We start from the raw sequence: 57,671 nt of genomic DNA on the forward strand, positions 1-57,671 counted from the left end.
GAGCTTGCCCGCGAAGGGGCCCGTGAGAACGCTAAAAGCTTCGCGGGCAAGCTCCGCTCCCACATTGATATCCGCTCGTCTGCAGATTTTTGATTCGGCACTGAACAGTGGGCCGGCTTGCTGGCGATGGGCCCTTACGATAGCGCCGCAGAAATGAAAAATGGGCACCCGATCCGATCGGCGTGCCCATTTTTTCTACAGCCCTCCCCTTGCTCCGGGAGTGGTACCTGACGCTTACGGGTTGACGCTATCTTTGAGCGACTTACCCGGTTTGAACGCGACGGTATTGCTGGCCTTGATCTTCACCGGCTCGCCGGTTTGCGGGTTCTTGCCGGTACGGGCACCGCGATGACGTTGCAGGAAGGTACCGAAACCCACCAGGGTGACGCTGTCTTTGCGGTGCAGCGCGCCAGTGATTTCTTCAAGGACGGCGTTGAGCACGCGGCTGGCCTGTTCTTTCGTGAGGTCCGCTTTTTCAGCAATTGCAGCGGCGAGTTCTGGTTTACGCATAATGAAGCCTCTTTGACGGTTTTTTGTTGTTATGTCCGTGCTGTTCTTCCGGAACAGCGCCCAAAGCGCCGCAGGCTCTACTCTGCGGCAGACGGGAGTGAGGATGGCACGAGGCAAGGCCCCGCGCCAGTCTCGTTACGACCTTTGTAGCGGCAAAAACCGGGTGTTTACGACAGAAGGACCGCTATTTACGCCAGCAACGGCGGCAGCTCCTTGTTCAGGGCCAGTTTTTCCATCACCGCCGCGCCCGTCAGGGCATAGCCCAGCAGCCGACCGCTGGTGTCGCGGCACAAGGCCTTGATGTCGGCGCCCTGCCCTTCGACCGTCCAGCCCCCTTCGCAGCCACGCGGCGGCGGCGACACCACCAACGGGCACACTGGCGTCTTCACGGTGATCGGCATGGCGCCGTAGCTCACTGCGGTGGCATTGCCGGCCAGGGTCTGGGCCAGCGCCCGGGCGCAGCTCATCAGCGGCATGACGTACAGCAGATTCAGGCCGTCGACCTCGGCGCAATCGCCCAGGGCGTAGATATTGGCGTGGGAGGTTTTCAGGTGGCGATCGACCACCACCCCGCGATTGACCTGCAAACCGGCCGCCGCCGCCAGGTCGATGCGCGGACGCAGGCCGATGGCCGAGACCACCACGTCGCAGGCCACCGTGGCGCCATCCGACAGGTGCGCCTCGAGGTGATCGCCGCTGCGTTGCAGACGGGTCAGCACCGGGCCCAGGTGGAAACGCGCACCAAGGCTTTCCAGGCCCGCCTGCACGGCAGCCGCCGCCGCCGGGTGCAGCAGCGTCGGCATGACCTGTTCACAAGGCGCGACCAGTTCGACCTGGTAACCGCCGAGGATCAGATCATTGGCGAATTCACAACCGATCAGCCCGGCGCCCAGCAACAGCACGCGCTGCTTGCCCGCCGCCGCCGCGCGGAAGCGCGCGTAGTCTTCCAGGTCGTTGATCGGGAAGATCGCCTCGGGGGCATCGCCTTCCACCGGCACCCGCACGGTTTCCGCGCCCCAAGCCAGGATCAGGTCACGGTAGTACAGCGCTTCCTCGCCGATCCACAGGCGCTTGTGGCCCGGGTCGATGCCGCTGATGCGGGTATGGGTGCGGATCTCGGCCTTGAGCTGCTCGGCCATGGCCCCGGGTTCGGCCATGCTCAGGCCGTCGGCATCCTTGTTCTTGCCAAAGCCGGTGGACAACATGGGCTTGGAGTAGGAACGCCCGTCGTCGGCGGTGATCAGCAGCAGCGGGGTTTCGCTGTCGAGCTTGCGAAACTCCCGGGCCAGGTTGTAACCGGCCAGCCCGGTACCGACGATCACGACAGGTGCGCTCATTCCTTTCTCCAGATCCATTGATTCTGTTTAAAAATTGATCAATCAGCCGATTTCGATCATTTCGAAATCCATTTTGCCGACGCCGCAGTCCGGGCACAGCCAGTCTTCCGGAACATCCTGCCAGAGGGTGCCGGCTGCAATACCGTCATCCGGCCAGCCTTCGGCTTCGTTATAGATCAACCCGCAGACCACACATTGCCACTTCTTCATCTCGTTACTTCCTCGGTTCCCAGGCGTTTGACGGCACGGACAGTCGATGGTTACAGCGTTGCCGTCCGGCTCAGGGCGTTTTGTACTGATCGAAGGCCGCCGATGCAAGCACGATCGACAGCGCTCATGACCCAGGCGCTCTAAATGGCCGGACCGCCTGTGATAAGCTCGACGCCTCACTGGCTGCCAATCAACTGCCCATCGTGCCGCACAAAGTCCCCATTCCAGCGTCTCCCGTCTGGCTCACGCAGAGCCGGCTGACCGTCCCGCCAGACGCACAAACCCTCAACTGGTTGTTTGACGAAGGTTCTCTTACTCGTCGCCTGACAGCACTTTCCGATAACGCTTTCAGTGTCACGCCGCTGTTCGAGGGCTGGCAACCCCTGCGCGACGACGAGTGCGCCGCGTTGGAGTTGCCCGGTGAAAGCCTGGGCTGGGTGCGCGAAGTGTATTTGCGCGGTCATGGCCAGCCCTGGGTGTTCGCCCGCAGTGTCGCGGCACAGAGTGCCTTGCGCGAAGGCGGCCTGAATATGGACGAGTTGGGTAGTCGCTCACTGGGTGAACTGCTGTTCTGCGACCAGGCGTTCGAGCGCCAGGCCATCGAAGTCTGCCATTACCCGGAGCCCTGGCTACCGCCAGAGCATCGCGCCGATAACCTCTGGGGTCGCCGCTCGCGCTTCAATCGCGGGCCGCTGAGCCTGCTGGTGGCGGAAATTTTCCTGCCGAGCCTGTGGCACGCCGTCAGTGCCTGTGCGGAGAACTGCTGATGTACCTGAACCTGCTCAAATCCCTGAGCCGCCTGCACCCACGGGCCTGGGACTTTCTCCAACTGACCCGCATGGACAAGCCCATCGGCATTTACCTGCTGTTGTGGCCGACCCTGAGCGCGCTGTGGATCGCGGCCAAGGGCGTGCCATCGCTGGGCAACCTGCTGATCTTCACCCTCGGCGTGATCCTGACCCGCGCCGGTGGTTGCGCCATCAATGACTTCGCCGACCGCAAGGTCGACGGCCACGTCAAACGCACCGAGCAACGGCCCCTGGCGGCCGGGCGGATCAGCGGCAAGGAAGCCCTGGCGGTGTTCGCCCTGCTGATGGGGATCAGTTTCCTGATGGTGCTGTGCACCAACGCGACCACGGTGTGGTTGTCCTTCGGCGCCCTGGCGGTAGCGGCCTGCTATCCATTTATGAAGCGCTACACCTATTACCCGCAAGTAGTGCTGGGCGCGGCGTATTCCTGGGGCATCCTGATGGCCTTCACCGCCGAGACCGGCAGCCTGCCCGCCACGGCTTGGTTGCTGTATATCGCCAACCTGCTGTGGACAGTGGCGTTCGACACCTATTACGCCATGACCGACCGTGAGGACGACCTGAAGATCGGCGTGAAATCCACCGCCATTTTGTTTGGCGAAGCTGATCGGGTGATTATCCTAACCTTGCAGGGCCTGATGCTCGGCTGCCTGCTGCTGGCCGGGGCGCGCTTCGAGCTGGGGGGTTGGTTCCATATCGGCCTTTTAGCGGCCGCGGCGTGCTTTGCCTGGGAATTCTGGGTCACCCGGAATAAAGACCCGCAGCTCTGCTTCAAAATGTTCCTGCACAACCACTGGGCGGGGTTGGCGATTTTCCTCGGGGTAGTGCTGGATTACGCCGCGCGCTGATCAACCGAAGTCGATACAACACGCAACACCAGGCAGCCCCCGAAACCTGTAGGAGCCGGCTTGCTGGCGATAAGGGCCTTGAGCCCTGCATCGCCCATCCGGACGCCATCGCCAGCAAGCCGGCTCCTACAAGGGACCGCGCTGAATCAGTGCTTGGCCATGTGCCACATGCCGCCTTTACCGTCACCCAAGGCGTCTCCGGGCTTGGCGTCCATCTTGAAGGTGTACATCGGCTTGCCGTCATGCGCCCACTGCATCATGCCGTCGTCGCGCTTGATCACCGTCCACTTGCCCTCGGCCTTGGCGTCCGCAGGAGCCATCATCGGCGGCCAATTCTCGGCGCACTTGTCGGTGCACATGGATTTACCACCCTTGTCCTTATCAAAGGTGTACAACGTCATGCCCTTGCTATCGACCATCTTGCCGTCTTTCATCATGGCCGGCTCGGCCGCGAAAACCAGGGTCGGCAGCGTTAACGCCGCCGTTACCATCAAGGCTTTCAACGAAAACGAAGAGTGAGTCATGAGAACCTTCCTTTTGTGGTTGTAGGATTCGAACCCTCAGCGTAGCCCATGAATATGACCGTTGCGGCTTGTCGAAAAAAGCTGTCACATGACTGCAATAATTTCGTTATCTAATGCGGCGCAAGACAGTTAAATGACACGAGGGTGAAGGGATATGGTTGGCAGGAGCATTCTGATCGTCGACGACGAAGCGCCCATCCGCGAGATGATCGCCGTGGCGTTGGAAATGGCCGGCTATGACTGCCTGGAAGCGGAAAACTCCCAGCAGGCCCATGCGATCATTGTTGATCGCAAACCCGACCTGATTCTGCTCGACTGGATGCTCCCCGGCACCTCGGGCATCGAGCTGGCCCGGCGCCTCAAGCGCGACGAGCTGACCGGCGACATCCCGATCATCATGCTCACCGCCAAGGGCGAAGAGGACAACAAGATCCAGGGGCTTGAAGTCGGCGCCGATGACTACATCACCAAGCCGTTCTCCCCACGGGAACTGGTAGCCCGCCTCAAGGCGGTACTGCGCCGCGCCGGCCCGACCGACGGCGAAGCCCCCATCGAAGTCGGTGGCCTGCTGCTCGATCCCATCAGCCACCGGGTGACCATCGACGGCAAGCCCGCGGAAATGGGCCCCACCGAATACCGTTTGTTGCAGTTCTTCATGACCCACCAGGAACGCGCCTACACCCGCGGCCAGTTGCTGGACCAGGTCTGGGGCGGCAATGTCTATGTCGAGGAGCGCACCGTCGACGTACATATCCGCCGTCTGCGCAAAGCCTTGGGCGATGCCTACGAGAATCTGGTACAAACCGTGCGCGGCACCGGCTATCGTTTCTCCACCAAGGGTTGAGAACGGCTGCAAACGACCCGCCACACATCGGTCACCGAGCGGCTTCAAACTTGCAGCGTTGAAGCTCGCCGCTCGGAACGGCTTCGCCTCCAAGGACGCATGTTGAAGTGAATCAAAACTGGCATGGCACCCTGATCCGCCATCTGTTGTTGCTGGTGACCGGCTGCCTGGTGGCAGGCTTGGCCAGTGGCTATTACGGCTGGAGCCTGGCCGTCGGCTTGGGGCTTTACCTGGGCTGGACCCTCAAACAACTGCTGCGCCTGCACCAATGGCTGCGCCAGCACAAACCCGAAGAAGCGCCGCCAGACGGCTACGGCCTGTGGGGCGATGTGTTCGACAGCATCTACCACCTGCAACGTCGCGACCAGCGCGTGCGCGGGCGCCTGCAAGCGGTGATCGACCGCGTCCAAGAGTCCACCGCCGCCCTCAAGGACGCGGTAATCATGCTCGACAGCGACGGCAACCTGGAATGGTGGAACCGCGCCGCCGAAACCCTGCTGGGCCTCAAGACGCCCCAGGACAGCGGCCAGCCGGTGACCAACCTGGTGCGTCATCCGCGCTTCAAGGAATACTTCGAGCAGGAAAGTTACGCCGAACCGCTGGAAATCCCCTCGCCGACCAATGACCGGCTGCGCATCCAGCTCTATATCACCCGCTATGGCAACAACGAGCACCTGATGCTGGTGCGCGACGTAACCCGCATCCATCAGTTGGAACAGATGCGCAAGGACTTCGTCGCCAACGTCTCCCATGAGCTGCGCACGCCACTGACGGTGATCTCCGGCTACCTGGAAACCCTGCTCGACAACGTCGAAGAGGTGAATCCGCGTTGGGTTCGTGCCCTGCAGCAGATGCAGCAGCAAGGCAGCCGCATGCAGACCCTGCTCAACGACCTGCTGTTGCTGGCCAAGCTGGAAGCCACCGACTACCCCTCGGACAACCAGCCGGTGCGTATCGACACGCTGTTGCAGTCGATCAAGAACGACGCCCAGGCCCTGTCCGGGCAACGCAACCAGACCATCACCCTGGAAGCCGACGGCGCCATCCGCCTCAAGGGCAGCGAGGCGGAACTGCGCAGCGCCTTCTCCAACCTGGTGTTCAATGCCGTCAAATACACCCCGGCCGAAGGCAATATCCGCATTCGCTGGTGGGGCGACGAGCACGGCGCGCACCTGAGCGTGCAGGATTCGGGCATCGGCATCGACAACAAACACCTGCCACGCCTCACCGAACGCTTCTACCGGGTCGACTCCAGCCGCAACTCCAACACCGGCGGCACCGGACTGGGCCTGGCGATCGTCAAACACGTGCTGTTGCGCCACCGCGCGCGCCTGGAAATCAGCAGCGTTCTGGGCCACGGCAGCACCTTTACCTGTCATTTCGCCCCGGCCCAGGTGACGCGCTCAAGCACCAACAACCTGCCCGCCTGAGGCCTGGCCGGGACACCTGTCCGGCCAGGCCACTAGGCAACGGGCGTATCTGCCGCTACATTGGATGGCTTGTGCCTGCCTTTCAGGCCTGCGCCCAACTACTTCAAATTGAAATACGGAACCCGTAAAACCCCATCATGGACCCTTCCCCTAGTAGCTTGACCCTCGCATCGCTCTTCGCCGACTTCGGCATGATTCTTTTCGCTCTGATCCTGGTATTGCTCAACGGTTTCTTCGTTGCGGCCGAATTCGCCATGGTCAAGCTGCGCTCGACCCGGGTCGAGGCCATAGCCCACCAGAACGGCTGGCGCGGACAGATCCTGCGCACCGTGCACAGCCAACTGGACGCCTACCTGTCCGCCTGCCAGCTGGGTATCACCCTGGCCTCCCTGGGCCTGGGCTGGGTCGGCGAGCCGGCCTTCGCCCACCTGATGGAGCCGCTGCTGAGCGCTGTCGGGGTGAACTCCGCCGAAGTGGTCAAGGGCGTGTCGTTCTTTACCGCCTTCTTCATCATTTCCTACCTGCACATCGTGGTCGGTGAGCTGGCACCCAAATCCTGGGCGATCCGCAAGCCCGAGCTGCTGTCGTTGTGGACGGCGGTGCCGCTGTACCTGTTCTACTGGGCGATGTACCCGGCCATCTACCTGCTCAATGCCAGCGCCAACGCCATCCTGCGGATCGCCGGCCAAGGTGAACCCGGCCCGCATCACGAACACCATTACAGCCGTGAAGAACTCAAACTGATCCTGCACTCCAGCCGCGGCCAGGACCCCAGCGACCAGGGCATGCGCGTGCTGGCGTCGGCGGTGGAAATGGGTGAACTGGAAGTGGTCGACTGGGCCAACTCCCGCGAAGACCTGGTGACCCTGGACTGCAATGCGCCGCTCAAGGAAATCCTCGCACTGTTCCGTCGCCACAAGTTCAGCCGTTATCCGGTATACGACGCCGAGCGCAACGTGTTCGTCGGTCTGCTGCACATCAAGGACCTGCTACTGGAACTGGCGGCCCTGGACCACATCCCCGAGTCGTTCAACCTCGCCGAACTGACCCGGCCGCTGGAGCGGGTGTCGCGGCATATGCCGCTGTCGCGCCTGCTGGAGCAGTTCCGCCAGGGCGGCTCGCACTTCGCCCTGGTGGAAGAAGCCGACGGCAAGGTGATCGGCTACCTGACCATGGAAGACGTGCTGGAAGTGCTGGTGGGCGATATCCAGGACGAACACCGCAAGACCGAACGCGGCATCCTCGCTTATCAGCCGGGCAAGTTACTGGTGCGTGGTGATACGCCGTTGTTCAAGGTCGAACGCCTGCTGGGCATCGACCTGGACCATATCGAGGCCGAAACTCTCGCCGGGCTGGTCTATGACACCCTGAAGCGGGTGCCGGAAGAGGAAGAAGTACTGGAAGTCGAAGGCCTGCGCATCATCATCAAAAAGATGAAAGGACCGAAGATCATCCTGGCCAAGGTTCTCAAGCTCGACTGACACCACCTGTAGGAGCCAGCTTGCTGGCGATAACGCCTGTAAGGGCAATACAAAGCTCACTGACCTCATCGCCAGCAAGCTGGCTCCTACAGGGTAAGTGGTGCGTTCGACTCTTCCTATTTGCCCCTCAAGGCAAAATTCGGCAACGCCTCCAACGACTGGCTGAACTGATAGGGAATCGACACCAGCCCCATCCCGGTATTGCGCTGTACCACGAAGTGCAGGTGCGGCCCGGTGCTGTTACCCGTGTTGCCCGACAGCGCCAGCGGGCTGCCCACTTCCACCCGCTGGCCTTCGCGCACGCTCACCGAGCCTTGCTTGAGGTGCAGGTACACGCCCATGGTGCCGTCGTCGTGCAACACCCGTACGAAGTTGCCCGAAGGGTTCTTGCCGCCGCCGCTCTGCTCGTTCTCGGTCTTGATCACCACCCCGCTCCGCGCCGCGATGATCGGCGTGCCCACCGGCATGGCGATATCCATCGCGTAACGGCTCTTGGCGCCGAAGTGGCTGTATTGCCCATTCGGCCCCTGGGTCAAGCGAAACGGCCCACCGCGCCAGGGAAACGGGTAACGATAGCCCTGGGCCTTCCCGGAAGGGTCGCCAAGGAAATATTGGAACTTGGGGACGTAGCGCATCGGCTCGCCGGTCTGGATCGGCGTGAGCAACGCCAGGCGCTGGTTGCTGCGGGCCGGCAGGACCTTGCGGATCGACTGCGGGGCACCGCTGACGTTCTTCAGCGCACCGAAACCCAGCTCGATCTCCACCGGGGCGTAAAGGTCGTTGCGCACGTAGACCTCATCAAAGCCCTTCTGCTTGCGGATATCCAGGCGCACCTGACGCTCCAGGTGCTCGACCATCCGATCACGAAACACGAAGACCTGGGCACCCGGTGCCGGGCGGTCACTATAGGAGACCACCCCATTGGCATCGGTGTACTTGTAGATCGTCATGGCCGCAGCCGAGGTGGCGGCCACCAACAGACCACAGGAAAGCAGCAGGCGCAGGAACATAAGCGAGAGTCGCCGAATAAAACATGGCGACCAGACTAGCAGGTGGCCAGGGCATTTGTGTGAATCACGCCAGCTGGATGGCCCCGGGACCAAAGCACAGCTCGACGTTCAATTGAGCCGGCTCGGACAGGTTCACCAGCGCATCCAGGGAGAACTTGTCGATCTTGCCGTTCAGCAGGTCATTCAGCCTCGGCTGGGTGATCCCCAGGCGCTTGGCCGCGTCCTTCTGCGACAGCTCCCAGGCGTTGACGCGACTGATCAGCTCCATCATCAACTTGGAGCGCAGGCGCATATTGGCGGCCTCCCGCGGGGTGTCCTCGAGGGCATCCCAGACAGAGGCGAAACGTTCAGTCTTGATCAGGTCGGTCATAGCGTTGTTCCTATCTCCTGCAGTCTGGCCCGTGCCAGTTCAATATCCCGGGTTTCCGTCTTCCGGGTGGTCTTCCTGAAGGCGTGAAGGACATACAGGGCATCCGCCCGGTTAACCACATAAAACACCCGAAATGCTCCACTCTCTTCACTCACCCTGATCTCATAGACGCTCTTGCCTACCGTCTTCATGGGCTTCCAGTTGCAAGGCGCTTCACCCTGTTGCAGAAGGTCCAGCTGAAAACCGACTGCCCTTCGCGCATCCAGCGGGAACGCCTTGAGATCCCTGAGTGAGCTCCCTACAAACACCACATCCTTGTGCCTTGGCATCGATTTCTCCTGTTGCTGACAGGAAAAGCCTAATCAATGGGCGGGAGTTCCGTGGTGCGAGGTTGTTTCAAGACTTGGCTGCAAGGTCGCCACTCAGAGGGTTCTTAAATAGTTTATATCGAAACAGATATAAAACAATCCGAGCGGAAGGATTCGGACGAAAGGCGTTTCGAAGGCCGGGATCAGTATGCAAGGAAGGTCAGGCAAACGGCGCGATGGACAAAGCCACCACGCCGTCAGGTGGGCATCAAGCCCCGGGAACGAAGTGCTTCTGTGCGGTGCCGCGGGCGATCAGGCGGGAGATGTAGTCCAGCTTCTGGGCGTCCTGGTCGACAAAGCGGAAGGTCAGTTGCAGCCATTCACTGTCCGGCTTCGGTTCATGGGCGACGATCGCATGCAGATAGCCATTCAGGCGGGCGATCTCGGCGTTGTCGCCCTGCTCCAGGTCCAGCACCGCGTTTTCCAGCACCTGCGGCAGAACCTCGGTACGGCGCACCACCAGCAAGGCTTCCTTGATGCTCAGCGCCTTGATCACGCACTGCTGGGTGCCGCTGGACAGGCGCAACTGGCCCTGGCCGCGACCGCCCGAGGCTGCCGCGCCGGCCGGCGAGGCGGCGGTGCTCGGACGCACCGGCGGGCTGTTGAGCAGGCCTTTGGACGGCGCCGCCGCGGGGGCTTGCGCAGCCGACGGACTGACCACTTCAGCCCGGCCGCCAGTCAGGGCGCTCAGGGAATCGTTGGCAAACGCCGAGTTGGCCTTGGTTGGTGCGCTGTTCATCAAGGTGTCGAGCTTGCCGACCTTGTGCAACGCCTGCTTGACCTTGGTCAGCAACTGTTCGTTGGTAAACGGCTTGCTGACATAACCGGAAACGCCGGCCTGGATCGCCTGAACCACGTTTTCCTTGTCGCCACGGCTGGTCACCATGACAAACGGCATCGTCTTGAGGTTGTCCTGCTGGCGGCACCAGGTCAGCAACTCCAGACCGGACATTTCCGGCATTTCCCAGTCGCACAACACCAGGTCGAACGCTTCGCGGGCCAGTACCGCCTGGGCCTTGCGACCGTTGACAGCGTCTTCGATCCGGATGCCCGGGAAGTAGTTACGCAGGCATTTCTTCACCAGATCGCGGATGAACGACGCGTCATCCACCACCAACACACTGACTTTACTCATTGACCATTCCTCTGAAAATCCCGGCTAGCATACTGACTAATGGCTATTTGCCAAACGCCGATTAATCACACCGGGACTTTTCGTTCGCGGGTGCGCGTAAATTCGTACGCCACAAACAAAAACGCCCGACCTTAGGCCGGGCGTTTCTCTCGGGCAATCTTACTTATCGTCAGCTTCACCGGGAACATTAGCGGTTTCGGACAAGGTGCCCTCAACTTCCTGGCGCATGCGCTTGAGGCCCATGTGCCGGACATCGGTGCCGCGCACCAGGTAGATCACCAATTCGGAGATGTTACGTGCGTGATCGCCGATCCGCTCCAGGGAACGCAGCACCCAGATGATGCTCAGTACGCGGGTAATCGAGCGCGGGTCTTCCATCATGTAGGTCGCCAGCTCGCGCAGGGCGGTCTTGTACTCGCGGTCGATGATCTTGTCGTACTGCGCCACCGACAACGCCAGTTCGGCGTCGAAGCGGGCAAAGGCATCCAGAGAGTCACGGACCATGTTGCGCACCTGGTCGCCGATATGGCGGACCTCGACATAACCACGTGGCGCCTCGCCTTCCTCGCACAGCTGGATGGCGCGACGGGCGATCTTGGTCGCTTCGTCACCGATGCGCTCCAGGTCGATCACCGACTTGGAGATGCTGATGATCAGCCGCAGGTCGGAAGCCGCGGGCTGGCGACGGGCCAGAATGCGCAGGCATTCCTCGTCGATGTTGCGTTCCATCTGGTTGATCTGGTCGTCGATTTCGCGCACTTGCTGGGCCAAGCCCGAATCGGCTTCGATCAACGCGGTCACCGCATCGTTGACCTGCTTCTCGACCAAACCGCCCATGGCCAGGAGGTGGCTGCGTACTTCTTCCAATTCCGCGTTGAATTGCGCGGAAATGTGATGGGTAAGACCGTCTTTATCAATCATGTTTCGCTCCGCGAAAGCTGCAAGCTTCAAGCTGTAAGCTTCAAGCCGAATAATGAATATGCTCAGGCTGCCCGTGCTTGCCGCTTGTCGCTGGCGACTTGCAGCTCTCCCACCTAGCCATAACGGCCGGTGATGTAATCTTCGGTCTGTTTCTTCGCCGGGTTGGTGAACAGCGTGTCGGTGTCACCGAACTCCACCAGCTTGCCCATGTACATGAATGCGGTGTAGTCGGAAACCCGCGCCGCCTGTTGCATGTTGTGGGTGACGATGACAATAGTGAATTTAGATTTCAGCTCGTAGATCAGTTCTTCGACCTTGAGGGTCGAGATCGGATCGAGCGCCGAGCACGGTTCATCGAGCAGCAACACTTCCGGTTCGACCGCAATGGTCCGGGCGATCACCAGACGCTGTTGCTGACCACCGGACAGGCCCAGGGCCGATTCGTGCAGGCGATCCTTGACCTCTTCCCACAACGCCGCGCCCTTGAGGGCCCATTCCACGGCTTCATCGAGAATACGCTTCTTGTTGATGCCCTGAATACGCAGGCCGTAAACCACGTTTTCGTAGATGGTCTTGGGGAACGGGTTGGGCTTCTGGAACACCATGCCGACCTTGCGACGCAGTTCGGCGACGTCCTCGCCCTTACGGTAGATATTGTTGCCGTAGAGGTTGATTTCACCGTCTACACGGCAACCGTCCACCAGGTCGTTCATGCGGTTGAAGGTGCGCAGCAGTGTCGACTTGCCGCAACCGGACGGGCCGATGAAGGCCGTCACGCGCTGCTTGGGGATATTCATGCTGACGTCGTACAACGCCTGCTTCTCGCCGTAGTACAGGCTCAGTTTCGGGACTTCGATGGCAACGGTTTCGCTCGCCAGGTCCAGGCTCTGCTTGCTACGGCCCAGGGCGGACATGTTGATGCCGTGGGTGTGGGTTTCATGCTGCATGGGGTAACTCCCTGCGCTAACCAATTCGTTGTAGGAGCGAGCTTGCTCGCGATGCGGTCACCCGGATTTGTCTAAATCACCGTGGTGATGCGTCTTTCTTCGCGAGCAAGCTCGCTCCTACAGGGGGGTTGGGTGAATGTTATTAACTATCCAGCGCCTTGTACTTCTCGCGCAGGTGGTTACGGATCCATACGGCCGACAGGTTCAAGGTGGCGATCACCAGCACCAGCAACAACGCCGTCGCGTAGACCAGCGGGCGAGCGGCCTCGACATTCGGGCTCTGGAAGCCAACATCGTAGATATGGAAGCCCAGGTGCATGATCTTCTGGTCCAGGTGCAGGTACGGGTAGTTGCCGTCCACCGGCAGCGACGGCGCCAGTTTCACCACACCCACCAGCATCAGCGGGGCCACTTCGCCAGCGGCGCGGGCCACGGCGAGGATCATCCCGGTCATCATGGCCGGGCTGGCCATCGGCAGGACGATCTTCCACAGGGTCTCGGCCTTGGTCGCACCCAGGGCCAGCGAACCTTCGCGCACGGTCCGCGGAATCCGCGCCAGACCTTCCTCGGTCGCCACGATCACCACCGGTACCGCCAGCAGCGCCAGGGTCAGGGAGGCCCAGAGCAGACCCGGGGTGCCGAAGGTCGGTGCCGGCAGGGCTTCGGGGAAGAACAGCCGGTCGATGGAACCGCCCAGCACGTAGACGAAGAAGCCCAGGCCGAACACGCCGTAGACGATCGCCGGCACACCGGCCAGGTTGTTCACCGCGATGCGGATGATTCGGGTCAGCACGTTCTGCTTGGCGTATTCACGCAGGTAGACCGCCGCCAGCACGCCAAACGGGGTCACGATCATCGCCATGATCAGGGTCATCATCACGGTGCCGAAGATCGCCGGGAAGATCCCGCCTTCGGTGTTGGCTTCACGTGGATCGTCGCTGAGGAACTCCCAGACCTTGCTGAAATAGAAGCTCAGCTTGGTCAGCTTGCCCATGGCGTTCGGCTGGTAGGCGTGCACCACTTTGCCGATGCTGATTTCCAGTTCCTTGCCGTTGGCATCGCGGGCCGTCAGGCTGTCGCGGTTGAACTGGGTGTGCAGATCGTTCAGGCGGGCTTCGATGTCCTGGTAGCGGGCATTCAGTTCGGCGCGCTCGGTCGCCATGTCGGCTTGCGCGGTGGCGTCGAGACGGCCTTCCAGCTCCAACTTGCGGCTGTGCAGGCGAATCCGCTCGAGGCCGGCGTTGATGGTGCCGATATCGCTCTTCTCGAGCGTCTTGATCTGCGCCGCCAACCCGTTCACGCGCTGGACACGGGCCTGCAACTCGGGCCAGGCGGCTTCGCCTTCGGCAATCACCTTGCCGCTTTCCTTGAGGTTGACCAGGGTCCCGTAGAAGTTGCCCCACTCACGACGCTCGATAGTCATCAGCTCGGCCGGGGAGCTCTGGTCCTGCAACCACTCGCCGACGACCCAGGTGAAATCGTTGCCGTTCAGGTCACGGTTACCGACCTTGATCAGCTCCCGGGTCATGAACTCGGGGCCCTCATCCGGCACCGGCAAGCCGGCCGTCTTCAGGCGCGCGCGCGGCACTTCTTCCTTTTGTACCACCTCGCCGACCACCACCTGGTTGGCCTGGCCCGGTACGTTGTACTGGGCATGCACCAGGTCGGCCGGCCAGAAGTGGCCCAGGCCGCGCACAGCGATCACGGCCAGCAGGCCAATGGTCATGATGACCGCGATGGATACCGCACCACCGCTGATCCAGACGCCGGGAGCGCCGCTCTTGAACCAGCTGTTCAGGGAGTTCTGTTTCACAGACTTCTACCTTTCTTAAAGCGACGAGTATTTCTTGCGCAGACGCTGACGAATCAGTTCCGCGAGGGTGTTCATGATGAACGTGAACAGCAGCAGCACCAGCGCCGAGAGGAACAACACGCGGTAGTGACTACCGCCCACCTCCGACTCCGGCATCTCCACCGCGACGTTGGCCGCCAGGGTGCGCAGGCCTTCGAACAGGTTCATCTCCATGACCGGGGTGTTACCGGTGGCCATCAGCACGATCATGGTTTCGCCGACGGCCCGGCCCATGCCGATCATCAGCGCCGAGAAGATGCCCGGGCTGGCGGTCAGGATCACCACCCGCGTCATGGTCTGCCATGGCGTGGCGCCCAGGGCCAGCGAACCCAGGGTCAGGCCGCGTGGCACACTGAACACGGCGTCTTCGGCGATGGAGTAGATGTTCGGGATTACCGCGAAACCCATGGCCAAGCCCACCACCAGAGCGTTGCGCTGGTCGTAGGTGATGCCCAGGTCGTGGGAAATCCACATGCGCATATCGCCACCGAAGAACCAGGTCTCCAGGTGTGGGCTCATGAACAGCGAAAGCCAGCCGACGAACAGAATCACCGGAATCAGGATCGCGCTTTCCCAGCCATCCGGCACCCGCAGGCGCAGCGACTCGGGCAGGCGGCTCCAGGCGAAACCGGCCACCAGGATACCGATCGGCACGAGCATCAGCAGGCTGAAGATCCCCGGCAGGTGCCCTTCGACATACGGCGCCAGGAACAGACCGGCGAAGAAACCGAGGATCACCGTCGGCATCGCCTCCATCAATTCGATCACCGGCTTGACCTTGCGGCGCATGCCCGGGGCCATGAAATAAGCGGTGTAGATCGCGGCGGCGACGGCCAGCGGCGCAGCCAGGAGCATGGCGTAGAACGCGGCCTTCAGGGTACCGAAGGTCAGCGGCGACAGACTCAGCTTGGGTTCGAAGTCGGTGTTGGCGGCGGTCGATTGCCAGACGTACTTGGGTTCGTCGTAGTTTTCGTACCAGACCTTGCTCCACAGCGCGCTCCAGGAAACTTCCGGGTGCGGGTTGTCGAGGACCAGCGGCTGGATCTTGCCACCTTGCTCGACGATCACCCGGTTGGCCCGTGGCGACAGGCCGAACAGGCCCTGGCCGTCGACCACCTGGTTGACCAGCAGGGTCCGGTGCGCGGTGCTGTGAAACACCCCGAGCTTGCCGGAAGCGTCCATGGCGACAAAGCCCTTGCGACGCTCTTCGGCGGTGATTTCGACGATCGGCGCGGTGCCCATCTGGAAACTGCGGATAGGTTTCAGGCGTAGCTCGCCATCTGGATCGCGGGCCATGAACCACTGGGCCAGGCCACCGCTGGAGTCACCGATGATCAGCGAGATACCGCCCACCAGCTGGGTGCTGGCGGTCACTTCGGTATCGGCGCTCTCCAGCAGTTTGTAGCGACCGTTCAAGCTCTTGTCGCGCAGGCTGAATACATCGGCCTGGGCCCGCCCGTTGATCACATACAGCCATTGCTGGCGTGGATCGATATAGATCGCCTTGACCGGCTCGGTCATCTGCGGCAGCTCGATGCTGCGCTGCTCGCTGGTGACCTCGCCGGTCATCATGTTTTCTTCTTTGGTCAACGCCAGCACGTGCAGTTGTGCACCGGTGGAGCCGGCCACGACCAGGGTGGTGTCGGCGGCGTTGAGGTTCACATGCTCAAGCGCGCGGCCCTGGTCATCGAGACTGATCGGCACGTCGCCGTAGGGGTACTCGACTGCCGGGGAAATGGTTTTCTTGCCGTCCGGGTAGGTCACTTTATAAGTGTGACGGAACACCAGCGCCTGGCCATTGGACAGGCCGACAATCACCAGCGGGATTCCCGGCTGGTCCTTGCTGATAGAAGTCACCGTGGTGCCGGCTGGAATCGGCAGGTTGACCCGCGACAGCTCACTGGCGTCCTGGACATTGAAGAACAGCACCTGGCCGTTGTCGGAAACCCGCATGCCCACCTGGTTCTGTTCTTCCAGGGAGATCATCAGGGGTTTGCCGGCATCCTGGATCCAGGCCGGGGTAATGCTTTTCTCGGCGCTCAGCGAAGCACCCTGGAACAGCGGCAGGACCACATAGCCAAGAAAGAAGAAGATCAGCGTGATCGCACCGAGGACGGCGAGGCCGCCAATGAACACATACCAACGAGTCAGGCGATCTTTCAGCGCGCGAATACGGCGCTTGCGTTGCAACTCAGGCGTATTGAAATCAATGCGCTTGGGGGGAGAAGTCGTAGTCATGGTGGAATTGGCCAGATCGTTCATGCGCACACCCTAGCGGTCCTGTATGACAGAAAGATGACAATGCAGTGACGCACTGAAGCCGCCGCCCAGCAAGGCTGGCAGCGGTTTCGGAATGAGGGGCGCGGTCGATGGGGATCAAACCGCGCCTTGGTGTTGCTAGCGGGACTGGCGTCCCGGCTGAAGGCTTACTGCTTGGCGACGTTACCTTCGCTCAGACCCAGGTCAGCCAGTGCCTTGGCGGCAACCTTGGCTGGCAGTGGGATGTAGCCGTCTTTCACAACCACTTCCTGACCCTGCTTGGACAGAACCAGCTTCACGAACTCGGCTTCCAGCGGAGCCAGCGGCTTGCCCGGTGCCTTGTTGACGTACACGTAGAGGAAACGCGACAGCGGGTATTTGCCGTTCAGTGCGTTTTCTTCGCTGTCTTCGATGAACTCGGTGCTGCCTTTCTTCGACAGGGCAACGGTTTTCACGCTGGCGGTCTTGTAGCCGATACCCGAGTAGCCGATACCGTTCAGCGAGGAGCTGATGGACTGCACTACGGAAGCCGAGCCTGGCTGTTCGTTCACGTTAGGCTTGTAGTCGCCTTTGCACAGGGCTTCTTCCTTGAAGTAGCCGTAGGTGCCGGATACCGAGTTACGGCCGAACAGTTGCACTGGCTTGTTGGCCAGGTCGCCGGTCACGCCCAGGTCAGCCCAGGTTTTGACTTCGGCCTTGGCGCCGCACAGACGAGTCGAGGAGAAGATCGCGTCGACTTGCTCCATGGTCAGGTGCTTGATCGGGTTGTCCTTGTGCACGAACACGGCCAGGGCATCCACGGCGACCGGGATAGCGGTCGGCTTGTAGCCGTACTTCTGCTCGAAAGCCGCCAGTTCGGTGTCCTTCATCTTGCGGCTCATCGGGCCCAGGTTCGACGTGCCTTCAGTCAGGGCGGGGGGCGCGGTAGCGGAACCGGCGGCCTGAATCTGAATGTTCACGTTCGGGTATTCTTTCTTGTAACCCTCGGCCCACAAGGTCATGAGGTTAGCCAGGGTGTCGGAACCAACGCTGGACAGGTTGCCCGATACACCCGTGACTTTTGTATAAGACGGAATGGAAGGGTCCACACCAGCGGCGACCGCGTGGGCAGTTGCAACGCCAGCAGCGACAAAAGTCATTGCCGCCATCAAACGCTTCAGTTTCATGCCTTGCTCCTAGCAGAGAGGGATTGTTGGATCGGGCCCAAGTATCTGCAGGCCGTATGAACAGTCTATGACTGGTATATGACAGTTAGATGAATGGCCATCATGCGGAAAAAGGCTGGTTTTGAACGCAAAAGCGGGCCAAAGCCCGCCCCTACTGGACTCCGGCACCCTTCTCCGGGCGCCGGACGTGTCAACCTTGAAACAATTTGAAATCCTCTTCTTCTATATAGATGCCCAATCCCTATCACCTCCTCACTTCCATCAAATACATCTTGAAATGCTCGATAGGTTGACAAATTCAACATAAAATACAAAGTTGTCAACCCGAGGAAATCTTATGATCAGCGACCGAATCCGCCGTGCCCGCCTGCTGCGCGGCATGTCCTTGGAGGCCTTGGCGCTCCAACTGGGTGACATCACCAAGCAGGCTCTCAGCAAGTACGAGAAAGGACTGAGCACCCCGAACTCCACGCGCCTGCTGCAAATGGCTGCAGCCCTGGAGGTGAGCCCGGAGTATTTCTTCCGCGCGGACGCCATCCCGCTGGCCCCCCTGGAGTTTCGCAAGCTGGCGAAAATGCCCAAATACCGCCAGGTCCAGATAGAAGAGCAGATGCGCGAGTACCTTGAGCGCTATATCGCACTGGAAGAATGTTTCGACCCTCGGGAAATCCTGACGAACACCACTCCCTCCGGGAGGATCGATGCCAGCTCGCTGGAAGAAGCGGAACAAGCCGCTCAGGCGCTGCGTGAGTTCTGGGGGCTTGGTGGCGATCCCATCTTCCACCTGACCGAACAACTGGAAGAGCACGGCATCAAGGTGGCCATGCTGCCGGGATCGGATGACTTCGATGGGGCGTGTGCCGCCACCGATGACGGCCACCACGTGCTGATTGCGTTGAATGCCGAGCGGCCCGGCGAGCGCATCCGATTCACCGCAGCCCATGAGCTCGGGCACTGGGTCATGCGGCTACCCGCCAACATGCCCGAGCAGGACAAGGAAAACTGCTGCCATCGATTTGCCGGCGCCTTCCTGTACCCAGCCAAGTGCGTCACCGGCGATTTTGGCAGCCATCCCCGCTCCAGGGTCCACCCTCGCGAGCTACTGATTGCCAAGCGTCACTATGGACTATCGATGCAAGCGGCGCTGCGCCGACTGAAGGACCTGAATCTGCTCAGCGAAAGTGGCTACAAGACCCTGACCATTCAATTCAGTGCCAATGGCTGGCGCAAGTCCGAACCCGAGCCCATGCCCTGTAAGCCTCCCCAGCGTTTCGAGTCGCTGGTGTTCCGTGGATTGGCGGAAGGTCTGATCAGCAAGTCCCGCGCGAGCGAGTTCCTGCGCCAGCCAGTGAGCAGCCTGGACCCCAACTTCCTGGGCCCGCTGGAGAGCCCATGAGCCTCATCTATATCAGCGATACGAACATCTGGATCGACTTCAGAAATGCCGGATTGCTGGAGCAACTGTTCAGGCTGCCCTTCACTTTTTGCTGTACCGACTTCGTACTTGAAGAGCTCAACGACTTCTCACACGAGCAACTGCTTGCCCATGGGCTGCGGGTCGAGTCATTCGATGGTGACGGCGTGATGCGCCTCTACACGCTCAAGGTTGAACATAACAACAGCTCTCTGGCCGATGTTTCCTGCTATCTACTCGCTTCAGGAGACAGGGCGCCCACTGCTCACCGGCGATGGCCGGCTCAGACGCCAGGCCTTGCGCGACGGGCTACAAGTGCGTGGCGCACTCTGGCTGCTGGATCTTATGGTGGAACACCGTGTAGTGACACCTCAGGAAGCAGCCAGCGCCCTGGAAACCATGACCGCGAGCGGCGCGCGACTGCCGGAGAAAGAGTGTCACTCCCGGATCAGTCGCTGGCGAGAAGACTGATCCGGGCTTTTAACAGCGACTCAACGCCCCTTCGACCAGAGATAACCGCCCACCAGCGCCCCCATACCGCAAATGATCGCCACATAGTAAGCCGGCCCCATCGGGCTTTCCTTGAGCAGCAGGGTGACCACCATCGGAGTCAGGCCGCCGAAGATCGCGTAGGCCAGGTTGTAGGAGAACGACAGGCCACTGAAACGCACCACCGCCGGGAACGCCTTGACCATCACATAGGGCACCGCGCCGATGGTGCCAACGAACAGGCCGCTCAGGGCATACAGCGGGAACAGCCACTCGGGGTGGGTGGGCAAGCTGCTATAGAAGGTCCAGAAAGTCACCATCAACCCCAGGCTACCGAACACGAAGACCCGGCCGGCACCGAAACGGTCAGCCAGCGCACCGGAAAGGATGCAACCCAGGGTCAGGCAGATCGTCGCCAGGCTGTTGGCTTCCAGCGATACGGTCGGGGCAAAGTGGTAGGCCGTCTGCAATACGGTCGGGGTCATCAGGATCACCACCACCACGCCGGCCGACAGCAACCAGGTCAGCAGCATCGAGACCAGGATCGCACCGCGGTGATCACGCAGCACCGCGCCCAGCGGGATGCCGTCGGACAAGGCCTTGCGTTGCTGCAACTCGGCGAACACCGGGGTCTCGTGCAGCCAACGACGCAGGTACACCGAGAACAGACCAAACACGCCGCCCAGCAGGAACGGAATCCGCCAGGCGTAATCCGCCACTTCCAGCGGGGTATAAAGGCTGTTGATCAGGGTCGCCACCAACGAACCCAGCAGGATCCCGGCGGTCAGGCCCGAGGTCAGGGTGCCGCAGGCAAAGCCGATCTTGCGCTCCGGCACATGCTCGGCGACGAACACCCAGGCCCCCGGCACTTCACCGCCAATGGCCGCGCCCTGGACCACCCGCATCAGCAACAGCAGGATCGGCGCCCAGATGCCGATCTGCGCATAGGTCGGCAGCAAACCCATGATCAGGGTCGGCACCGCCATCAGGAAAATACTCAGGGTGAACATCTTCTTGCGCCCCAGCAGGTCGCCGAAGTGCGCCATCACGATGCCGCCCAGCGGCCGGGCCAGGTAGCCGGCGGCAAAAATCCCGAAGGTCTGCATCAGACGCAACCACTCGGGCATGTCCGCCGGGAAAAACAGCTTGCCGACCACCGCGGCAAAAAACACGAAAATGATAAAGTCGTAGAACTCCAGCGCACCGCCCAGGGCAGACAGCGATAAAGTCTTGTAGTCGTTGCGGGTCAGCGGGCGCGCAGGTGGCGCGATATGGGTGGTCGCGGTGGTCATGGGCATCTCTTATTGGGCACGTCTATGAGCCACGCAAGGCACGGCTCAGGCTGTGGGCAGGTCTGGCACGATAGCAAATTGTTCGTAAAAGCACATGGATCGACGCATTCGCCGGGAAAAATGAGAACCCGGTGGTCGTCTCGCGGTCTATCGACCGATATACTCGTGTCCTGCGCCGGGTAAAACCCGCAGGCTAGAGGGGTACTGTGCGAAAACGCCGTTGGGGCCGAACCAGCCGCTTTCGCAGAGTTTCCCTTAGTGCGGCTTACGAGAAACGTAACGAACGTAGTATGTTCGGGCTGAATCGTTTTTCTTGAAGACGGCTATTCACCTGCAATACCAACGTAGCGTTACGGGTCAGAGGCACCCCGGCATGATCGAACTCGAACAAGAAGATCCTATCCCGCAAGGCGATCTCGCCCTGCAAATCACCGCGCTTCCGCGCGAAGCCAACGGTTTCGGCGACATTTATGGCGGCTGGCTGGTCAGCCAGATGGACCTGGCCGGCACCGCCATGGCCAGCAAAGTTGCCGGGGGCCGGGTCGCCACCGTGTCCATCGACCGGATGGCGTTCCTGGTCCCGGTCGCCGTCGGCGCACAATTGTCGTTTTATACCCATACCGAGGAAATCGGCCGCAGCTCGATGCGGATGATGGTCGAAGTGTGGAGCGACGATCCGCTGACCAGCGAATGGCGCAAGGTCACCGAAGCGGCGTTCGTCTTCGTGGCCATCGACGGCAGCGGTCGCACCCGCTCCGTGCCACGGCGTTAACCCGGCCGCCAGCGCGCAACCCGCTGCCATTCCCTGTCTTGCGAGAACACCATGACTACGCCCCATGTTGAAACGGTAAAACTGGATGAGCTGAACGGCTGGCGTATCCGCCACGGCCAGGCTGAATTGCTGGTGGCGCAACAAGGCGCGCAGATCCTCAGTTACCAGTTGGCCGGGCAGCCGCCGCTGATCTGGCTCAACAACGAGGCGGTGTTCAAGCAAGGCAAGGGCATCCGGGCCGGCGTGCCGGTGTGCTGGCCGTGGTTCGGCAACTTCTCGCGTAACCCGGACAGCGTGCAGGCCATGCGTCAGAGCAGCGACGCGCCCACGGCCCACGGCCTGGTGCGGACGCTGAACTGGTCGTTACAAGGCATCGAGGCCGAGGGTGATTCGGTAAACGTGACATTCAGCCTGCCGCTCCCCGAAGGCGGTCTGCCGGGCTGGCCGCACAAGGTCGGCCTGACTTTGCGTATCTGCCTGGGCGAGACCTTGCACGTCGAGCTCATCAGCGAAAACCAGGACGACCATCCGGTCAGTCTCAGCCAGGCGCTGCACACCTACTTCGCCGTCAGCGATGTACGTAATGTGCACGTCGAGGGCGTGGATGGCCTGACCTATATCGACACTGCAAATGACTGGAAGCAGGTCCGCCAGCAAGGCGAACTGCGCTTCGCTGGTGAAACCGATCGTATCTACCAGAATGCGCCTGCGCGGCTGAGCATTGTCGATCCGACCTGGGAGCGGCGTATCGAGCTGAGCAGCCAGGGCTCACATTCGGCGGTGATCTGGAACCCGTGGATCGACCGGGCCAGTCAGCTCACCGATATGGCTGACGATGGCTGGCAGAAGATGCTGTGCATCGAGACGGCGAACGTGATGGATGATGTGGTGACGCTCGCGCCGGGGGCCAGTCATACGCTGGCTGTGACTATCGGTAGTCAGCGCCTGGCTTGAGACCGCGTCGCGGCCTTCGCGGGCAAGCTCCGCTCCCACATTCGGCCTTGAGTCGCGCACAAAGTTTGCGTACGACACTGCCCTTGTGGGAGCGGTGCTTGCCCGCGAAAGCGATCTGACAGGCCCTGAAGATCCCCAGCCTTACAGATCCGACTCCTTCACCACCCGCACCTTCCCCGCATCCAGCGCATACGCCGCGTTGGCCAGGTCATTGCTGACCTTTTCGACCTTCAACGTGCCGGTCACCCACAGCGGCGTATAGATATCGTCCAGCTTCAGGCCCTTGGGATAACGCACCAGCACCAGTTGATTGGGGGGCGGGGGCGGCACGTGGATGCAGGCGCCCGGGTACGGCACCAGGAAAAACAGCGTGCTGCGGCCCTTGGCGTCAGTCTCCAATGGCACCGGATAACCGCCGATGCGGATGTCCTTGCCATCCATGGCCGCCACGGTCTTGGTCGAATACATCACCGCCGGCAGACCCTTGCTCTGTTTCAAACCACCCTTGGCGGTAAACGTACCGTCGCCCTCGGGCGAGTTGTGGGTGATTTCCGGCATTTGCTCAAGGGCTTTCTGGTCCGACTTGGGCATCAGTTCCAGCCAGTCGGTTTCCGGAAGTTCGCCGGCGTGAGCCAAGCCACTGCCCAGGAAAACAAGTGTCAAAAGAAGACGGCGCATGGGGAGACTCGAAAACAGAAAGGATGTCGCACATTCTAATCCTCTCCGCCATTGCGACGGAGAGGGTTTGGTCGCCTGGATCAGCTCTTCTTGATCAGGTTGTAGATCACCAGCAAGATAATTGCGCCGACGACCGCGCCGATAAACCCGGCGTTCTGACCCGCGTGATAGATCCCCACGGCCTGACCACCGTAAGTTGCCGCCAGCGAACCACCGATACCCAGCAGGATAGTCATGATCCAGCCCATGCTGTCGTCGCCGGGCTTGAGGAAACGCGCCACCAAGCCGACGATGAGGCCGATCAAAATTGTCCAGATAATGTGCATGGCATTTCCCCTAGTGAGTTCGCACAATCAAAGCCTAGTCAGCACTTTGACATCCTGCCATCAGAGGCCGGCGGCAACCGTAGGTTCCCGCCGGCACTGACTATCTTTATTCGCCGATCAATGCCTCGACCCGCAGGATCTGCTCCTGCAGCGTCGCCTTGTCCGCGCAACGCAGGGTCGCGTGACCAACCTTGCGGCCGACCTTGAAGGCCTTGCCATAGTGATGCAGATGACAATCGGCGATGGCGATCACCTGCGCCACTGGTGGGACTTCGCCGATGAAATTGAGCATCGCGCTTTCGCCGACCTTGGCGGTCGAACCCAGCGGCAGCCCGGCAATCGCCCGCAGGTGGTTTTCGAACTGGCTGCACTCGGCGCCTTCGGTGGTCCAGTGCCCGGAGTTGTGGACCCGTGGCGCAATTTCGTTGGCCTTGAGACCACCGTCGACTTCGAAGAACTCAAACGCCAGCACGCCGACATAATTCAGCTGCTTGAGCACCCGGTCGGCATACTCTTCGGCCAGGGCTTGCAGCGGATGCTCGGTGCTGGCCACGGACAGACGCAGGATGCCGTTGTCGTGGGTGTTGTGCACCAGCGGGTAGAAGCAGGTTTCGCCGTCACGGCCGCGCACGGCGATCAGCGAGACTTCCCCGGTGAACGGCACGAAGCCCTCCAGCAGGCAGGCGACGCTGCCCAGCTCGGCGAAGGTGCCGACCACATCGGCCGCGCTGCGCAGGACTTTCTGACCCTTGCCGTCATAACCCAGGGTACGGGTTTTCAGCACGGCCGGTAGGCCGATGCTGGCGACAGCGACGTCCAGGTCCGCCTGGGACTGGATATCGGCGAAGGCCGGGGTGGGAATCCCCAGGTCCTTGAACATGCTCTTTTCGAACCAGCGATCACGGGCGATGCGCAGGGCTTCGGCGCTCGGGTAGACCGGCACGAACTGCGACAGGAAGGCCACGGTTTCCGCCGGGACACTTTCGAACTCGAACGTCACCACGTCAACTTCGTCGGCCAACTGGCGCAGGTGATCCTGATCGCCGTAATCGGCGCGCAGATGCTCGCCGAGGGCGGCGGCACAGGCATCCGGCGCCGGGTCCAGGAAAGCGAAGTTCATCCCCAGCGGCGTACCCGCCAGCGCCAACATGCGGCCCAACTGGCCGCCACCGATTACACCGATCTTCATCGTCATCAACCTCAGGCGACGCGTGGGTCTGGATTGTCCAGCACGCTGTCTGTCTGTTCTGCACGGAATTTCTTCAGCACGGCGTGGAAATGCGGGTGCTTGGCGCCCAGGATACTCGCCGAGAGCAGCGCGGCATTGATCGCGCCGGCCTTGCCGATGGCCAGGGTCGCGACCGGAATACCGGCCGGCATCTGCACGATCGACAGCAGCGAGTCGACGCCCGAGAGCATCGCCGACTGCACCGGCACGCCTAGCACCGGCAAGTGGGTCTTGGCCGCGCACATGCCTGGCAGGTGCGCCGCACCGCCGGCACCGGCGATGATCACCTCGATCCCACGGGACTCGGCTTCTTCGGCGTACTGGAAGAGCAGGTCCGGGGTGCGGTGGGCCGAGACCACTTTCACCTCGTAGGGGATGCCGAGCTTTTCCAGCATATCGGCGGTGTGGCTAAGGGTGGACCAATCGGACTTGGAGCCCATGATCACGCCAACCAGTGCACTCATCGTCGTGCCTCTTCTCTTGGGCGCCCGCGGGCGCGTCAAAAAACAACAAGCCACGCGGGAGACCGGCGTGGCTTGTCATACGAATCGGGGCCGGGCAAGCCGGCCGAAGGCCGCGCAGTATACCGAAAAAAGTGGGTTAAACGCACCTTTACCGACCATCTGTCGTTTGCCGGATTTCAGCCGCTAAAGGCCGGTTTACCTGACTTTCAGGTCAATCCAAAAACACCACAACCTCATTGTGGGAACGGAGCTCTTGTGTGGGAGCGGAGCTTGCCCGCGAAGAACGATGACGCGGTGTATCTGAAAGACCGCGCCGTCTTCTTCGCGGGCAAGCTCCGCTCCCACAACAGCCCGCCGGCAAGCCGGTTCCCACAGGTTATTCAGCGTTCAGATAGAACCCGGTGCCTGCGCCGCCGCGCCTTCAAGCTTGCGCCACAACAAACGCACGTTGGCCTTGCGCACCAGCGCACAGCGATACAGGCGAATCTCCAGCGGCACATGCCATTGCGGCCCGCCGCACACCACCAGTTCGCCCCGCGCCAACTCGGCCCGGACACTGAGGTGCGGCACCCAGGCAATGCCCAGCCCTTCAAGCGCCATGCTCTTCAAACTGTCGGCCATCGCGGTTTCATAGATCGTGGTAAAGCGCAGATTACGCTGGCGCAACAACAGGTTCACCGAACGCCCGAGAAACGCCCCCGCGCTATACGCCAGCAATGGCACGCTCACCTCGCCCTCCAGGTCGAACAGCGGCTGGCCATCCGGCCCCGTGGCACACACCGGCAACATCTCGGTCTGCCCCAGGTGCAGCGACGGAAAGATCTCCGCGTCCATCTGCAACGCCGCATCCGGGTCATAAAACGCCAACATCAGGTCACAACCGCCCTCGCGCAACGCGTGCACCGCGTCACCCACGTTGGTCGCCACCAGCCGCGTGGCGATATTCAGTCCTTCATTACGCAACTGCGCGATCCAGCGCGGAAAGAAGCCCAACGCCAGGGAGTGCGCCGCCGCCACTTGCATGACTTCGCCCTGCCCGCCTTCCAGGTGATGCAAGTGGCGCACCACCTCGCCCAACTGCTCGACCACCGTGCGCGCCGTCACCAGGAACAACTGCCCCGCCGCCGTCAGTTCGATGGGCGTGCGCGAGCGGTTGACCAGGGTCAGCCCCAGCGCCGACTCCAGGCTGCGGATCCGTCGACTGAACGCCGGCTGCGTGACGAAACGCCGCTCGGCCGCCTGGGAAAAGCTGCGGGTCGCCGCCAGGGCACTGAAATCTTCCAACCATTTGCTTTCGAGATTCATCGGCGCCTCCCACCATGCGCACCATTTTGGTTCACACGTCCGTCATACACAACGCGTCACATCCACATTATGCCGTTTGTGCATAGGGCAGTGCTGAACAGCATTGGCCCAAAAATTCCCTCAAGCCTAGCATTACCAACGTTCCGGCACCGACCGGGTTCTTATCGAGATGATTTCTATCATGTCCTCCGCTGCATCTTTCCGCACAGAAAAAGACCTGCTTGGCGTACTCGACGTACCCGGCGACGCGTATTACGGCATCCAGACCCTGCGAGCGGTACACAACTTCCGTCTCTCCGGCGTCCCGATCTCGCACTACCCGAAACTGGTCGTGGCCCTGGCCATGGTCAAGCAGGCCGCCGCTGACGCCAACCGCGAGCTCGGTCACCTGACCGAAGCCAAACACGCGGCCATCAGCGAAGCTTGTGCCCGACTGGTCCGCGGCGACTTCCACGAACAGTTCGTGGTCGACATGATTCAAGGCGGCGCTGGCACTTCGACCAACATGAATGCCAACGAAGTCATCGCCAACATCGCGCTGGAGGCCATGGGCCACAGCAAGGGCGAATACCAGTACCTGCACCCGAACAACGACGTGAACATGGCGCAGTCGACCAACGACGCCTACCCGACGGCCATCCGCCTGGGTCTGCTGCTGGGCCACGACGCCCTGCTCGCCAGCCTCGACAGCCTGATCCAGGCTTTCGCCGCCAAGGGTCAAGAGTTCAGCCACGTCCTGAAAATGGGCCGTACCCAGCTGCAAGACGCTGTGCCGATGACCCTCGGCCAGGAATTCCGCGCCTTCGCCACCACCCTGAGCGAAGACCTGGCCCGCCTGAAGACCCTGGCTCCGGAACTGCTGACCGAAGTCAACCTGGGCGGCACCGCCATCGGCACCGGTATCAACGCCGACCCGCGTTACCAGCAACTGGCGGTCGACCGCCTGGCAACCATCAGCGGCCAGCCGCTGGTACCGGCCGCCGACCTGATCGAAGCCACCTCCGACATGGGTGCCTTCGTGCTGTTCTCCGGCATGCTCAAGCGCACCGCGGTCAAGCTGTCGAAGATCTGCAACGACCTGCGCCTGCTGTCCAGCGGCCCGCGCACCGGGATCAACGAAATCAACCTGCCGGCACGCCAGCCGGGCAGCTCGATCATGCCCGGCAAGGTCAACCCGGTGATCCCGGAAGCGGTCAACCAGGTGGCGTTCCAGATCATCGGCAACGACCTGGCCCTGACCATCGCGGCCGAAGGCGGCCAACTGCAACTGAACGTGATGGAACCGCTGATCGCCTTCAAGATCTTCGACTCGATCCGCCTGCTGCAACGCGCCATGGACATGCTGCGCGAACACTGCATCGTCGGCATCACCGCCAACGAAGCACGCTGCCGCGAACTGGTGGAACATTCCATCGGCCTGGTCACCGCGCTGAACCCCTACATCGGCTATGAAAACGCTACCCGGATCGCCCGCATCGCCCTGGAAAGTGGCCGTGGCGTACTGGAACTGGTGCGCGAAGAAGGCTTGCTCGACGACGCCATGCTCGCTGACATCCTGCGCCCGGAAAACATGATTGCTCCGCGTCTGGTTCCACTGAAGGCCTGACCTTCAGTGCCGGATTGCAACACGCTCACCAGGTCGAGGGACTAGACACCTCTCACCTTTTGAGGGCCTGAAGGTCACTCTTCAGGCCCTTTTTTTTACAACTGGAAGTGGGAAGAAGGCTCTACCTCGGCCCTGCCCTCACAAGAAATACCCTGCGCTTCGTCGTCTGTCCTACAAACCGGTACAGACGACTGCGGTGCTCATCGGTATAGTGCCGCCCCTCTTCGCGTAAGCGATCCGCGGTACAGCGGCACTGAAACACGCGAAACAACACTAAAAACAACCCGCGAAAGCTCGGGATGAAGTATCGCCAGCCCACACTGCCCAGTGTCATCGGGTGTAACGCGATATTTCAAACGAGCCGCCTTTGCATCAAAAACAGCGAGGAACCACTCCATGCTTGAGGTCATCAACGACTTCCTCTCAGGGAAATTACTGATCGTGCTCATTGTCGGGCTCGGTAGCTACTTCACGATCCGTTCGCGGTTCGTCCAGTTCCGCCATTTCCGTCACATGTTCACGGTCTTCAAAGAGTCCCTTCGCGGTCAAGCAGGCCAACTGAGCTCGTTCCAAGCCCTGATGCTGAGCCTCGCCGGCCGTGTTGGCGCCGGTAACATCGCCGGTGTCGGCATCGCCGTGACCCTCGGCGGCCCGGGCGCCGTGTTCTGGATGTGGGTCACCGCACTGGTGGGCATGTCCAGCAGCTTCTTCGAATGCACCCTGGCCCAGGTCTACAAGCGCGCCGATGGCGACGGCCTGTACCGCGGCGGCCCGGCTTACTACATCCAGCACGGCCTGAAGCTCAAAGGCATGGCGGTGGTGTTCTCCATTCTGCTGCTGGTCACCTACGGCTTCGCCTTCAACGGCCTGCAGTCGTACACCGTCACCCACTCGCTGCAGAACGCCTTCGGCTTCTCGCCGAACCACACCGGCATCGCCCTGGCCGTCCTGCTGGCGATCGTCTTCCTCGGCGGCATCAAGCGTATCGCTTCGGTTTCCGACCTGCTGGTTCCGGTCAAGACCCTGGCCTACATCGGTGTCACCCTGTACGTGATCTTCAGCCAGATCGAACACGTGCCGGCCATGCTGGAAACCATCTTCAAGAGCGCCTTCGGCCTTGACCCTGCGTTCGGCGGCCTGCTCGGCAGCGCCATCGTCATGGGTGTGAAACGTGGCGTGTTCGCCAACGAAGCCGGTCTGGGCAGCGCGCCCAACGTCGCCGCCGTGGCCGCCGTGAAGCATCCGGGCGCCCAGGGCGTGGTCCAGGCGTTCAGCGTGTTCCTCGACACCTTCGTGATCTGCACCTGCACCGCACTGCTGATCCTGCTGTCGGGCTTCTACACCCCTGGCTTCGAAGGTGACGGCATCGTCCTGACCCAGAACTCCCTGGCCGCCGTGGTCGGTGACTGGGGCCGACTGTTCGTCAGCGTCGCCCTGTCGCTGTTCGTCTTCACCTGCATCCTCTACAACTACTACCTGGGTGAAACCAGCCTGCAGTTCCTGACCCGCAACCGCGTCGTGTTGATGGTGTACCGCGCCCTGGTGCTGGCACTGATCGTATGGGGTTCGGTGCAGAATCTGTCGACCGTGTTCGCCTTCGCCGACATCACCATGACCTGCCTGGCTTTCGTCAACCTGATCGCCCTGGCCATGCTGTTCAAGATCGGCCTGCGCGTGATGCGCGACTACGACGAACAACGCCGCGCCGGCGTCGGCCAGCCAGTGTTCGACTCGAGCAAGTTCGCTGATCTGGACCTGGACCTCCAGGCCTGGCCAACCCCGAGTCAAGTAGCGCCACGCGAGCAAGATGCTGTCCAAGGCGTACCTGCCACGCAACGCTGATCGCCCCACCGGACGGTGCCCTGCCGTCCGCCGCGACAGAGATCAACGAGTGGCGCCCTGCCACTTGACGTGACACACCTTGCGCACGCAGGCATGCTGCGGCGCAAGGTGCATTCGTCCAGGAGAACCATCAATGACTTCCGCCTCTTATCCTGCCGCGCAGCACGTCATGGTGCTCTACACCGGCGGCACCATCGGTATGCAGGCCAGCGCCAACGGCCTGGCCCCGGCTTCCGGTTTCGAAGCGCGGATGCGCGAACAGCTCGCCGGCCAGCCCGGCCTGAGCGTGCCGGACTGGCGTTTTCGCGAGATGGCACCGCTGATCGACAGCGCCAACATGACCCCCGAGTATTGGCAGCGCCTGCGCGCGGCGGTGGTCGAGGCGGTGGACGCGCAGCAGTGTGACAGCGTGCTGGTGCTGCATGGCACCGATACCCTGGCGTATAGCGCGGCGGCCATGAGCTTCCAGTTGCTGGGCTTGCCGGTTCCGCTGGTGTTTACCGGCTCGATGCTGCCGGCGGGCGTGCCGGACAGTGATGCCTGGGAGAACGTCTGCGGCGCGCTGCTCGCCTTGGGCCAGGGCCTGGCGCCGGGGGTGCACCTGCACTTCCACGGTGAAATGCTCTCGCCGACCCGTTGCGCGAAGATTCGCAGCTTTGGCCGGCATCCGTTTGCGGCGTTGAACCGCAGCGGTGGCGGGGCCAAGGTGGAAGCTCTGCCGGCCCAGCTGGATTACCGTCAGGGCAAGCAACTGGCGAGCGTCGGCGTGTTGCCGCTGGTCCCGGGCATCGGCGCCGCGCAATTGGACGGCATGATCGACAGCGGCGTCCAGGCATTGGTGCTGGAGTGCTTCGGCAGTGGTACCGGGCCGAGCGACAACCCGGCGTTTCTCGCCAGCCTTGAGCGGGCGCGGGACAATGGGGTCGTGGTGGTGGCGGTCACCCAGTGCCATGAAGGTGGCGTCGAGCTGGATGTGTACGAGGCTGGCAGCCGTTTGCGCGGTGTCGGCGTGCTGTCCGGCGGCGGCATGACCCGTGAAGCGGTGTTCGGCAAGCTGCATGCTTTGCTGGGGGCGGGTCTGGAGCAGGCTGAGGTGCGTCGCCTGGTCGAGTTGGATCTGTGTGGTGAATTGAGCTGATGTAGAAGCCTCACACGGACTTCAGCCTGGCCGAGACTTGTGGTGAGCGGGCTTGCCCTAATGCCGTTCAGCTAAGGCCGAACACGGTCCTTGTGGGAGCAGAGCTTGCTCGCGAAGAGGCCCTTGAGACCGCTAAAAGCTTCGCGGGCAAGCACCGCTCCCACAGGTTAAGTGACGTTTTTAATGTCCCATCCCCCTTAACTGAACAGCATTAGGGCTTGCCACAAGACCGCGCGCGACTGCAAATTTCCGTCACTGAACGGCACCCATACCAGACAAATCGCTTTTTCTTGAGCGACATTTCCTAGAAAATCCCAACGCCTTGCGCCTGTCCAGCCACGTGACTAGTCTTCGTTCGTCACTGCCCCATTGCAGTGAACGGGTTTAGCAGCTCGTGTCCAATAGGCGCACAACGCCTCCATTTTTCATGGCCGGCGTTTTTAATGCCCCCAGGTTTATGGTGGCTGTGCGTGGGGCACCTTAGGGTGCGCCGGTTTCCTATTGGCCGGTCTGCTAACCCGCGTACAGCTGCCACCCCCATCGTTTAGCAGCGATTGGTGTCGGCTCCCATGCGCCAATAGGAGTTACATCATGGACAAGCTAATCCCCGATCCGCCCAGCAGAGCCGCCCGCGCCCGGATCACCGCCATTCTCAAGAAAGCCAACGCCGACCTCTTGCAGGTGCTCAACAGCCAGCGTTACCAACCGCCGTTGCTGGCCGCCCTGAAAGAAACCGCCGCCCGCCCGGGCAGTGTCAACGACGGCCGTCACCTCTCGCTGTTCAACGTGCAGGAAGGCATCAGTGCCGAGCAGGCGCTGATCCATGTCTCGCTGATGTTGCGCTGCGCCGAAGAAGTCTCCGATGAAATCACCGAATACGGCAGCGGCGTCGAGCGAGGGCTGATCTGGTCGATGATCCATTCGGTGGAAATGGCCCGGGCGGTGGTCGATGCGTTGCTGGCCGGGTCGCAGCCGACCCCGGCCTGAAACGCCCCCTCCTAGCTTTTGTGGGTGCGGAGCCTGGAGCCTGTGTGGGAGCGGAGCTTGCCCGCGAAGAAGACGCCGCGGTTTTTCAGAGATACCGCGTTATCGTTCTTCGCGGGCAAGCTCCGCTCCCACATCCCCCCCCTCAAACTCTTCCACACCCAGAACACCGAAGGGGCCGCTCTGCATTTATCAGCCGGCGGCACACAACTTGCTCGACTCCCCTACCCCCCAAGGACGGCATCGAGCATGCTCCACTCCCACCTCACCACCCTCAATGCGGTTTCCCTGGTGCTCAACACCTTCCGCGACAAGGGCTTTGCCAGCGACGCGCTCCTGGCCGGCAGCGGTATCAGCGCCGCCGACCTGAGCCGCGCCGACACCCGTATCACCACCAACCAGGAAATGCAGGTGTGCGCCAATGCCGTGGCCCTGCGCCGGGAAATCGGCCTGGAACTGGGCCGGCGCATGCATGTGTCGGCCTACGGCATCCTCGGCTATGCCCTGCTCACCAGTGCCACCTTCGGTGACGCTTTGCGCCTGGCCCTGCGCTATCCGGCGCTATTGGGAACACTGTTCGAACTGAGCCTGGAAACCGACGGCGAACGGATCTGGTTCACCGCCGCGGACTATCGGGAAAGTCCGCAGTTGGCGGTGTTCAACGCCGAGCTGTGCCTGGCCTCGCTGAAAGTCATCTGCGACGACCTGCTCGGACACCCACTCCCCTTGCTGGCAGCACGCTTCGAGCACGAGGCGCCGGACTACCAGGCCGACTACAACGACAGCTTCGACTGCCCGTTACAGTTCTCGGCCAGCAGTAATGCGTTCGCCTTCGACCCACACTGGCTGGAGCAACCCCTGCCCCTGGCGGACGCCATTACCCACCAGGCCATGGCCGAGCGCTGCCGCAAGCACAACCTGGAATTCACCGGTCGCCAGGCCTGGCTGGGACGCATCCGTCACCTGCTCGCCGCGCAACTGCATACCGCACCGGGCCTGGAAGGCCTGGCCGAACAGATGAAGTGTTCGGCCCGCACCCTGCGCCGGCATCTCAACGACCTGGGCTGCAGCTATCAGGAGCTGCTCGACGAGTTACGCTTCGAACGGGCCAAGCAGTTACTCGGGGAGGGTCAGCTACCGATTCACCGCATTGCCGATGAACTGGGCTTCAGCGAAACCGCCAGCTTCCGCCATGCCTTCGTGCGCTGGAGTGGGGTCAGTCCGAGCCAGTTCCGCCCCTGAATCCCCCCAGGCCACGCCAACAACGCCCGACCAGGACTGCGTGTTGCGCCCCCAAAAAGGGTCCTTACGCCCCGTTCAGGGGCGAAATCAGGACACATTTTTTGGCCATATCAATCCCCTTTTGGCCGCTCCCGCCGTTCTCCCAAAAGCACCAGGCATCAAGAATGACGCCACGCCCACGCTATCGGAGAACAATAAATGCTGACGGTCTATACGGACGATCACCACCTGCACCACGGCCGCTGCGAGCTGATCGACGGACAATTGATGCCCTGCTTCGAAATGCCTTCGCGCGCCGACCACGTGCTGGCCCGCGTGCACCATCAAGCCCTGGGCCCGGTGCGCGAACCGGAGGACTTCGGTCTGGAGCCGATCCGCCGCGTGCACGACGAGGCCTACCTGACCTTCTTCAAGGGCGCCTGGGACCGCTGGGCCGAACAAGGCCATGACGGCGACCTGCTGCCCTTCACCTGGCCGGCCCGCACCCTGCGCCGGGTTATCCCGAAGAACCTGCACGGCGAACTCGGTTACTACAGCTTCGACGCCGGCGCCCCGATCACCGCCGGCACCTGGCAGGCGGCCTATAGCGCGGCCCAGGTCGCCCTTACCGCCCAGGCCGAAATCCAGCGCGGCGCCCGCAGCGCCTTCGCCCTCTGCCGTCCGCCGGGACATCACGCCGCCAGCGACCTGATGGGCGGTTATTGCTACCTGAACAACGCCGCCATCGCCGCCCAGGCCTTCCTCGATCAGGGTCATAAGAAGGTCGCGATCCTCGACGTCGACTACCACCACGGCAACGGCACCCAATCGATTTTCTACGAGCGCAGCGATGTGCTCTTCACCTCGCTCCACGGCCACCCGGAAGCCGAGTTCCCGTTCTTCCTCGGTTATGCCGACGAGCTCGGCGAAGGCGCTGGCGAAGGCTTCAACTTCAACTATCCGCTGGCCGCCGGCACTGCCTGGGACCAATGGAGCGCAGCGCTGGAACAGGCCTGCGGCGAGATCGAACGCTATGCCCCCGATGTGCTGGTGGTTTCCCTGGGCGTGGACACCTTCAAGGACGATCCGATTTCCCAGTTCAAGCTCGGCAGCCCGGATTATCTGCGCATGGGCGAACGCATCGCCCGCCTGGGCAAGCCGACGCTGTTCGTGATGGAAGGCGGCTACGCGGTAGAAGAAATCGGCATCAATGCCGTGAACGTACTCGAAGGTTTCCAATACGCTCAATGAGGAATTAGAAGAATGAACAAGCTCAAGCGTCTGATTGCCCCAGCCCTCTGCGCCGCCGTGCTCGGTACCGCGGCCCACGCCGAGGAACGCACCCTGCGGGTCTACAACTGGTTCGACTACATCACCCCCAAGGCCCTGGACGATTTCAAGGCCCAGAACAACCAGGTCAAGCTGGTCTACGACATCTTCGACACCAATGAAGCGCTGGAAGCCAAGCTGCTCACCGGCAACTCCGGCTATGACGTGGTGGTACCGTCCAACGTGTTCCTGGCCAAGCAGATCGAAGCCGGGGTATTCCAACCGCTGGATCGCAGCAAGTTGCCGAACTGGAACCACCTCGATCCCAAGCTGATGAAGCTGATCGAGGCCAACGACCCGAGCAACAAGTTCGCCGTGCCCTACATGTACGGCACCATCCTGATCGGCTTCAACCCGGACAAGGTCAAGGCGGTGCTGGGCGACCAGGCGCCGGTGGACAGCTGGGACCTGATCTTCAAGGAAGAGAACATCAGCAAGCTCAAGCAGTGCGGCGTCGCCCTGCTCGATTCGCCCTCGGAGATCCTGCCGCTGGCCTTGCAGCACCTGGGCCTGAACCCCAACAGCAACAACCCCAAGGACTATGAAAAAGCCGAGGCGCTGCTGCTGAAGATCCGTCCGTACATCACCTATTTCCACTCGTCCAAGTACATGGCGGATATCGCCAACGGCGACATCTGTGTGGCCGTCGGTTACTCCGGCAGCTTCTCCCAGGCCGCCAACCGCGCCAAGGAAGCCAAGAACGGCGTGGTGGTGGACATGCGCCTGCCCAAGGAAGGCGCGCCGATCTGGTTTGACATGCTGGCGATTCCCAAAGGGGCGAAGGATCCGGAAGATGCCTACACCTTTGTCAACTACCTGCTGCAACCCCAGGTGATCGCGCCGATCAGCGACTTCGTCGGCTATCCGAACCCGAACAAGGACGCCACCGAGATGGTCGACCCGGCGATCCGCGGCAATCCCAACCTGTACCCGACCGAAGCGGCGATGAAGACGCTCTACACCTTGCAGCCGCTGGAGCAGAAGGCCGAACGGGCACGCACGCGGGCCTGGACCAAGATCAAGTCCGGGACCTGAGTGTTACCCTCGGCTCGCCCCAGGAATCGGGGCTTGCCGGTCTTTCGCGGTGAAACAGCGTATCGGTGGGAGCCCGGCTTGCCGACGATGGCGTGCGCAAGGCCAGCGCACGGCTCAAGGACCTCTTCGCGGGCAAGCTCCGCTCCCACACAAGCCGGCTCTCGCAAGGACCACTTGTATCTACCCGCCATCAGCTATTCGGCGCCAGGAATAACGCCTCTGCCGACTTGATATCGATCTTGCCGCGCCAGATGGGATCGACTTTCGCGTTCTCCGTCGCCTGGGCTATCTGAAAGTTGAGTCCCTTGGAACGTTGCGCGAACGTCTTGAGGTGCGCCGCGGAAAAAGCTTTCGCCGGGGTGGTCGCCGCCGGGTAATGGAAATGCGCATACCACGTCGGCACACCACCCCTGCCGCGAATCTCATACTCTTCAAAAAAGTCAGCACCCTTGCCTTGGGAAATATCCCGGCGGTCCCCCAGCTTGCGGATGATGACTTGTTTCTGCTCCTTGAGAAATTCGACCGCGGACACTGTCGGCAAGCCTTTTTTGCTCAGTTCGATCCGCAAACTCAGACCCCGTTCGGCCAAAGTGGCTATGGCTTGCTCCAATTCGGCGATCAGCGACCGGGGTGATTTTGAAAGCCCACGGGTAAACTCGCTCAGCACCTCCAGGAGTTCGGCAAAAGGCTGCGACTTGATCCTGAGCAGGTCTTGTATATCCCGGGGAAATTTCACGACACCCGCGCTGCGATCAGCATCAGCCAGCACCGCAGGCAGGTTCGCCAACAGGTCGCGCGCTTTCTTCTCCAAGGACTTCAGCTTCTTCGCCGCCCGCACACTCAACTCCCCGGCGCCGCCCAGCAGGCGCAGGCCACGGTCCAACTGCCAGCCTCCCGCGCCGTCGCGCCTGATCCAGGGCCCCTGCAGTGACGGCAACCGGTCATCGACGATCACCACCCCTTCGAGTTTGCGCGACACGCGAAACCAGGCGTCGTCGATACAGGCATAGAACAGCTCATCACGCTGATACAGGCCTTGCCATTCTCCCGAGGCCAGCAAGGTGCCTGGAGGATCGAGCTTGGGCCGCTTGAACTCTTCAAGCCGGGCCAGCCTGGAGACCGACAACCCCCCTCCCAAGGGGGTCGAAGCCACCACCAACTGGCTCGGGACACTGGCGGCCGGCTCCTTGTACACGGCGTTGTCAATGAGGGTTGGGGAACCCGTGACACCGCCAGTAGCCCGCCCCTCAACCCTCGGCGGTTCGCGGTGATACACCAGGACCACCGCCAGGTTGAGCAAGACATCGGCAAACGCTACCCAGGGGGGTGACGCATTCGGATCGCTGAAGGTCTTGAGGCTGGACGCCAATTGCACGAGCAACCCGACGCCGATCAGCGGTGCGGGTGTCAGGGGCAGCGACAGGTTGAACAGCGCCCATCCCAGATCGCTGAAACGGTTCCAGCGCTCTTCGGCATTGGACACGGAGTCCATCTCGGCGCGCGCGATCAATACCTCGACGGTGGCGGCGAACAGCGCCGCGCCAAACGACCCGGACAGCTCGGTGGTATCGAGCGAAACCGGATCAGGGCTAGCGGGTATATCCCAATCGGAAACGATCACCCGGCCCAGATGCGGTTCCTCGAAGCCACCATTCTCATAAATCGAGCGGCGCGCGCTATCCAGGCCATTGAGGACCGACTGCTGCAAGGGGCCCGCCTCCTTGATCGCACTCAACACGCCGTCCAGTGACGGAAATTCGCGCAACGGCCTGTCGGCACCAGGACAACACAAGACCTGTGGGCCCTGGCCCGGCGCCCGCGGTCCGAGCACAAACATGTTGCACACCCGGTCCGCCGAGGCATCGGAGTGCGTCAGGAAAGCCAGGGGCCTGGCCACAATCCGCTGCCCCAGGACCTCATGAACACCGACATCCTGCGTCACCACCGCCTCGACATAAAGACGGGCGGTCTCCGTCAGTTGCCGGGTAAGCTGCAGCTCCAGCGCCACCATCGGCAACAGGACGCGCAGGTAGTCGGTAAAAAGCTGCTGCTGCCGTGCGCGCTCGACCTGGTCGCGCTGCAAATTCTGCTTGAGCTCCTCAGGATAGGCCTGGCCGATATCGGCATCGCTCACCGCCGCGCGCAGCGCTTCATAGGTCATCCAGGCCGGTGCCGTTTGCCCCTGGTAGTGAACCTGTGCGTCATTGGAAAGCGGAAAGGCCTTGAGGTTCTTCAGCGCCAGGTCGACGTAGTCATGGGTCTGCGGCTTATCGGAAAAGCCTACCGGCATGACACCATCACCCATTATTACCGCGCTACTCACGATAGCCGTCAGGGTCACGCTGATGTCGCTGGCCGACAGGGTCGCCGCCTCTGGATGCTTTTTCCGCAAACTCCGCTGCAACGACTCGCCGGCAAAGGTGAGGATGTCGGGAATACCATCGAGAAACGTCTTGCCGGCGTGACCTCGATACAGGCTCGCCAACGCGGCCACGTAACGTCCGTAGAGTGTGCGACTCGACGACGAGGCATTGCGCAACCATTTGGGGAGCAGGTCACGTAGTTGCCCCAATTTCGCTTCGTGGCCGGAACGGAAGGCCCCGAACACCGCCTGCAACCCGCTCAGCTCGAGCAGACGATGCTCGAGGGCCGTCGGATCGCGATAGTCACCTGGCTTGAGGCTGGCAATGGCCTCCAGTTGCAGCATCAGCAGGCTCACGGCCAGGGCGTCGAAGGCATGCGCATCGGGAAGGTAGTTGCTGATCCTGAGGACCTTCCCACCCCAGGCCGCGGACAGACCGTCCAACTGCGCGGCCGAGGAATCAAACGCTTCGATCCCGCCGAACAATGTGTAACGCAACACGATCTCGCGCTTGCCGACCCAACGGCTCATCACCAACGTCAGGAAATGCCCGGAAACGCCAATATCGCTGATCGGAATGCTGACCTGCGTGCAGTCATTGCCGAGCGCGGCGCGGCGCGCGTGCGGGTCGGGGTAGTCGAGCAGCGCCTGCACCGTGTCCCGCTCATCGCCCGTCAGCGCGGCGCCGGCCTGGCGCAATTGCGCCGCGATAAAGTCGGACAGCCGCTGCCAGGGCGCGACACCCGCGCCCAGCGGCGAACTCCAGAAATCAACCAGGGCCTGTTTGTACGCCTGCAACAGCAACGGCGCCCACTCATCCAGGAGCGTCTCGGTCGTGGCAAGGGCCAGGGACAGTTGCTGTGGATGCTCGGCGCCCGGGTAGAGCGTCAGGTAACTGTCTGCCGGATGAACCAGCGCCTTCTCGCCCAGGAAGCGTTCGATCAACAGGTTCGCCAGGGGCAGGATTCCGTATTCCACGCCATCGCTTTTACCCGGGTCCGGCACCGGATGGATAAACGCGGCCTGGGCAAGCCGCTCGCCCAGCAGCGGGTATTGGTCCTCCAGCATGTCGCGGACCAGGCCGGGCGCTACGCTTTCCAGGGTCGGTCGTTGGGCAAAACAGTCACTGAGGGTGTAGACCAGCGCCGCCTGTTCGCTTTCGCTCAAGGCCGTGCCGGGCAGAAGGGAAGACATGTTCATTTATCCTGGTTTCGGGCTCAGGGAATAAATAAACATCGACCGCGCACTGGCCTGCGGTAACCGGTTACCACCCGGTGCGACTACGGCTTCCAGACCTTGCGCAAGCGTTCCAGCGCCGACTCGATATCCACCTCGGGGACCGCCGCAAACCCCAACACCAACCCGGCGCGCTGGTCTTCGGGCGGCGTGGGCTGGGTTATCCAGTAGCTGCTCAAGGGACTGATTTCAACCCCGACGCTCGAAGCCAGCGCAATCAATTCCCGCTCGCGCGCCAGGCTCGCCACGGGCACCGTCAGGTGCAACCCCGCCGCCACCGCCGGCAGATGACCACAACCCGGGACATCCACAGGCCAATGGGCCAACAAGCTGTCACGCCGACTCAGGGCGGCGCGGCGCATGCGCCGAATATGCCGCTGGAAGTGCCCGGCGGCCATGAACTCGGCCATCACCGCCTGGGTACTGACTTCCGAGTGCCGCATATCCAGCGCGCGGCGCTGGGAAAAAGCCTCGACCAGCGTCGGCGGCAGCACCAGATAGCCGAGACGCAACGCCGGAAAGGCAATCTTGCCGAAAGTACCGACATACAGCACCCGCCCCTGCCGATCCAGGGCCGCCAAGGGCGCCAACGGCGCGCCGCTGTAGCGGTACTCGCCATCGTAATCGTCCTCGACGATCCAGCCGCCGCTGCGCTCGGCCCAGGCCAGCAACTCCAGGCGTCGCGCCAGGCTCATGATCACGCCGGTGGGGTATTGGTGGGAGGGGGTCACATAGACCAGCCGGCAGTCCTGCAATTGCGCGAGTTCGGCGCAATCCAGCCCTTCGTTGTCCACCGCCACGCCATGCAGATGGCCCCCCGCCACCGCGAAGGCCAAACGCGCCGCGCGGTACCCGGGGTTCTCCACCGCCACCCCATCGCCCGGGTCCACCAGCAACTGTGCACAAAGGCTAATGCCCTGCTGTGCGCCACTGGTGATCACAATTTGCTCAGCCGTGCAGGACAGCCCCCGCGAGCTGCGCAAGTAAGCCGCGATCAGGCCCCGCAAGCGCTCTTCCCCCGCGGCCTCGCCATAACACAACAGCTGCAGGTCCGGTTTGCGCCAGAAAGCCGCCTGCAGCTTGGCCCAAACGCCAAAGGGAAACAGGTCAAAGGCCGGGACGCCCACCCGAAAAGCCCGCGGCGGACCGCTCGGTGGCTTGTGCATCGGGTTGCTCTCGATGCGCTCCATGGCCAGATTGTGGATAACTTTACTGGATGTAACCCCAGCGGTTTCACCCGACTTTGTGGATAACCCTGTGGGTAAGCCTGTTGAAAACCCTGTGGATAGTTTTGTGGACAACTTTTTGATCGGCAGGGCTTTTTCCGGCAGTTGCGCGACGTAGGTGCCATCACCGATCCGGCCTTCGATAAAGCCCTCGGCGTACAGCTGGTCATAGGCCCGTACCACGCTGTTACGGGAAATCGCCAGGGCGATCGCCAGGTCGCGACTGGCCGGCAAACGGCTGCCACTGGCCAGGCGCCCATCCAGCACCCGCAGGCGCAAAGCCTGATAAAGCTCGCGACTGAGCCCCTTGGCCGGGTCAAGCTGAATCCCGGCAGGGTCGAACGGCAGGGGCAACGATGGACTGCGCATGGTATTGGACCTATGAAAATTGCCAGTAATGGCTCTTACAACCAACCAATAGCCTGCCTAGGATGCAGGTATTCGCCAAGGAAAATTTTCATGTACACACCCAGCGCCTTTTCCGAACAAGACCTGCTCACCCTGCAGCAACATATTCAGGGCACTCGCCTGGCGACACTGGTCAGCCATGGCAAGCTGGGCCTGCAAGCCATCCACGTGCCGCTGCTGCTGCGCCCCGAGCAAGGTCCCAATGGCACGCTCTACGGCCATCTGGCCCGGGCCAATGCGCAGTGGCAGGAACTGGCCGAGGGCGGCGAAGTCCTGGTGATCTTCCCGGGGGCCGATGCCTATGTCAGTCCGGCGTTCTACCCGGCCAAAGCCGAGCACGGCAAGGTCGTGCCGACCTGGAACTATGTGGCCGTGCATGCCTACGGCCAGGCCGAGGTGTTCGACGATGCCGAGCGCCTGCTCAACCTGGTCAGCGCCCTGACCGACCGGCATGAGGCGGGCCGGGACAAGCCGTGGAAAGTCGCCGACGCCCCGGCGCCGTACATCGACAGCATGCTCAAGGCGATTGTTGGCTTTGCCCTGCCGATCCAGCGCCTGGAAGGCAAACGCAAGCTCAGCCAGAACCGCAGCGCCGCCGACATCGCCGGTGTACAACAAGGGCTGGCGGCCAGCGCCGACAGCCAGGACCAGGCCCTCGCCCACTTGATGCGTTAAGGAGTCACCATGAGTACCATCGAAATCCGTCCGGTCAGCGCCGCCGACCAAGCCGTCTGGCGCCCGCTGTGGCAGGCCTACCTGAAGTTCTACGACACCGAGCTGCCGGACGCGATCTACCAGTCGACCTGGCAACGCCTGCTCGACCCGGCCGAAACCACCAACGCCGCTCTCGCCTGGCGCGATGGCAAGGCCGTGGGCCTGGTGCATTTCATCTACCATCGGTCGAACTGGAGCGTGCAGGACTCCTGCTACCTGCAGGACCTGTTCGTGGCCCCAGGCCAGCGCGGAACCGGACTGGGACGACTGCTGATCGAACATGTCTATGCCACGGCGGCCGAGGCCGGTTGCAGTAAAGTGCACTGGCTGACCCACGAGACCAACGCCACCGCCATCCAGCTCTACGAGCGGATTGCCGAGCGCCCCGGTTTCATTCAATTTCGCCAAGCGTTGTAAGCGTTGAGGAAAGCGTCATGTCGACATCCGTAGCAAACTGGAAAGGCGCGCCGGCACCTTCGGCCCAGCGTCTGGAGGGACGTTTCATCGTCCTGGAAAAACTCGACCCGGCCCGCCATGGCGACAATCTCTGGCAAGCCCTGACGGGCCCCGGTGCCGACCCCAAGCTCTGGGACTACCTGCCTTACGGCCCCTTCCCGGAACGCAGCGCCTTCAATGACTGGCTGAGCAACCACGCGACCAATAGCGATCCGTATTTTTTCAGCGTGGTCGACAAGGCCAGCGGTGAAGTCCAGGGCATCCTCAGCCTGATGTCGATCGTCCCGGCGCAGGGTCGCATCGAGATCGGCCACGTCACGTTCGGGGCGCCGATGCAGCGCTCGCCAAAAAGTACCGAGGCGGTCTACCTGCTGGCCAAGGAAGTCTTCGCCCAGGGCTACCGCCGCCTGGAGTGGAAGTGCAACAACGACAACGCCCGCTCGCGTACGGCGGCCGAGCGCTTGGGCTTCAGCTTCGAAGGCGTGTTCCGCCAGCACATGGTGGTCAAGGGCAAAAATCGCGACACGGCGTGGTACAGCATCCTCGATTCGGAATGGCCGGCGGTGAATGCTGGATTCGAGCGCTGGTTGTCGGAAGAGAACCTGACCGCGACCGGGCAAATCAAGACTCTGGTCGAGTGCCGGGGTTAAGCGGACAACCTGAAAGTGCAGTGCCCCTCGGTCCGAAAATACGGTGGCTGACACCTCAGCCACCGTAAGACCACCCAGTCACAAACGCGCCTCTAATCGTCGGCGGACCGGTGACATATCTCGCAAAAGACAGGTAAAAAGCCCGACATTTATCGACTACATGGATAGATACATTTCCGCCTCGATTTATTCCGAGGATGAAATGGAATGTCCCCCAAACAGAATCTTCTTTCGACAGCCGTCACATTGGCGTTGATCAGCACCCTTTCCCAACAGGCACATGCCAATCGTGACCAGGATGGCTCTGCGTGGAGAGCCGCGGGTACACCCCGTAACGCTGTAGAGCCGTTGGATGCAGCAGGACTGCCAATACCGAGCCCTGGGCAGAAATGGAAAGAGATCGATAAAAACGATTCTGAGTGGAAGAAAGAAGATCCGGGAACTCACTTCAAGGTATTCAGAACGCCGTACTCGCAGATTCCCGGCGCCCCCCATCTAACGACCGCCGATGGTGAATTCCGTACTCGTGATGGGAAGCTCACGGCTCGACCGATCCTTATAAAAAAGGATAGTTCAGGAAGAGAGTCTTATTACATGAGCGTACCTTGCTCGGGTTCGCAATGTAATACCCCCAGCACCTCTGACAGCAACATGCCCAAGGATTCACCCGGAATCCAAGGACCGCAAGGCGAGCGCGGAAGCGACGGTGCGACCGGTCCTCAAGGGCCGCGAGGCGAACGTGGGCAGGATGGCGCGACCGGCTCTCAGGGACCACAAGGTGAACGCGGGCAAGATGGCGCGACCGGTCCTCAAGGACCGCAGGGCGAACGCGGACAGAATGGTGCGACCGGGCCTCAAGGGCCGCAGGGCGAACGCGGACAGAATGGTGCGACCGGGCCTCAAGGGCCGCAGGGCGAACGTGGAAACGACGGCGCGGCGGGACCTCAAGGACAACAAGGCGAACGCGGACAGGATGGCGCGACCGGCCCTCAGGGACCGCAAGGCGAGCGCGGAAATGACGGAGCAGCGGGTCTTCAAGGGCCGCAAGGCGAACGTGGAAACGACGGCGCGACCGGTCCTCAAGGACCGCAAGGCGAACGCGGACAGGATGGCGTGGCTGGTCCCCAAGGACCGCAAGGCGAACGCGGAAACGACGGGGCGACGGGCCCTCAAGGTCCGCAAGGCGAACGCGGACAGGATGGCGCGATTGGCCCTCAAGGACCGCAAGGCGAACGCGGAAACGACGGGGCGACAGGTCCTCAGGGACCGCAAGGTGAACGCGGACAAAATGGGGCGACTGGCCCCCAAGGACCGCAAGGCGAACGCGGCCAAGATGGTGCGACGGGGCCTCAAGGTCCGCAAGGCGAACGCGGGCAGGATGGCGCGGCTGGGGCTCAGGGACCACAAGGCGAACGAGGTCAGGACGGCGCTGGATTAAGCCCCGAGCAACTGGAGGAAATCGCCAAACACGGGCAACGCCTCGACGAACTCGAAAAACAGCAGAAGAACCAACAAGCTCAGCTCGACAATTTGCCGCCACGAAATATCCAGGCGGATGAGCCAAAGGCCGGCCAAGGCGGCAATGTCAGCCGGCCAATCCCCCGCCTGGTCGAGTCGCCACTGCTCAAAGCCTGGAACAGTCTGACCCCGGTGGCGAAGCGGGAGGCGCGGGTGCAGCTTTCCGGGGCGGCCAATGCCAACCTGGGCCGGGCCACGCTCAGCGGTACTGGCCAAGTGAGCAACAGCGCCCTCGCGGCCATGCGCCAGCTCGGCAACGGCATGCTCGCAACGCAAGGCAACACGCCCGGCCAGGTCTCGCTGGCAGGACGCTCGGAGATCAAGCCCGGTGACAGTCGCCTGTGGGTCCAGGCCCTGAACAACGCCAGCAGCTTCGATCAACCGCAGGGCCAGAAGGCCTTCGGACAGAACACCCGAGGCGTGGTGATGGGTGTCGACTGGGCCCTGGACGATGAATGGCGCATGGGCCTGTTGGGCGGGAAATCGCTGTCCAAGCATAAAGGCGATCGCTTCGAAGGCGACCTGGACAGCTGGCATGTCGGCACCTACGCCGTGCACCAGAGCGGGCCGCTGGCCTTGCGCCTCGGTGCGGTCCACAGCCAGCACTATGGCAAGACCCAGCGCAACGTGGAGTTCGGCGGCTACAAGGACCGTCTCACCGGCGACTACGGCGCCAACAGCCAGCAGCTCTTCGGCGAACTCGGCTACAACCTGGGCAGCGGCAGCCTGAGCGCCGAGCCTTTCGCCAACCTCGGTTACCAGCGCTACTCACGCAAGGGTTATACGGAAAAAGGCGGCGAAGCCGCACTGAAGGCCGATGCCCAGACCCAGGACAACTTCAGCACCACCCTGGGCCTGCGCACCACCAGTATCAAGTACATGGACAACAAGATGAGCCTGGCCCCGCGCCTGAGCGCGGGTTGGAAACATATGTACGGCGCCATCGACAGCACCAGTACCCAGACCCATCAGGTGACCGGCAACACCTACAATACCAAAGGCGTGGCCCAGGATCGCGACAGCCTGGTGGTCGAAGCCGGACTCGACCTCAACCTGTCGGCCAAGCACTCCATCGGCGTGAGCTACAACGGCGAGGTGGGTAACAACAGCCGCACCCACGGGATCATGGGGCAGTGGAAGATGAGTTTTTAATCCCTTGGATGCGCTGACTTATCCCGCCTGACGGAGGTAAGAAGGCCGACATTTATCGACTAAATACATAGATACATTTCCGGTCTCGAATCAATCCGAGGCCGGAAAACGCATGTCCCCTACCCCTCATCGTCTAGCACTCGCTATCACGCTGGCACTCACCACGGTCGTCCTGCGGGACACACAAGCCAGCGCCATCGACACCTCTCCAGCCGCCAATGAACAAGGTCGCGCCAGCGCCCGCCCGGCCACCATGAATGCCAGCAACCTGCGCGTCGACAAGGGCGGTACTGTCACGCTGAGTGGCGCGTCAGTCGACTACACCCATCATCGTGACCGCGAGACTCAAGCGCGTACCGGAAGCGGCATCAAGCTCAGCGGACGCAGCACCGGCCGTATCGTCAACGACGGGAAAGTCACCAGTGAACAGCATGACGGCATAGAACTGGGGGCAAGTGATGTCGCCGTGATCAACAGTAGAACGATCACCGGTGGGCGTCACGGCATCAGTACCCGAGGCCGGGGAGAACTCACCAACCGAGAGCGGGTGAGCGGACTCAACGGTGCGGGATTCCATTCCACGGGCAGGGGCAAGATCACCAACTTCGGTAGCCTCACGGGCGATGCGACTGCCATGGACGGCGACGGCGACGGCATCCGGGTCAAGGGGCAGGCCGAGATCGACAACACCGGCCAGATTGTCGGCAAAGCCAGCCGCGGTGTGAGTCAATATGGCCATGCCCATACCAGCGAAGGCATCTCCATCGGCGGCGGCACGGTCGTCCAATATGCCAAGGGCAACATCAGCGGTGCCGATCACGGCATCCTCGTGAGCGACGGCAACAATGACCCGGCGCAATTATCCACCACCCTGGAAAACCACGGTAGCATCCGCGGCCACAAGGGTTTTGGCGTGCAGTTTATCGGCGAACAGGCCGACAGGGTGACCAATAACGGGCCGATCCACGGCGGCAACGGTTATGCCCTTGACCTGGGCGGCGGTGACGACACCCTGATCGTGCAGGGCAACAGCCGCTTCGAGGGTATCGTCGACGGTAACAGCGGTTACGACAAGGTCATCCTCGACAGCCCCGAGGGCGGTCACTTTGGCGACAGCCGCAACTTCGAGCGGCTGGAAGTCCGGCAAGGCAGCTGGTCCCTGAGCGGACAGAACCCTTTCAGTACCAGCCTCGAAATTTTTCCCGGGGCCCAGCTGGCGGCGCAGGGCGGTACGGGCCTGCAGGTCGAAGGCGGAACCAAGCTGCTCAACCGTGGCACCGTGACTGCAACCACGACCGCCGCGGATAGCGATGCCGACGGATTGCTGGCCCGGGGCAGCGTCTATATCGACAACCACGGTCGAATCACGGGCAGTGGGGCCAATGGTTTTGACCGGGGCCATCGCCCCGGCGGCGACTCCGCCAGTCCGCGCTATAGCAGCGAAGGCGTGCGCCTGGACGGCGGCCATCTCACCAACCATAAGGATGCGCAGATCGAGGGGCAGCACAACGGCATTCTCGCCGACCAGCGGACAACCCCCTTGCGGCTGGAGAACCACGGCGCCATCCGTGGCCTCGACGGCTTTGGCGTCAGCCTGGCCGGCCAGTTCGCCGATACCGTGATCAGCAACGGCCTGATCAGCGGCGGCAATGGCGTGGCCCTGAACCTGGGGGGTGAAAGCGACACCCTGATCGTGAAAAGCGCTAGCCAGTTTTCTGGCTGGGTGGACGGCGGGACCACGGACGATTACCTGGAGAACTTTCTCCTCGGCGCCGACCCTGACACACCACTCAAGGCCAACGACGACCTGGTGATTTTCGATGACGCCCAGGGCGGCAGCTTCGGCAACAGCCGCCACTTCGAGCGACTGCAGGTCAGGAAGGGAACCTGGACACTCACCAGCCAGGATGACTTCAGTACCGGGGCCGAGGTCCTGGCCCAGGCCCATTTGATCAACAGGGGCAGCATTCTCGGGACAACGCGGGTCAACGACGGAGCGAGCTACAGCGGCAACGGAACGGTCGGGCAGCTACAAGTGGCGGGAACCCTGAAGGTTGATCCGCTGGAGGGCGCCGCCAGGGTCAGGGAACACCTGACCCTGGATCCCGGTGCGACCCTCTCCTATGGCATCGACGCCAATGGCAACAGCGCCACCGTCGAAGTCGGCGGCACCGCCCAGCTGGACGGCGCCCGACTATACGTACTGGCCGCCAACGAGTCGCCGGCGAGCCAGCGGCACACGGTGATCAAAGCCGGCAAGCTGGAAGGAAAATTCGTCGAGATCAGCAGCAACCTGGCGTTGATGACGGCTACCGCCCACTACACCCCGACGCAGGTGGACATCACCTACCGGCGCAACAACGTCAATCTGCAAGAGCTTGGGAACACCGGGAATGGCCAGAGCGTGGGGGAGGTCTTGGATCCCTGGATAGAGCCGAGTCAGCCTGCTCCCAAACCGGTCACTCCCGCGCCAGCCAATACGCCGTCTGAGCCGCTCGCTTCCGTGCCCACCATTACACCGTCCGAACCGGTCGCTTCCATGCCCACTATTACGCCGTCCGAACCGGCCGCTTCCCTGCCCACCACTACACCGTCCGAGCCGGTCGCCCAGAAAGACCAGGACATTGAGCTGGCGGATTCGCCCGCCGCGCCAGACTCACCACTGCGCCATGCCCTGCGCTACATCAGCGCCGTCGAAGCGGGACAGGCGCTCGAGCAGCTTTCCGGCGGCAGCAACGCCCAGTTGCGCAACGCGACACTCAGCGGCTCCCGGCAAGTGGGCAGTACCCTGCTGGCAGTCTTGCGACAAACGGAAGGCCTGCCCGGCCAAGGCGGCCAAACACTTCAGGTCATGAGCGGCGGCCGCAGCCGGCTCTGGATTCAAGGCCTGGGCAATTCCGCCAGGTTCGACAGCAATCACGGCCACCACGGGCTGCGACAGAGCACTCGGGGCTTGCTACTGGGTGCCGACTGGGCGCTCGACAGTGACTGGCACCTCGGCATCCTTGGCGGCCAGTCGCAGTCGAACTTCAACGGCCAACGCTTTACCGGTGGCCTCGACAGTTGGCACACCGGCGCCTACGCCCTGCGCCAAAGCGGCCCGCTGGCCCTGCGGCTCGGCGCGGTGTACAGCAGCCATTCCGGCAGGACCGAACACAACCTGGCGTTCAACGGCTACCGTGATCGCCTCAAAGGCAATTACGACGCCAACAGCCAGCAGGCCTTCGCCGAAGTCGGCTACACCTTCGGCGGTAGCGGCCTGAACATCGAACCGTTTGCCGGTCTCGGCTACGAGCGCTATCACCGCGACGCTTTCAAGGAGAGCGGCGGCGAAGCGGCCCTGCACGTCAGCGCCCAGACCCACGGCAACCTCAACAGCACCTTCGGCTTGCGCGCGAGCGCCATCACCGCCCGCGACAACAAAATGAGCCTGGCCCCACGCCTGAGTGCGGGCTGGAAGCACCTGTATGGCGACGTTGGCAGCACGGTCGAACAAAAACTCGCGGTGACCGATCGCGCCTTCAAGGTCAGGGGCGCCGCGCTGGACCGCGACAGCCTGTTGCTGGAAGCCGGCCTGGACCTGAATCTGTCGCCCAGCCAGAGCCTTGGTGTCGGCTACACCGGGGAAGTCGGTGGCAACAGCCGCAACCATGGGGTCATGGGGCAGTGGAAGCTGACCTTCTAAGCAAGGCTTCCACCATCCCGTCAGTTAATTGAAGACATCACATAACCTGTTGGAGCCAGCTTGCTGGCGATGGCGTCCGCACGGACAGCGTAAGGCTCAAGGGCCCTCATCTCCAGCAATCGAGCGTCAACCGGTGCTCCTACAGGGACCGTGCTCGACCTTAACTGAAGGGCACCACGGTCTAACCGCAATAAGGCAACGCCAGCGCATCAACCCATAGTCTTGCGAAGTCGCACCACCCCCATCTGCAACCCGAAGGGTTTGAACACCGAATTCAACGACTTGAGCGTCGGATTGCCCTCCTCATGTTCTATATGAACAAGGGTTCGTACCGAAATCCTGCACATCCGGGCAAATTGAGTTTGATGCAAACCAGTGACCTCGACGCGCAAGCGTCTGACCGCAGCGCCGATCGCCGCACCTTGCTCATAGGCGTATTCAAGGAATCGACTATCACGACTGACCACATCCGTCCGAGAAAAACCCATTGGCTCACGGCCATCGTGTGTCTCCACAGAATCCCTGACGCGCAAGTGGCCAATCGGTGCCGGGGTACTTCTTCCCAGCAAAAACAGATCGGCACTGACATCATCCGGTTTTTCCCGACCTACTCGGGCCATGAGGAATCGCTTGGCCGCCCCAGCAGGAACAATGTCCTGAACAAAAGCGGGGGCTTGCTGATCATTCCTGCTGTCCCAGTCCAACGGAAGAGCCGCGCTGACAGAGCAGGCAAACCTACCAGGTACAAAACCAGACCAAAAAAAGGGGGGCACATGCCCCCCCGAGGAAAAACGCTTGTAGTCGACGGCTTTCGATCAGCCTTCGATCTCGATCAGGATCTCGCCCGGGTTGACCCGGTCGCCCTTGGCCACATGAATAGCGACGACCTTGCCCGCGATGGCCGCCTGCACTTCGGTTTCCATCTTCATGGCTTCGGTGATCAGTACGGCCTGGCCGGCTTTTACGCTGTCGCCTTCCTTGACCAGCACATCGACGATATTGCCCGGCATGGTGGTGCTGACGTGGCCCGGTACGCTGGCCTGCTTGCGCTTGCTGGTGCCGCCGCTGACGAACTCGTTGAGCGGCTCGAACACCACTTCTTCCGGCATGCCGTCGATGGACAGGTAAAAGTGCCGCTTGCCTTCGGCCTTCACGCCGACACCGGTGATGTCCACGCGGTAGGTTTCGCCGTGCACGTCGATAACGAACTCGGTCGGTACGCCCTCGCCACCCGCCGAACGTATGCCGCCGGCTTCGGGGATCGGCAACAGCACTTCAGGCACCAGGGTGCCGGCCTCGCGCTCCTCGAGGAACTTGCGCCCGATATCCGGGAACATGGCGTAGGTCAGCACGTCTTCTTCCGACTTGGCCAGAGCACCGATCTCACCGCGCAACTTGACCATTTCCGGCTTGAGCAGATCGGCCGGACGCACGTCGATCACTTCTTCGCTGCCGATGGCCTGGCGTCGCAGCTTCTCGTTGACCACCCCCGGCGCCTTGCCGTAGCCGCCTTGCAGGTACAGCTTCACTTCGTTGGTGATGGTCTTGTAGCGCTCGCCGGCCAGGACGTTGAAGAACGCCTGGGTGCCGACGATCTGCGAGGTCGGGGTCACCAGCGGCGGGAAGCCGAGGTCTTCACGCACTCGCGGAATTTCCGCCAGCACTTCGCCCATGCGCCCCAGGGCGCCCTGCTCTTTCAGCTGGTTGGCGAGGTTAGAGATCATCCCGCCCGGCACCTGGTTGACCTGCACGCGAGTATCGACCGCGGTGAATTCGCTTTCGAACTGGTGGTACTTCTTGCGCACGGCGTAGAAGTACAGGCCGATTTCCTGCAGCAGTTCCAGATCCAGGCCGGTGTCGAACTCGCTGCCTTTAAGGGCCGCCACCATCGACTCGGTACCCGGATGGCTGGTGCCCCAGGCAAAGCTGGAGATCGCCGTGTCGATATGCTCGGCACCGTTTTCCACCGCCTTGAGCTGGCACATCGCGGCCAGGCCGGCAGTGTCGTGGGAGTGGATAAACACCGGCAGCGACTGCTCGCTCTTCAGCGCCTTGACCAGTTCGCCGGTGGCATACGGGGTCAGCAGGCCGGCCATGTCCTTGATCGCCACCGAGTCGCAACCCATGGCTTCCATCTGCTTGGCCTGGGCCACGAACGCCTCGATGGTGTGCACCGGGCTGGTGGTGTAGGCGATGGTGCCCTGGGCGTGCTTGCCCGCCGCCTTCACCGCTTCGATGGCAACCCGCAGGTTACGCACGTCGTTCATGGCGTCGAAGATGCGGAACACATCGATACCGTTGACCGCCGCCTTGGCCACGAAAGCCCTGACCACGTCATCGCTGTAGTGGCGGTAGCCCAGCAGGTTCTGGCCGCGCAGGAGCATTTGCAGACGGGTGTTGGGCAACGCCGCGCGCAGTTGGCGCAGGCGCTCCCACGGGTCTTCTTTGAGGAAGCGCACGCAGGCGTCGAAGGTGGCGCCGCCCCAGACTTCCAGGGACCAGTAGCCGACCTTGTCGAGCTTCTCGCAGATCGGCAGCATGTCTTCGGTGCGCATGCGGGTGGCGAGCAGCGATTGATGGGCGTCGCGCAGGATTGTGTCGGTAACGTGGATTTTTTTAGAAGAAGTCATTGGAATAGTCCTCACAGGCCTGCGTGGGCGGCGATGGCGGCGGCGATGGCCAGGGCCAGCTCTTCGGGTTTGCGCTTGATCGAGTAGTTGGTCAGTTCAGGGTGGCTTTCAACGAAGCTGGTATTGAACTGGCCGCTGCGGAATTCCGGGTTACGCAGGATTTCCTGGTAATAGGCCGCAGTGGTCTTCACCCCTTGCAGACGCATGTCGTCCAGGGCCCGCAGGCCACGGTCCATGGCTTCTTCCCAGGTCAGCGCCCAGACCACCAGCTTCAGGCACATGGAGTCGTAGAACGGCGGAATGGTGTAGCCGGTGTAGATCGCCGTGTCGGTGCGCACGCCGGGACCACCGGGGGCGTAGTAACGGGTGATCTTGCCGAAGCTGGGCAGGAAGTTGTTCTTCGGGTCTTCGGCGTTGATCCGGAACTGCAGGGCAAAACCGCGATGGATGATGTCTTCCTGCTTGACCGACAACGGCAGGCCGGAGGCGATGCGGATCTGCTCACGGACAATGTCGATGCCGGTGATTTCTTCGGTGATGGTGTGTTCCACCTGCACCCGGGTGTTCATCTCCATGAAGTACACCTCGCCCTCGGCGAGCAGGAACTCCACGGTGCCGGCGTTCTCGTAGCCCACCGCCTTGGCCGCGCGCACCGACAGGTCGCCGATATAGGCACGCTGTTCCGGGGTCAGCTGGGGGCTGGGGGCGATTTCGATCAGCTTCTGGTTGCGGCGCTGGATCGAGCAGTCACGCTCGAACAGGTGCACCACATTGCCAAAGCTGTCGCCGAGAATCTGCGCTTCGATATGCTTGGGATTGACGATGCATTTTTCCAGGAAGACTTCCGCCGAGCCAAAGGCCTTGGTCGCTTCGGAAATCACCCGGGGGAAAGCTTGTTCCAGTTCTTCGCGGCTGTTGCAGCGACGGATACCGCGACCGCCACCACCGGAGGTGGCCTTGAGCATCACCGGGTAACCGATGCGGTCGCCTTCGGTGAGGGCTTCGGCGATGTCCGCGACGTTGCCTTCGGTGCCCGGGGTGACCGGCACGCCGGCCTTGATCATGCTGCGTCGGGCTTCGGTCTTGTCGCCCATGCGGCGGATCACTTCCGCCGACGGGCCGATGAACTTGATCCCGCGCTCGGCGCAGATATCCGCCAGCTCGGCGTTTTCCGACAGGAAACCATAGCCAGGGTGCAGTGCATCACAACCGGTTTCCACCGCCAGGTTCACCAGCTTGCGCGGGTTCAGGTAGCCGGCCAATGGCTCGGCACCGATGCTGTGGGCCTCATCCGCGCGCTTCACATGCAGGGCATGGCGATCGGCGTCGGAATAGATCGCGACCGAGCGAATGCCCATCTCGGCGCAGGCACGCACGATTCGTACGGCAATTTCACCACGGTTGGCGATCAGGATCTTTTTTATCACTTGGAAATTCCTAAGCCGCTGGAACAAACAACCCTTGGGGTGCAACCGAAAAAACGGGTCGGCGCGTGACTAAATGTTTCAAGCCAGTCGCGTAGTCCACACTAGCCCTACCCAGTGATAAACCAAAATCAATAATTATTGGGTCACTCATAAGCAAAAGCTTATAGTTGGACGGTTCGCGACCTCCATGGGTGTTTAGAAAATGCGTAAGTCCTTGATGCGTATGACATTGCGTCAGCTAAAAATTTTCAATGAGGTCTGCGATCTGCGTTCCTACAGCCGCGCAGCCGACGAAATGTCTCTCACACAACCAGCCGTCAGCCTACAAATTCGCCAGCTGGAAGAGCTGATCGGCCAGCCATTATTCGATTACGTCGGCAAAAAGCTCTACATGACCGAAGCGGCTGAAGCGTTACAGCGAGCCAGTCGGGACATTTTCGGCCGGCTGGAAAACCTCGATATGCAGCTCTCGGACATGCAGGGCTCGCTGCAGGGGCAACTGAAACTGGCGGTGGAATCCAGCGCCAAGTATTTCGTCCCGCACCTGTTTGCCGCGTTCAAGCGCCAGCATCCCGAGGTCAACCTGCACCTGACGGTGGTCAACCGCGCACAGGCGCTCCGGCGCCTTTCGGACAACCGTGACGACCTGTTGATCATGTCGATGGTGCCCCAGGACATGGGGCTGGAATTCCTGCCGTTTCTGAACAATCCGATTGTCGCGGTGGCGCCGCCGGATCACCCGTTGTGCCATGGCGGCCCACTGCGCCTGCAGGACCTGGAGCCGTACACGCTGTTGATCCGCGAAGCGGGGTCGGGAACGCGGATAGCGTGCGAGGAGTATTTCAAGGAGAAGCGCGTGCACTTCTCGCAGACGCTGGAAGTGACCTCGGGCGAGGCCCAGCGCGAGTGCGTGGTGGCGGGACTGGGCCTGGCCCTGTTGACGCGCCATGCCCTGAGCCTGGAACTGGCGACCGGCGTGCTCCGAGAACTGCCGGTGGAAGAACTGCCGCTCTATCGCAGTTGGTGCCTGGTTCAGGCCAAGGACAAACGCCTGTCACCGGTCGCCCATGCGTTCCTGGGGTTTATTCGCAGTGAACGTTTACAAATCAGCGGGCTGGTTGAGCGCTTCGACGGTCGGATGCCGAGTCCGCCTGCCAGTAATTGAGTGCGGCGATTTCCTGTTGTAGTTGGCGCAGTTCGGTGCGGTCTTCGATTGCGCGACGAAATTCCATACGGCGCTGATCTTCCTGCTGCCGACGGGTTTTGACGCTGCTTTGCTCTTCGTGGTGCCGGGCCATTTCGAGTCTCCCAGGGTGGATACGGGAGTTTCAAGATGGACGCCTGGCGTTACGGTTTGGCGGCAGGCGGGTGACAGGTAGATGAATATGGCTTGAGTGGTGTGCCGCCTGTCAGGGCCTATTCGCGGGCAAGCTCCGCTCCCACAGGTTTTCCGTCGCACACAAGACTCCGGCTCAACCCGGACATTGTGGGAGCGGAGCTTGTCGAATCGCCGCACCGCCGCGAAGGGAACGCCGCGGAACTGACTGACAGGTCTCAGTCGTCGAGGGCCTTCACCGACTTGGGCGACAGGCGCAGGCTGCGCAAGCTGCGCTTGACGCTCTTGAGGTGATTCACCAGGCTCGGCCCACGGGCCATGGCCACGCCCATGGCCAGCACGTCGATCACCACCAGGTGGGCGATCCGCGAGGTCAGCGGGGTATAGATCTCGGTGTCTTCATGCACGTCGATGGCCAAGTTCACCGTCGACAGCTCGGCCAGCGGTGTCTGGCTCGGGCACAGGGTGATCAGGGTCGCGCCACTTTCACGTACCAGGTTGGCGGTGATCAGCAGGTCCTTGGAACGCCCGGACTGGGAAATGCAGATCGCCACGTCGGTGGGCTTGAGCGTCACCGCCGACATCGCCTGCATGTGCGGATCGGAATACGCCGCCGCCGTCAGCAACAGCCGGAAGAACTTGTGCTGGGCGTCCGCCGCCACCGCGCCGGAAGCGCCGAAGCCATAGAACTCCACACGCTGCGCCGCCGACATGGCGGTCACGGCACGCTGCAGCGCGACCGGATCGAGCTTTTCGCGCACGTCCATCAGGGTGTGCAGGGTGGTGTCGAAGATCTTCAGGCTGTAGTCCGCCACCGAATCGTCTTCGTGAATCGCGAACTGCCCAAAGCTGGCGCCGGCCGCCAGACTCTGGGCCAGCTTCAACTTCAGGTCCTGGAAACCGGAACAACCGATAGCCCGGCAGAAACGCACGATGGTCGGCTCACTGATGCCCACGCTATGGGCCAGGTCGGCCATGGAACTGTGCATCACCGCCGCCGGATCAAGCAGGACGTGATCGGCGACCTTGAGCTCCGACTTGCGCAGCAGGTTGCGAGACTGGGCGATGTGTTGCAACAGATTCAAAGGGCTGGACTCATTGTTATGGGCAAACGCCTGGGATGTAGCCGTCTTGTAGTTATACTACATGAATTCGAGGATTGCCCGTTCCATTACGTAACCGAGCTCGCCCCTACCGTAGCGTGGCGAGCATGTAGCCACTGCGGCGCCTAGGGAAAGCCTTGGCGCAGCAGTCGCATCAATTCCTGCGCCGCCACCGGCCGGCTGATCAGATAACCCTGCACCTCATCGCAACCCTGGGCCTTGAGGAAATCCAATTGCTCCTGGTTTTCCACGCCCTCGGCCACCACCTTCAGTTCCAGGCTGTGGGCCATGGCGATGATCGCCCGGGTGATCGCCGCATCTTCGCTGCCCTCGCCCAGACCGCGAATAAAGCTCTGGTCGATCTTCACGTAGTCCACCGGGAAACGCTTGAGGTAGCTCAGGGACGAATAGCCGGTGCCGAAGTCATCGATGGCCAGCTTCACCCCCAGGTCGCGCAGTTGCTGGAAGGTGGCGATGATGTGTTCGACGCTGTCGAGCAACTGGCTTTCGGTCAGCTCAAGCTCCAGCAGCTCCGGAGCCAGGCCGGTTTCCTCCAGCACCTGGCGCACCAGGCTGACCAGCTTGCCCTGGCGCAACTGATGCACCGACAGGTTCACCGACACCCGGATCGGCGCCAACCCCTCGCGCTGCCACTCGCACGCCTGCCAGCAGGCCTGGCGCAGCACGAACTCACCGATCGGCCCGATCAGGCCGGTTTCTTCGGCCAGGCCGATGAAGTCTCCCGGCGGCACCTGGCCCAGGGTCGGGTGCTCCCAACGCACCAGCGCCTCGGCGGCGTTCATCCGCCCAGTGGCCAGACACAGCTTGGGCTGATAGAAGACACTCAGTTGCCGCTCTTCGATGGCCTTGCGCAGCTGGTTCTCAAGCTGCAAACGCTCCAGGGTGCTGGCTTGCAGGCTGTCGGTGTAGAACTGGAAGTTATTTCCGCCCAGGTGTTTGGCATGCTGCATGGCGATGTTCGACTGGCTGAGCAACACCGGGATTTCCCGCGCATTGTCCGGCAACAGGCTGATGCCCATGGACGCGCTGACCACCAGTTCGTGTTCGTCGATGGTCACTGGCACCCGCAGCTTGGCGAGCAGGCGGGTCGCCACCCGGGCCAGGCTGGAGAGATTGCCGTAGGCGTCGAACAACACGGCGAACTCGTCTCCGGACAAACGCGCAATGGTGTTGGCTTCCGGCAGGGCATTGACCAGGCGCCGGGCCATCTGCTGCAACAACTGGTCGGCGATTTCATGGCCGAGACTGTCGTTGAGCAATTTGAAACGGTCCAGGTTGATGTGCAGCAACGCCAGGCTACGGCCGCCCTGGCGAGCCTGCTGATGAGCCTCATACAGGCGTTCGCGGAACAACGAACGGTTCGCCAGCCCGGTCAGTTCGTCGTAGTGGGTCAGGTAGCGCATGCGCTCTTCGGATTCGCGCCGGGCCGACAGATCGGCGAAGAAGCCGACGATATGACTGACATTGCCCCGCGTATCGCGCACCACATTCAGTTGCAGCCATTGCGGGTACAGCTCACCACTCTTGCGCGCCTCAACCAGTTCGCCCTGCCAACTGCCGTGCTGTTCCAGCGCCTGGTGGATGGTTGCATAGTGGCGCCGGGCATCGCGGCTGCACGGCAGGTCGACCACATTGCGCCCGAGCATGTC

At 62.0% G+C, this 57,671-nt stretch carries 50 protein-coding genes (1 of these 50 running past the window's edge); 23 read left to right on the forward strand and 27 right to left on the reverse strand.

The annotated features are described in order from the left end of the window. Nucleotides 1-234 precede the first annotated feature (234 nt). From AC07T0_RS05255 to AC07T0_RS05265, 3 genes are all read right to left on the reverse strand, one after another. Complete coding sequence (locus tag AC07T0_RS05255; RefSeq protein WP_040071769.1) at nt 235-510, reverse strand: HU family DNA-binding protein; 276 nt, start codon at nt 508-510, stop codon at nt 235-237. Nucleotides 511-698: 188 nt separating this feature from the next. Next, complete coding sequence (locus tag AC07T0_RS05260) at nt 699-1,847, reverse strand: NAD(P)/FAD-dependent oxidoreductase (RefSeq protein ID WP_495000167.1); 1,149 nt, start codon at nt 1,845-1,847, stop codon at nt 699-701. Nucleotides 1,848-1,889: 42 nt separating this feature from the next. After that, nucleotides 1,890-2,057 carry a rubredoxin gene (locus AC07T0_RS05265; protein ID WP_495000168.1) on the reverse strand — a complete coding sequence of 56 codons (168 nt, stop codon included), beginning with the start codon at nt 2,055-2,057 and terminating at the stop codon, nt 1,890-1,892. 203 nt (nt 2,058-2,260) lie between these two features. Here AC07T0_RS05265 and AC07T0_RS05270 point away from each other — a divergent pair, with 203 nt between their 5' ends. Next, nucleotides 2,261-2,824: a chorismate--pyruvate lyase family protein gene (locus tag AC07T0_RS05270; protein WP_495000169.1), complete on the forward strand. Its 564-nt coding sequence runs from the start codon at nt 2,261-2,263 to the stop codon at nt 2,822-2,824. Continuing rightward, nucleotides 2,824-3,714, forward strand: a complete 891-nt coding sequence (gene ubiA, locus AC07T0_RS05275; RefSeq protein WP_495000170.1) for a 4-hydroxybenzoate octaprenyltransferase — start codon at nt 2,824-2,826, stop codon at nt 3,712-3,714. The genes AC07T0_RS05270 and ubiA overlap by 1 nt, the downstream gene beginning before the upstream one ends. A gap of 146 nt (nt 3,715-3,860) precedes the next feature. Here the strand turns inward: ubiA and AC07T0_RS05280 are convergent, their stop codons facing one another. Then, nucleotides 3,861-4,238: a COG4315 family predicted lipoprotein gene (locus AC07T0_RS05280; protein ID WP_495000171.1), complete on the reverse strand. Its 378-nt coding sequence runs from the start codon at nt 4,236-4,238 to the stop codon at nt 3,861-3,863. A gap of 154 nt (nt 4,239-4,392) precedes the next feature. On the opposite strand from AC07T0_RS05280, the gene phoB reads away from it, so the two are divergent. The 3 genes from phoB to AC07T0_RS05295 all read left to right on the forward strand — a co-directional run bounded on the left by phoB (nt 4,393) and on the right by AC07T0_RS05295 (nt 7,993). Next, nucleotides 4,393-5,082, forward strand: a complete 690-nt coding sequence (phoB, locus tag AC07T0_RS05285; RefSeq protein WP_003176964.1) for a phosphate regulon transcriptional regulator PhoB — start codon at nt 4,393-4,395, stop codon at nt 5,080-5,082. Between the two features lie 107 nt (nt 5,083-5,189). Continuing rightward, nucleotides 5,190-6,512, forward strand: coding sequence for a phosphate regulon sensor histidine kinase PhoR (gene phoR / locus AC07T0_RS05290; RefSeq protein ID WP_495000172.1), 1,323 nt, complete (start codon nt 5,190-5,192; stop codon nt 6,510-6,512). 137 nt (nt 6,513-6,649) lie between these two features. Continuing rightward, nucleotides 6,650-7,993: a hemolysin family protein gene (locus tag AC07T0_RS05295; protein ID WP_495000173.1), complete on the forward strand. Its 1,344-nt coding sequence runs from the start codon at nt 6,650-6,652 to the stop codon at nt 7,991-7,993. A gap of 116 nt (nt 7,994-8,109) precedes the next feature. Here AC07T0_RS05295 and AC07T0_RS05300 read toward each other — a convergent pair whose 3' ends face one another. The 9 genes from AC07T0_RS05300 to AC07T0_RS05340 form a co-directional block, all read right to left on the reverse strand. Continuing rightward, nucleotides 8,110-9,003 carry a peptidoglycan DD-metalloendopeptidase family protein gene (locus AC07T0_RS05300; RefSeq protein ID WP_495000174.1) on the reverse strand — a complete coding sequence of 298 codons (894 nt, stop codon included), beginning with the start codon at nt 9,001-9,003 and terminating at the stop codon, nt 8,110-8,112. A 64-nt stretch (nt 9,004-9,067) separates the two neighbouring features. Then, nucleotides 9,068-9,373: a helix-turn-helix domain-containing protein gene (locus AC07T0_RS05305; RefSeq protein WP_495000175.1), complete on the reverse strand. Its 306-nt coding sequence runs from the start codon at nt 9,371-9,373 to the stop codon at nt 9,068-9,070. After that, nucleotides 9,370-9,702 carry a type II toxin-antitoxin system RelE/ParE family toxin gene (locus tag AC07T0_RS05310; RefSeq protein ID WP_495000176.1) on the reverse strand — a complete coding sequence of 111 codons (333 nt, stop codon included), beginning with the start codon at nt 9,700-9,702 and terminating at the stop codon, nt 9,370-9,372. The genes AC07T0_RS05305 and AC07T0_RS05310 overlap by 4 nt, the downstream gene beginning before the upstream one ends. A gap of 247 nt (nt 9,703-9,949) precedes the next feature. Further along, on the reverse strand, nt 9,950-10,876 hold the full coding sequence (locus tag AC07T0_RS05315; protein ID WP_495000177.1) for a response regulator: 927 nt from the start codon (nt 10,874-10,876) through the stop codon (nt 9,950-9,952). 159 nt (nt 10,877-11,035) lie between these two features. Next, entirely contained in the window at nt 11,036-11,797 is a 762-nt protein-coding gene (phoU, locus tag AC07T0_RS05320) for a phosphate signaling complex protein PhoU (RefSeq protein WP_121135576.1), read from the reverse strand. 113 nt (nt 11,798-11,910) lie between these two features. Next, complete coding sequence (pstB, locus tag AC07T0_RS05325; RefSeq protein WP_495000178.1) at nt 11,911-12,744, reverse strand: phosphate ABC transporter ATP-binding protein PstB; 834 nt, start codon at nt 12,742-12,744, stop codon at nt 11,911-11,913. A gap of 142 nt (nt 12,745-12,886) precedes the next feature. Next, the gene (gene pstA, locus AC07T0_RS05330) at nt 12,887-14,557 is read right to left on the reverse strand and encodes a phosphate ABC transporter permease PstA (RefSeq protein ID WP_495000179.1); all 1,671 of its coding nucleotides are present in this window, start codon (nt 14,555-14,557) and stop codon (nt 12,887-12,889) included. 15 nt (nt 14,558-14,572) lie between these two features. Next, a complete protein-coding gene (locus tag AC07T0_RS05335; protein ID WP_495000301.1) occupies nt 14,573-16,606 on the reverse strand; it encodes an ABC transporter permease subunit in 2,034 nt (677 codons plus the stop codon). 416 nt (nt 16,607-17,022) lie between these two features. After that, nucleotides 17,023-18,021 carry a phosphate ABC transporter substrate-binding protein PstS gene (locus tag AC07T0_RS05340; RefSeq protein WP_495000180.1) on the reverse strand — a complete coding sequence of 333 codons (999 nt, stop codon included), beginning with the start codon at nt 18,019-18,021 and terminating at the stop codon, nt 17,023-17,025. 337 nt (nt 18,022-18,358) lie between these two features. Here AC07T0_RS05340 and AC07T0_RS05345 point away from each other — a divergent pair, with 337 nt between their 5' ends. Beyond that, complete coding sequence (locus AC07T0_RS05345) at nt 18,359-19,417, forward strand: helix-turn-helix domain-containing protein (RefSeq protein WP_495000181.1); 1,059 nt, start codon at nt 18,359-18,361, stop codon at nt 19,415-19,417. Nucleotides 19,418-19,654: 237 nt separating this feature from the next. Continuing rightward, nucleotides 19,655-19,906: a PIN domain-containing protein gene (locus AC07T0_RS05350; RefSeq protein WP_495000182.1), complete on the forward strand. Its 252-nt coding sequence runs from the start codon at nt 19,655-19,657 to the stop codon at nt 19,904-19,906. Nucleotides 19,907-19,926: 20 nt separating this feature from the next. Here the strand turns inward: AC07T0_RS05350 and AC07T0_RS05355 are convergent, their stop codons facing one another. Beyond that, entirely contained in the window at nt 19,927-21,216 is a 1,290-nt protein-coding gene (locus AC07T0_RS05355) for an MFS transporter (RefSeq protein ID WP_495000183.1), read from the reverse strand. A 373-nt stretch (nt 21,217-21,589) separates the two neighbouring features. Between AC07T0_RS05355 and AC07T0_RS05360 the strand changes: the two genes are divergently transcribed. Beyond that, nucleotides 21,590-21,988 carry an acyl-CoA thioesterase gene (locus AC07T0_RS05360; protein ID WP_040071787.1) on the forward strand — a complete coding sequence of 133 codons (399 nt, stop codon included), beginning with the start codon at nt 21,590-21,592 and terminating at the stop codon, nt 21,986-21,988. Between the two features lie 51 nt (nt 21,989-22,039). Next, entirely contained in the window at nt 22,040-22,942 is a 903-nt protein-coding gene (locus AC07T0_RS05365; protein ID WP_495000184.1) for a D-hexose-6-phosphate mutarotase, read from the forward strand. A 141-nt stretch (nt 22,943-23,083) separates the two neighbouring features. Here AC07T0_RS05365 and AC07T0_RS05370 read toward each other — a convergent pair whose 3' ends face one another. The 5 genes from AC07T0_RS05370 to AC07T0_RS05390 form a co-directional block, all read right to left on the reverse strand. Continuing rightward, a complete protein-coding gene (locus tag AC07T0_RS05370) occupies nt 23,084-23,620 on the reverse strand; it encodes a DUF3299 domain-containing protein (RefSeq protein WP_495000185.1) in 537 nt (178 codons plus the stop codon). A gap of 80 nt (nt 23,621-23,700) precedes the next feature. Then, nucleotides 23,701-23,946, reverse strand: coding sequence for a GlsB/YeaQ/YmgE family stress response membrane protein (locus tag AC07T0_RS05375; protein WP_495000186.1), 246 nt, complete (start codon nt 23,944-23,946; stop codon nt 23,701-23,703). 106 nt (nt 23,947-24,052) lie between these two features. Beyond that, nucleotides 24,053-25,135 carry a 5-(carboxyamino)imidazole ribonucleotide synthase gene (locus AC07T0_RS05380; protein ID WP_495000187.1) on the reverse strand — a complete coding sequence of 361 codons (1,083 nt, stop codon included), beginning with the start codon at nt 25,133-25,135 and terminating at the stop codon, nt 24,053-24,055. 11 nt (nt 25,136-25,146) lie between these two features. Further along, nucleotides 25,147-25,638, reverse strand: a complete 492-nt coding sequence (gene purE, locus AC07T0_RS05385) for a 5-(carboxyamino)imidazole ribonucleotide mutase (protein ID WP_121135587.1) — start codon at nt 25,636-25,638, stop codon at nt 25,147-25,149. A 387-nt stretch (nt 25,639-26,025) separates the two neighbouring features. After that, complete coding sequence (locus tag AC07T0_RS05390; RefSeq protein ID WP_495000188.1) at nt 26,026-26,943, reverse strand: LysR substrate-binding domain-containing protein; 918 nt, start codon at nt 26,941-26,943, stop codon at nt 26,026-26,028. Between the two features lie 181 nt (nt 26,944-27,124). Between AC07T0_RS05390 and aspA the strand changes: the two genes are divergently transcribed. The 7 genes from aspA to AC07T0_RS05425 all read left to right on the forward strand — a co-directional run bounded on the left by aspA (nt 27,125) and on the right by AC07T0_RS05425 (nt 36,098). Then, nucleotides 27,125-28,549 carry an aspartate ammonia-lyase gene (aspA, locus tag AC07T0_RS05395; protein ID WP_495000189.1) on the forward strand — a complete coding sequence of 475 codons (1,425 nt, stop codon included), beginning with the start codon at nt 27,125-27,127 and terminating at the stop codon, nt 28,547-28,549. 396 nt (nt 28,550-28,945) lie between these two features. Next, the gene (locus tag AC07T0_RS05400; RefSeq protein ID WP_495000190.1) at nt 28,946-30,391 is read left to right on the forward strand and encodes an alanine/glycine:cation symporter family protein; all 1,446 of its coding nucleotides are present in this window, start codon (nt 28,946-28,948) and stop codon (nt 30,389-30,391) included. A gap of 133 nt (nt 30,392-30,524) precedes the next feature. Then, nucleotides 30,525-31,529 (forward strand): asparaginase, encoded by a 1,005-nt coding sequence (locus tag AC07T0_RS05405; RefSeq protein WP_495000191.1) that lies wholly within the window; start codon nt 30,525-30,527, stop codon nt 31,527-31,529. Nucleotides 31,530-32,120: 591 nt separating this feature from the next. Then, complete coding sequence (locus tag AC07T0_RS05410) at nt 32,121-32,516, forward strand: hypothetical protein (protein WP_495000192.1); 396 nt, start codon at nt 32,121-32,123, stop codon at nt 32,514-32,516. Between the two features lie 246 nt (nt 32,517-32,762). Then, nucleotides 32,763-33,755, forward strand: a complete 993-nt coding sequence (locus AC07T0_RS05415) for an AraC family transcriptional regulator (RefSeq protein WP_495000193.1) — start codon at nt 32,763-32,765, stop codon at nt 33,753-33,755. 198 nt (nt 33,756-33,953) lie between these two features. Next, nucleotides 33,954-34,985: a histone deacetylase family protein gene (locus AC07T0_RS05420; protein WP_495000194.1), complete on the forward strand. Its 1,032-nt coding sequence runs from the start codon at nt 33,954-33,956 to the stop codon at nt 34,983-34,985. Between the two features lie 12 nt (nt 34,986-34,997). Then, nucleotides 34,998-36,098, forward strand: a complete 1,101-nt coding sequence (locus tag AC07T0_RS05425; protein WP_495000195.1) for a polyamine ABC transporter substrate-binding protein — start codon at nt 34,998-35,000, stop codon at nt 36,096-36,098. A 190-nt stretch (nt 36,099-36,288) separates the two neighbouring features. On the opposite strand, the gene AC07T0_RS05430 is transcribed toward AC07T0_RS05425, so the two are convergent. After that, complete coding sequence (locus tag AC07T0_RS05430) at nt 36,289-39,654, reverse strand: dermonecrotic toxin domain-containing protein (RefSeq protein ID WP_495000196.1); 3,366 nt, start codon at nt 39,652-39,654, stop codon at nt 36,289-36,291. An 86-nt stretch (nt 39,655-39,740) separates the two neighbouring features. Continuing rightward, nucleotides 39,741-41,291, reverse strand: coding sequence for a MocR-like pyridoxine biosynthesis transcription factor PdxR (pdxR, locus tag AC07T0_RS05435; RefSeq protein WP_495000197.1), 1,551 nt, complete (start codon nt 41,289-41,291; stop codon nt 39,741-39,743). A 90-nt stretch (nt 41,292-41,381) separates the two neighbouring features. On the opposite strand from pdxR, the gene AC07T0_RS05440 reads away from it, so the two are divergent. From AC07T0_RS05440 to AC07T0_RS05465, 6 genes are all read left to right on the forward strand, one after another. Next, on the forward strand, nt 41,382-42,005 hold the full coding sequence (locus AC07T0_RS05440) for an FMN-binding negative transcriptional regulator (protein ID WP_495000198.1): 624 nt from the start codon (nt 41,382-41,384) through the stop codon (nt 42,003-42,005). Nucleotides 42,006-42,014: 9 nt separating this feature from the next. Beyond that, nucleotides 42,015-42,461, forward strand: coding sequence for a GNAT family N-acetyltransferase (locus AC07T0_RS05445; RefSeq protein ID WP_495000199.1), 447 nt, complete (start codon nt 42,015-42,017; stop codon nt 42,459-42,461). Nucleotides 42,462-42,478: 17 nt separating this feature from the next. Further along, nucleotides 42,479-43,150 (forward strand): GNAT family N-acetyltransferase, encoded by a 672-nt coding sequence (locus AC07T0_RS05450; RefSeq protein WP_495000200.1) that lies wholly within the window; start codon nt 42,479-42,481, stop codon nt 43,148-43,150. Between the two features lie 778 nt (nt 43,151-43,928). Further along, complete coding sequence (locus AC07T0_RS05455; RefSeq protein WP_495000201.1) at nt 43,929-44,588, forward strand: hypothetical protein; 660 nt, start codon at nt 43,929-43,931, stop codon at nt 44,586-44,588. A 92-nt stretch (nt 44,589-44,680) separates the two neighbouring features. Continuing rightward, nucleotides 44,681-45,820 carry an autotransporter outer membrane beta-barrel domain-containing protein gene (locus AC07T0_RS05460; protein WP_495000202.1) on the forward strand — a complete coding sequence of 380 codons (1,140 nt, stop codon included), beginning with the start codon at nt 44,681-44,683 and terminating at the stop codon, nt 45,818-45,820. Between the two features lie 112 nt (nt 45,821-45,932). Then, nucleotides 45,933-49,505 (forward strand): autotransporter domain-containing protein, encoded by a 3,573-nt coding sequence (locus AC07T0_RS05465; protein WP_495000203.1) that lies wholly within the window; start codon nt 45,933-45,935, stop codon nt 49,503-49,505. 209 nt (nt 49,506-49,714) lie between these two features. On the opposite strand, the gene AC07T0_RS05470 is transcribed toward AC07T0_RS05465, so the two are convergent. The 3 genes from AC07T0_RS05470 to AC07T0_RS05480 all read right to left on the reverse strand — a co-directional run bounded on the left by AC07T0_RS05470 (nt 49,715) and on the right by AC07T0_RS05480 (nt 53,562). Beyond that, the gene (locus tag AC07T0_RS05470) at nt 49,715-49,993 is read right to left on the reverse strand and encodes a helix-turn-helix domain-containing protein (protein ID WP_495000302.1); all 279 of its coding nucleotides are present in this window, start codon (nt 49,991-49,993) and stop codon (nt 49,715-49,717) included. Between the two features lie 327 nt (nt 49,994-50,320). Beyond that, complete coding sequence (oadA, locus tag AC07T0_RS05475; RefSeq protein WP_495000204.1) at nt 50,321-52,135, reverse strand: sodium-extruding oxaloacetate decarboxylase subunit alpha; 1,815 nt, start codon at nt 52,133-52,135, stop codon at nt 50,321-50,323. Nucleotides 52,136-52,146: 11 nt separating this feature from the next. Beyond that, the gene (locus tag AC07T0_RS05480) at nt 52,147-53,562 is read right to left on the reverse strand and encodes an acetyl-CoA carboxylase biotin carboxylase subunit (RefSeq protein ID WP_103498474.1); all 1,416 of its coding nucleotides are present in this window, start codon (nt 53,560-53,562) and stop codon (nt 52,147-52,149) included. 202 nt (nt 53,563-53,764) lie between these two features. On the opposite strand from AC07T0_RS05480, the gene AC07T0_RS05485 reads away from it, so the two are divergent. After that, nucleotides 53,765-54,727, forward strand: a complete 963-nt coding sequence (locus AC07T0_RS05485) for a LysR family transcriptional regulator (protein WP_248799073.1) — start codon at nt 53,765-53,767, stop codon at nt 54,725-54,727. On the opposite strand, the gene AC07T0_RS05490 is transcribed toward AC07T0_RS05485, so the two are convergent. The 3 genes from AC07T0_RS05490 to AC07T0_RS05500 form a co-directional block, all read right to left on the reverse strand. Next, nucleotides 54,669-54,860, reverse strand: coding sequence for a PA3496 family putative envelope integrity protein (locus AC07T0_RS05490; RefSeq protein ID WP_083875491.1), 192 nt, complete (start codon nt 54,858-54,860; stop codon nt 54,669-54,671). The genes AC07T0_RS05485 and AC07T0_RS05490 overlap by 59 nt on opposite strands. Before the next feature lie 256 nt (nt 54,861-55,116). Beyond that, on the reverse strand, nt 55,117-55,983 hold the full coding sequence (hexR, locus tag AC07T0_RS05495) for a transcriptional regulator HexR (RefSeq protein ID WP_495000205.1): 867 nt from the start codon (nt 55,981-55,983) through the stop codon (nt 55,117-55,119). A gap of 143 nt (nt 55,984-56,126) precedes the next feature. Next, nucleotides 56,127-57,671, reverse strand: the 3' portion of a protein-coding gene (locus AC07T0_RS05500) for a putative bifunctional diguanylate cyclase/phosphodiesterase (RefSeq protein ID WP_495000206.1). Its footprint extends 1,323 nt past the window's final position; only the last 1,545 of its 2,868 coding nucleotides appear in the window; the start codon falls outside the window, past its right edge; it ends in the stop codon at nt 56,127-56,129.

This window comes from Pseudomonas sp. GW821-FHT04D07, assembly GCF_059420225.1.

What these genes read in the sequence shown, in the direction of transcription:
- AC07T0_RS05370 (WP_495000185.1), bottom strand. Translation starts at nt 23,620, where the DNA reads ATGCGCCGTCTTCTTTTGACACTTGTTTTCCTGGGCAGTGGCTTGGCT.
- AC07T0_RS05465 (WP_495000203.1), top strand. Translation starts at nt 45,933, where the DNA reads ATGTCCCCTACCCCTCATCGTCTAGCACTCGCTATCACGCTGGCACTC.
- AC07T0_RS05440 (WP_495000198.1), top strand. Translation starts at nt 41,382, where the DNA reads ATGTACACACCCAGCGCCTTTTCCGAACAAGACCTGCTCACCCTGCAG.
- AC07T0_RS05350 (WP_495000182.1), top strand. Translation starts at nt 19,655, where the DNA reads ATGTTTCCTGCTATCTACTCGCTTCAGGAGACAGGGCGCCCACTGCTC.
- AC07T0_RS05400 (WP_495000190.1), top strand. Translation starts at nt 28,946, where the DNA reads ATGCTTGAGGTCATCAACGACTTCCTCTCAGGGAAATTACTGATCGTG.
- AC07T0_RS05405 (WP_495000191.1), top strand. Translation starts at nt 30,525, where the DNA reads ATGACTTCCGCCTCTTATCCTGCCGCGCAGCACGTCATGGTGCTCTAC.
- phoB (WP_003176964.1), top strand. Translation starts at nt 4,393, where the DNA reads ATGGTTGGCAGGAGCATTCTGATCGTCGACGACGAAGCGCCCATCCGC.
- AC07T0_RS05355 (WP_495000183.1), bottom strand. Translation starts at nt 21,216, where the DNA reads ATGACCACCGCGACCACCCATATCGCGCCACCTGCGCGCCCGCTGACC.
- AC07T0_RS05305 (WP_495000175.1), bottom strand. Translation starts at nt 9,373, where the DNA reads ATGACCGACCTGATCAAGACTGAACGTTTCGCCTCTGTCTGGGATGCC.
- oadA (WP_495000204.1), bottom strand. Translation starts at nt 52,135, where the DNA reads ATGACTTCTTCTAAAAAAATCCACGTTACCGACACAATCCTGCGCGAC.
- AC07T0_RS05265 (WP_495000168.1), bottom strand. Translation starts at nt 2,057, where the DNA reads ATGAAGAAGTGGCAATGTGTGGTCTGCGGGTTGATCTATAACGAAGCC.
- AC07T0_RS05380 (WP_495000187.1), bottom strand. Translation starts at nt 25,135, where the DNA reads ATGAAGATCGGTGTAATCGGTGGCGGCCAGTTGGGCCGCATGTTGGCG.
- pdxR (WP_495000197.1), bottom strand. Translation starts at nt 41,291, where the DNA reads ATGCGCAGTCCATCGTTGCCCCTGCCGTTCGACCCTGCCGGGATTCAG.
- aspA (WP_495000189.1), top strand. Translation starts at nt 27,125, where the DNA reads ATGTCCTCCGCTGCATCTTTCCGCACAGAAAAAGACCTGCTTGGCGTA.
- AC07T0_RS05390 (WP_495000188.1), bottom strand. Translation starts at nt 26,943, where the DNA reads ATGAATCTCGAAAGCAAATGGTTGGAAGATTTCAGTGCCCTGGCGGCG.
- AC07T0_RS05445 (WP_495000199.1), top strand. Translation starts at nt 42,015, where the DNA reads ATGAGTACCATCGAAATCCGTCCGGTCAGCGCCGCCGACCAAGCCGTC.
- AC07T0_RS05490 (WP_083875491.1), bottom strand. Translation starts at nt 54,860, where the DNA reads ATGGCCCGGCACCACGAAGAGCAAAGCAGCGTCAAAACCCGTCGGCAG.
- AC07T0_RS05345 (WP_495000181.1), top strand. Translation starts at nt 18,359, where the DNA reads ATGATCAGCGACCGAATCCGCCGTGCCCGCCTGCTGCGCGGCATGTCC.
- AC07T0_RS05310 (WP_495000176.1), bottom strand. Translation starts at nt 9,702, where the DNA reads ATGCCAAGGCACAAGGATGTGGTGTTTGTAGGGAGCTCACTCAGGGAT.
- AC07T0_RS05365 (WP_495000184.1), top strand. Translation starts at nt 22,040, where the DNA reads ATGACTACGCCCCATGTTGAAACGGTAAAACTGGATGAGCTGAACGGC.
- AC07T0_RS05425 (WP_495000195.1), top strand. Translation starts at nt 34,998, where the DNA reads ATGAACAAGCTCAAGCGTCTGATTGCCCCAGCCCTCTGCGCCGCCGTG.
- AC07T0_RS05375 (WP_495000186.1), bottom strand. Translation starts at nt 23,946, where the DNA reads ATGCACATTATCTGGACAATTTTGATCGGCCTCATCGTCGGCTTGGTG.
- pstB (WP_495000178.1), bottom strand. Translation starts at nt 12,744, where the DNA reads ATGCAGCATGAAACCCACACCCACGGCATCAACATGTCCGCCCTGGGC.
- AC07T0_RS05430 (WP_495000196.1), bottom strand. Translation starts at nt 39,654, where the DNA reads ATGTCTTCCCTTCTGCCCGGCACGGCCTTGAGCGAAAGCGAACAGGCG.
- AC07T0_RS05315 (WP_495000177.1), bottom strand. Translation starts at nt 10,876, where the DNA reads ATGAGTAAAGTCAGTGTGTTGGTGGTGGATGACGCGTCGTTCATCCGC.
- AC07T0_RS05420 (WP_495000194.1), top strand. Translation starts at nt 33,954, where the DNA reads ATGCTGACGGTCTATACGGACGATCACCACCTGCACCACGGCCGCTGC.
- AC07T0_RS05255 (WP_040071769.1), bottom strand. Translation starts at nt 510, where the DNA reads ATGCGTAAACCAGAACTCGCCGCTGCAATTGCTGAAAAAGCGGACCTC.
- AC07T0_RS05410 (WP_495000192.1), top strand. Translation starts at nt 32,121, where the DNA reads ATGGACAAGCTAATCCCCGATCCGCCCAGCAGAGCCGCCCGCGCCCGG.
- phoU (WP_121135576.1), bottom strand. Translation starts at nt 11,797, where the DNA reads ATGATTGATAAAGACGGTCTTACCCATCACATTTCCGCGCAATTCAAC.
- purE (WP_121135587.1), bottom strand. Translation starts at nt 25,638, where the DNA reads ATGAGTGCACTGGTTGGCGTGATCATGGGCTCCAAGTCCGATTGGTCC.
- AC07T0_RS05280 (WP_495000171.1), bottom strand. Translation starts at nt 4,238, where the DNA reads ATGACTCACTCTTCGTTTTCGTTGAAAGCCTTGATGGTAACGGCGGCG.
- AC07T0_RS05485 (WP_248799073.1), top strand. Translation starts at nt 53,765, where the DNA reads ATGCGTAAGTCCTTGATGCGTATGACATTGCGTCAGCTAAAAATTTTC.
- AC07T0_RS05340 (WP_495000180.1), bottom strand. Translation starts at nt 18,021, where the DNA reads ATGAAACTGAAGCGTTTGATGGCGGCAATGACTTTTGTCGCTGCTGGC.
- AC07T0_RS05295 (WP_495000173.1), top strand. Translation starts at nt 6,650, where the DNA reads ATGGACCCTTCCCCTAGTAGCTTGACCCTCGCATCGCTCTTCGCCGAC.
- AC07T0_RS05450 (WP_495000200.1), top strand. Translation starts at nt 42,479, where the DNA reads ATGTCGACATCCGTAGCAAACTGGAAAGGCGCGCCGGCACCTTCGGCC.
- ubiA (WP_495000170.1), top strand. Translation starts at nt 2,824, where the DNA reads ATGTACCTGAACCTGCTCAAATCCCTGAGCCGCCTGCACCCACGGGCC.
- AC07T0_RS05415 (WP_495000193.1), top strand. Translation starts at nt 32,763, where the DNA reads ATGCTCCACTCCCACCTCACCACCCTCAATGCGGTTTCCCTGGTGCTC.
- AC07T0_RS05470 (WP_495000302.1), bottom strand. Translation starts at nt 49,993, where the DNA reads ATGGGTTTTTCTCGGACGGATGTGGTCAGTCGTGATAGTCGATTCCTT.
- AC07T0_RS05360 (WP_040071787.1), top strand. Translation starts at nt 21,590, where the DNA reads ATGATCGAACTCGAACAAGAAGATCCTATCCCGCAAGGCGATCTCGCC.
- AC07T0_RS05300 (WP_495000174.1), bottom strand. Translation starts at nt 9,003, where the DNA reads ATGTTCCTGCGCCTGCTGCTTTCCTGTGGTCTGTTGGTGGCCGCCACC.
- AC07T0_RS05260 (WP_495000167.1), bottom strand. Translation starts at nt 1,847, where the DNA reads ATGAGCGCACCTGTCGTGATCGTCGGTACCGGGCTGGCCGGTTACAAC.